We start from the raw sequence: 57,671 nt of genomic DNA on the forward strand, positions 1-57,671 counted from the left end.
ACGCCCGATCAGGTCGGCGACCATGCCGGCGAACAGCGAGGACAACACGCTGCCGAGCAGCACGGCGGCGACCACGAAGCCCAGCTGCTGGCTGGTCAGATGCCAGCTCGCGGTCGCGGTGGCCTCCAGGTAGGGCAGGGCACCGGCGATGATGCCGATGTCGATGCCGTAGAGCAGCCCACCCATGCCGCCGATGAACAACAGATAGCGTACCGGCCAGCGCGGCGCGGAGGCGCCGGCGTGCACGGGAAGGGCTGCGGAAACGTCGTTCATCATGCCGGTCCTGTCTGCAACTGCGTGCGCCGTGGCGGCGCGGGAGTCAACGCTCAGTCGAGCGCGATGTCGTCGCCTTCCACCACCACGCCGTGCACGCGCAGGTCGTGGTCAAGCACCACCAGGTCCGCCCAGGCACCGGTCGCGAGACGGCCGCGGTCGTCGATGCCGAGATAGTCGGCCGGATAGCGCGACAGCCGGTTGGAGGCATCGGCGATGCCCAGGCCGAGCGAGACCAGGTTGCGCAGCGCCTGGTCCATGGTCAGCGCACTGCCGGCCAGCGAGCCGCTCGACAGCCGCACGCAGCCCAGGCATTTGTGCACGCGCTGCACGCCCAGCGCGTACTCGCCATCGGGCATGCCGGTAGCGGCGGTCGCATCGGTGACGCAGTACAGGCGAGGGATCGCGCGCAGGGCCGTGCGGATCGCGCCGGGATGCACGTGCTGCAGATCGGGGATGAGCTCGGCGTACTCGGCATGCGCGAGCGCGGCGGTCGCGATGCCCGGGTGGTAGTGGTCCACGCCGGTCATGCCGTTGAACAGATGGGTGAAGCCGGCCGCGCCTGCGTTCAGTGCGGCAACGCCATCCTCGTAGCTGCCGGCGCTGTGGCCGAGCTGCACGCGGATGCCGAGCGTGCTCAGCGCGGGAATCAGCGCCAGGTGCTGGCCGATCTCCGGGGCGAGGGTCAGCACCTTGATCGGTGCGATCGCATGCAGGCGCTGCACGTCGGCCAGGGTGGCCTCGACCACCAGCGGGGGCTGTGCGCCCAGACGCTCGGCACTGATGAAGGGGCCTTCCAGGTGGACGCCGAGCACGCGCGCCATGCCGGGTTCGCGCGTGGCGATCGCAGCGGACAGGCCTTCAAGTGCGCGGGTGATGTCGTCCTCCTGCGCGGTCATGGTGGTGCCCAGCAGCGCGGTGGTGCCGTGCCGGGCATGCGCGCGCGCCACGGTCTGGGCGGTCGTACCGCCCTGCATGATGTCCACCCCGGCGCCGCCATGCACATGCAGGTCGATGAAGCCGGGCAGGATCAGCGGGACCTCATCGTCGCCACGCGGATCGGCGTGCGCGGTATCGATGGCGGTGATGCGCTGGTCGAAGTGGATGTCGCCGCGGACCCAACCGGTGTCGGTGAGCAGGCGGCCGTGCAGGGAGCGGGACTCGGTCAAGGCGGGGACTCGGCGATGATCACTTCGACGCCCAGCCGCTGCAGCCCTTCCAGGTACTCGGCCTCGATGCTGGCGTCGGTGATGATGGTGTGGACCTGGTCCAGCCGCGCGATGCGGTGCAGGCTGACCCGGCCGAACTTGGAGGCGTCGGTGAGCACCACGATGCGGCGTGCACGCTCGACCATGCGGTGGTTGAGGCTGGCTTCGGCCTCGTGGTGGGTGGTGAGGCCGAACTGCAGATCCAGGCCATCGACGCCCAGGAACAGGGTGTCGAAGCTGTAGGTGTTGAGGCTGGCCTCGGCCTGGCTGCCGTGCAGCGACAGCGACTGCTTGCGCAGCAGGCCGCCGGTGAGCAGCAGCTCCACGCCGGGCGCATTGGCCAGCTCCCAGGCGATGTTCAGGCCATTGGTCATCACCGTCACATCGCGATGCCCGCGCAGGTGCCGCGCCAGCGTCATCGTGGTCGAGCCCGAGTCGATGATGATGTTGTCGCCGGCCTTGACCAGCTTGGCCGCCTCGATGCCGATCCGGTCCTTCATCGGCAGGTTCAGCGCATCCTTCTCGTGGATGTCCTGTTCCTGCGGCGGCGTGCGTACCAGCGTGGCGCCGCCGTGGGTACGGGTGGCCAGCCCCTGCGATTCGATGTGGGTCAGGTCGGCACGGATCGTGACCGCCGAGACCGAAAAACGCGTCACCAGCTCGCTGACCTGCACGTTGCCGTGCTCGACTAGGGTCTGGAGGATCTGCTGGCGACGCTGCCGGGTGTTCCGCATGGGGGCGATTCCGTTCGAAAGGGAAAGCCGAAGCTTACCGTTCCGAAAGCTCCTTGGCCTGCCGGGTTTCGTTATGCGTGCCTGAGAGGTTGCGATTGCAGGCCCGGGCATATTCGGCCAGGCGCAGCGCGACCTTGTGCTGGATCAGCGCCAGCGGTGCGGGCTGCAGTTCATCGGCTTCGATCGCCTTGAGCTGTTCGGGCATGAACTGGCTGAGCAGCATCTGCGGCGGCACCTGCGCGGTGAGGTTGGCGACCAGCGTGTCCAGCGCGGCCTGCACCGCCGGCTCACCCCAGTAGTAACGGCTGCGGTCACTGAGCGAATAGGCGCGCAGCAGGCGCAGCTCGTGTTCGTCGCCCTGGTAGTAGCTGCGCCAGCTGCCCGGCGTGTCGACCATGCAGCGGTCCAGCACCTCGATCAGGTTCGAGCGCTGCGCGGCGGGGAGCAGTTCGCGCTCGATCATGGCCAGCGCGAACACGGCTTCGCGGAAGGCATAGGTGGCCGCCGGCCCGACCTTGAGGATCGCGAAGTGATCGCGGACCAGCGCGTGCAGGCCGGCCTCGGTCTGGTAGTCGGTGGAGTGTGCTTCGAACACGATGCGCGGCTGCCGTTCGACGAAGGCCGAGAGGTTCGCGGCGGCGGCAGGGTCGTAGTAGTGCACGCTGCTGTGGTCGAAATCCACGCCGGGCTGCACCACCATCGCGATCACGCGCTCCCACGCCGGCAGCAGGTCCGGGGCGGAGAACGCCTCGCGGTGGATGTCCAGCGTGGTCGCGGCCGCGGCCGGCGTGGTGACCTGCAGGCCACCGGCCAGCGAAGCCTCACCCCCGGGGATCGGCACTTCGGTGCCGATCACGTAGACCGGCGGCGGCAGGCCGTGTTCGGCGGCGGTACGTTCGGCGACCCGCGCCAGTTCGGCCGAGCGCGCGGCGACGATGGCGTCGGGCAGCGGGGTCGGGTCATCGGCGCAGGACATGCTGCAGTCCAGGTGGATCTTGTGGAAACCGGCGGCGACATACGCGGCGATCAGATCGCGCGCGTTTGCCATGGCGGCGTCTGCCGGGCCTTTCTGCCAGGCGTTGGGGCCGAGGTGGTCGCCACCGAGCACCAGCCGCTCGGCCGGGAAGCCGGCATCGCGCGCCAGCTGCAGTACGTAGTCGCGGTACTGCGGCGGGGTCATGCCGGTGTAACCGCCGAACTGATCGACCTGGTTGGAGGTCGCCTCGATCAGCAGCAGGGTGTCGTAGCGCTGCGCGACCTGCATCGCCGCCAGCAACACCTGCGCGTTGCTGCAGCAGACGCTGTACAGCCCGACGGGTTGGCCCTGGCGGTGGGCGGCGATCAACGATTGGACGGCGGACATGGCAACTCCAGTAACAACGGTGTTCAGGGGGAGGAAAAATGCTGGCGTGCGAGCAGGGCGGCGCCACGCGCACCGCCGGCATCGCCGAAGGTGGGCGGCAGGATCGGGGGAACGCGTACGCCGGTGAACAGGTAGGGCGCGATCGCGGCCGGCAGGTCGCGGTAGAGCTGCTCCAGCTTGGACAGCCCGCCGCCGAGCACGATCACGTGCGGGTCCAGCGCGAGGATCAGGCTGGCGAAGCTGTAGCCGAGCAGGTCGCGGTGGATCGCCAGGGCCTGCTGCGCGATCGCATCGCCGGCCTGCGCACGGGCGACCACCGCAGCGGCATCCAGGGCCGCGCCACCGCGGCGCTCGTGGATCATCGCCAGCCCGCTGCCGGAGACGTAGCGCTCCAGGCAGCCCCGCAGGCCGCAGCCGCAGTCCAGCACCGGCAGATCGTGGCGCTGCTGCAGGGTGGCGGGGAGGCTCCAGTGCCCCCATTCGCCGGCGATGCCGTTGTGCCCGGCGATCAGCCGGCCGCCCACGCAGAAGCCACCGCCCGCGCCGGTGCCGAGGATCACCCCGAACATGCTGGGGTAGCCGGCGGCAGCGCCGTCGTGCGCTTCGGACAAGGCGAAACACTGCAGGTCATTGCCCAGTTCCAGCGGGCGCTGCAGGCGTGCCTGCAGGTCCGCACCGACCGTCTGGCCGGTCAGGCTGGGCACGTTGGCGCTGAGCTGGCGGCCACTGGCACGATCACGCACGCCGGGCAGGCCGATGCCGACGGCCACGCCGCGCTCGCCGAGCGCGCGGTCGGCGGCATCGACCAGATCGACGATGGCCTGCAGGAACGCGGCGTAGTCGCGGGTGGGTGTCGCCACGCGCTGGCGGTGATGCACCACCAGCGCCGCGTCGCATGCGACCAGTTCGATCTTGGTGCCGCCGATGTCGATGCCGTACCAGGTCTGCATGCGTGTTCAGCCGTGGGGATGGATGATCACGCCCTGCACCACACGGTTGACCGTGCCGTCGGGGAAGGGATTGTCCGGGGTCATGCCGAGTGCGGCCGAACGCTGCAGCGCATAGCACTGCGGCACCAGCAGCCACAGCGGGGCCAGCCACGGATCGGGCAGCGCGGGCGCATCGAGCACGAAATCGTCGTCGGCGCGGTCCGCATCGTCGGGCCCGATCGACAGCACCCGGCCGGCGATGCCGTCCCGGCGCAGTTCGTTCAACAAGTCCTGTTCGTAGCGGCGGGCCAGCGGCTGTGCGCTGCGCAGCATCACCACCAGGGTCTCGCCGTTGAGGGTGGACTTCGGCCCATGGCGGAACCCCAGCGGGGTGTTGGCCAGCGCCAGCACGCGGCCGGCGGTGAGTTCGAGCACCTTCAGCGCGGCCTCGCGCGCAACGGCTTCCAGCGGACCGCTGCCGAGATAGATGACGCGCGCGTACGGCGCCTGGGCAAGGGCAGCCACTGCGGCGTCCCAGGCGTCCAGCGCACGCGCGCCGTGGGTGCCCAGCGCATGCAGGCGTTCCAGACGCTGCGCCCACGGAGCGCTGTCGAATGTGCTCAGCGCGGCCAACAGCATGCAGCTCAGGCTGCTGGTCATGGCGAAGGCGCGGTCGCAGCTGGCCGGCGGCATCAGCAGCGACAAGGTATCGCTGCGGCCCTGGCCACGCGTGGCCAGTTCACCCGCGGCGTTGCAGGTGATGTCCAGGAAGCGCGCGTGGTCGACCTGGTCGCGGACCAGGTCCACCGCTGCCACGCTCTCCGGGCTGGAGCCGCTGCGCCCGAACGACACCAGCAGGGTCGGTCGATCGCGGCGCAGGTAAAGCGCCGGATGGGTCAGCAGGCTGGTGGTATGCACGGCGCGGACCTCGGCGGGCCACTGCGCATTGATCTGGTCGGCCACCATCTCGGCGATGAAGCCCGAGCTGCCGGCGCCGGTGAAGATCACCAGCTGGCCGGGATCGCGCAGGGCGTCACCGAGGAAAGCATCGATGCGCGCCTGCGCGTCGTCCAGAAGGTTGGCCAGCGCCGTCCACAGCCGAGGCTGCTGGGCGATTTCTTCGGCGGTATAGGCGCCACCGAGGCGCTGCCACGCGGGCAAATCAGGGAGCAGAGAAGCGTCCATTCGCAATTCCTGTTGGGCGAACGCACCTTCTGCGTTTTCTTTCGAAATGTCAAATATCGAAAGATAAAGAAAAGGTAGTTCGATCACACTTTTTACCGATTGCCTGATGGACCATCCTCATCCGCGCTGTTGAATGCCGCGTCGCAGCAAGGTTTCAGGCGAAATCAAAGTGCGCATTCAGGTGGCGTTTGGAAAGTGTTGCTGTGCCGCATCTTTCGTTTGTACGAAAATATCCTTCCTTTTTCTTTGCAATTTGTTGACATCTTTCGAGACCCTGCCCTAGAGTCGGCCGCACTGGTTTCAGTTTCCCGCTGACCGCGGGCTTGGGGGCAAGGTGGACTTCCGGTTACGACGCACTGGTCTGACGATCGCACTGCTCGCTGCAGTGGCCCTGGCCGGCACTGCCAGCGCCGCGCCGGTGGGCAACCTGCGTGCGATCAGCGCGACCCCGGGCAAAGACGGCACCGCCAGCTGGACGCTCAGCAGCGATACCGGCGCCACCCTGCGCGTGGAGCTGCTGCGCGAGGACGTACTGCGCGTGCAGGCCGGCCGCAACGGCACGCTGACCGCTGCCGGCGACAAGGCCGCACCCATCGTCCTGCCGCAGCCGGTGACGAAGGTTGCCTTCCAACTGGAAGAAGACGCCAACGAGGTGCGCATCCGCACCGATGCGCTGGTCCTGCATATCCAGCGCCAGCCGCTGCGCCTGTCGCTGGATCGCCGCGAGGGCGACCGCGATGTCGCCCTGTGGCGCGAACTGCAGCCGCTGGACCTGGACAAGGACCAGAGCGTGCAGGTGCTCTCCAGCGAGGCCGGTGAACACTTCTACGGCGGTGGCCAGCAGAACGGCCGCTTCGAATTCAAGGGCCGCGAGCTGGAGGTGTCGTACTCCGGCGGCTGGGAAGAGGGCGATCGGCCCAACCCCGCGCCGATGCTGCTGAGCTCGCGCGGCTGGGGCATGCTGCGCAACACCTGGAGCGATGGCACCTACGATCTGCGCCAGGCCGACCAGGCCACGCTGCTGCATCACGAAGACCGCTTCGATGCGTACTACTTCGTCGGGGCGAGCCTGCACACCCTGCTGGACCGCTACACCACGCTGACCGGCCGCGCCGGCCTGCTGCCGCGCTGGGCGTTCTCCTATGGCGACGCCGACTGCTACAACGATGGCGACAACATCAAGAAGCCCGGCAGCGTGCCCGACGGCTGGAGCGACGGCCCGACCGGCACCACGCCCGACGTGGTGGACAGTGTGGCCAGGCAGTACCGCGACCACGACATGCCCGGTGGCTGGATCCTGCCCAACGACGGCTACGGCTGCGGCTACACGAAGCTGCCCGAGACCGTGCAGGGCCTGGCGAAGTACGGCTTCAAGACCGGCCTGTGGACCGAGAACGGCGTCGACAAGATTGCCTGGGAAGTGGGCACCGCCGGCAGTCGCGTGCAGAAGCTGGACGTGGCCTGGACCGGCAAGGGCTACCAGTTCGCGATGGATGCCAACCAGTCCGCGTTCAACGGCATCCTGCACAACTCCGACTCGCGCCCGTTCCTGTGGACGGTGATGGGCTGGGGCGGCATCCAGCGCTACGCGGTGGCCTGGACCGGCGACCAGAGCAGCAGCTGGGACTACATCCGCTGGCACATCCCGACCCTGATCGGCTCCGGCCTGTCCGGCATGGCCTATGCCAGTGGTGACGTCGATGCGATCTTCGGTGGCAGCGCCGAAACGTTCACCCGCGACCTGCAGTGGAAGAGCTTCACGCCCGTGCTGATGGGCATGTCCGGCTGGTCCGGCAATGCGCGCAAGCACCCGTGGTGGTTCGACGAGCCCTACCGCAGCGTCAACCGCGACTACCTCAAGCTGAAAATGCGCATGACCCCGTACATGTACGGGCTGGCGCATGACGCGGCGACCACCGGTGCCCCGCTGCTGCGCGCGCTGATGTGGGACTACCCGCAGGATCCGCAGGCCTATACCGAAGCACACAAGTACCAGTTCCTGCTCGGTCGCGAGCTGCTGATCGCGCCGGTGTACCGCAGCCAGGCCGCGAGCCGTGGCTGGCGCCGCGACATCCACCTGCCGCAGGGCCGCTGGATCGATTACTGGGACGGCCGCCAGCTGCAGGCCGGTGCGGAGGGCCGCGCGCTGGATCGGCCGGTCGACCTGGCCACGATCCCGGTGTTCGTGCGTGCCGGAGCGATCATCCCGATGTACCCGGCGATGCTCTACGACGGTGAGAAGCCGCTCGACGAAGTGACCTTCGATCTGTATCCGCAGGGCACCTCGCAGTACACGCTGTACGAAGACGATGGCGCCACCCGCCGCTATGAGAAAGGCGAGTCCAGCACGCAGGCGATCACGGTGCAGGCCCCGGCGCAGGGCACGGGCCCGGTGCAGGTGCGCATCGATCCGGTGCAGGGCCAGTACGCCGGCCAGCTGCCGCAGCGTCGCTATGCGCTGCGCGTGCTCAGCCGCCAGCGCCCGGCCGCGGTGACGCTGGAGGGTCGCGCGCTGCCGATGCTGGCCGACCAAGCAGCGTGGCAGGGTGCGGGCGAGGGCTGGTACTTCGATGCGGCCGAGCGCCGCGGCACCCTGCACGTGCGCACCGCGCCGACCGACATCCGCCAGGCGATCGCGCTGCAGCTGGATCTGCCGATCGCCGCCGCGCCAGCCGACGATGCCTTCCCGGCCGCCCCGGAACTGGGCCGCGCGCTGCCCTCCGACAGCCTGCTGCTGGTCAGCCGCCCGGCCGAGGAACAGGGCTACGAAATGGAGAAGGCCTTCGACGAGGATCCGGCCACGTGGTTCCGCACCGTGCGCAACCAGGCGGTCAAGACCGGCGCGCACGAGTGGGTGCTCGGCTTCGGCGAACGCAAGCTGATCGACGGCATCGAACTGGCGCCGCGCAACGACCAGCACTGGAAAAACGGCCAGATCCGCGACTACGAAATCTACATGGCCGACAGCAATGGCGAGTGGGGTGAACCGGTCAAGCGTGGCCGCCTGACCCTGCAGCAGGGCATGCAGCAGATCGACTTCCCCGCCCATGCCGGCCGCCTGCTGCGCTTCCGCGTGCTGAGCACGCAGAACCCGGAAGGCGATGGCGCCAGCGGTGCCGATCCGATGGTGACCGCGGCGCAGGGCAGCGTGGCGCGGGCGGTCGATGCGCTGCAGCCGCGCGATGTCGGTCCGATCGTGCTGTCCACCTTCCACGTGCTGGAGCACCCGCAGCCGGAGGGCCCCGCACAGCAGCTGTACCTGTCCGCGCTGCCGCTGCCGGCCCCGTTGAAAGCCAGCGTCGCTGCCGACCATGCCTTCGGTGGGCAGGCGGAGATGCGCATGAACGGGCTGCATTTCCGCCGTGGCCTGGGCGTCAACGCCAGCAGCCGGATCGATCTGCAGCTGGGCGGCGGCTGGCGCCTGCTGCGCGCCGACCTGGGGATCGATGATCAGTGTCGCACCGCCGGCGGCATGCAGTTCCAGGTCTGGGGCGATGGTCGGCTGCTGTATGACAGCGGCCTGGTCAAAGCACCCGGCGTGGTCAAACCGGAGCTGGACGTGCGCGGCCTGCAGCGGCTGAGCCTGCGCACGCTCGGAGCGCAGGGCGATCACCCCGCGCAGGTCTGTGGCAACTGGGCCAATGCCGCCCTGATCGGACAGGAGGGCGATACCGCCAGCATCGTGTCGCCGTAACCGAACCGCCTTTCGAAACACCGCTCTCTCCCGTTTCCCGTCTGCGGCCGTTTGGCCGCGGCACGGGGGACGTTTGCCCGAACACACCCATCCACCGCCAGCCCCACGCTGCGGATCGAACAAGGAGCCCAAGATGTTGACCGAACGCCATCGCCATCGCCGCATCACCGCCACCCCCTTGTCCATCGCACTCGGCCTGGCCGTTGCGGTGGTCGGCAGTGCCAGCGCCCAGGACGCAGCGCCCGATACCAAAGCCACCGAGCTGTCGCGCATCGAAGTGACCGGCTCCAACATCCGCCGCAGCGATGTGGAAACCGCCTCGCCGGTGCAGGTGATCAGCAAGCAGGACATCGAGAACATGGGCGCGCGCACGCTGTTGCAGGTGCTCGACAACCTGCCGGCGGCACGCCCGGGCCAGCAGGATGCGCGCTCGCTGTTCACCGGCTCGGACGGCGCCTCGCAGGCCAACCTGCGCGGTCTCGGCGCGCAGGGCACGCTGGTGCTGTTGAATGGCCGCCGCCTGTCCTACTACGGCGCGCCGGCCGGCTTCCAGACCCAGTTCGTCAACATCGATGCGATCCCCGCTGCGGCGATCGAGCGCATGGAAGTGCTGACCGACGGTGCCTCGGCGGTGTACGGCACCGACGCCGTGGCCGGCGTGATCAACGTGATCACCAAGCGCTCCTACCAGGGTGCGGAGATCAATCTCACCACGGACAAGTCCTCGCGGATCAGCTCCTACGGCGAGCACCAGGGCAGCATCACCGCCGGTTTCGGCGACCTCGATGAAGACCGCTACAACGTGTACGCCTCGGTCAATCTGTACCGGCGCGATGCGATCCCGCTGAGCGATTTCTACGACAAGCGGCCCGACCAGTACTACGTCAACAACCCCAACTACCTGCCCAACCTGCGCCTGGGTACCGGCAGCAAGCCGGGTGAGTTCAACCCGGGCAGCTACTTCGCGTTCGATCCGGTCACCGGCCGCCGCGTGCAGGAAGCCGCCCCGGGCTGCAACAACGTGCTCACCAGCGAAGCTGCCGGCCCGCGCTGCATCTGGGAGACGTGGATGAACAACGAGATCGACGCCGGCGCCAAGTCCGAGCGCAATACCGCGTACGTCAACGCGCATTTCCTGATCGGCGACAGCACCGAAGCCTTCGCCGAGGCGACCTACACCGACATCGACCTGACTGCCAACGGCGGCACGCCGCGCGCCTACGGCACCACCACCGGGAACCCGACCAGCTGGTTCTCGCGCAACACCGGCACCACGGTCAACCAGTTCCTGTATCCGTACCTGGGCCAGAACAACGAATACAACAACGCCTCGCCCGAACTGAAAGCACTGATGGGCGGCGTGGTCGGCCTGCAGTACCTGCTGCAGGACGTGGGCGCCAACCACTTCGGCCAGCGCAACACCGACCAGAGCTACCGCGTGGTGGCGGGGCTGCGCGGTGACATCGGCGACTGGAACTGGGAAACCGCCTTCGCCACCGCCGGCAGCCACTCGGTCACCTACCAGACCACCAACGTCAACCTGGCCGGCTTCGAGAAGGCGTTCGGTCCGTACTCCGTCGACCCGGGTACCGGCCGCGTGATCATCTCCGATCACCCGGCGTACAAGTTCGGTGAGATCAGCGAAGCCAACGCCGCGCTGATCCGCGAAGCGTTCCCGACCTTCGACATCCAGTCCTGGACGCGCCTGCATACCCTCGACGGCAAGATCGAAGGCCCGCTGTTCCAGATGCCTGCCGGCGAAGTGCGTGCGGCGTTCGGTTTCAACGCCAGCCGCGAAACCTTCTATACGCCCGGCAATCCGGATGCGGCCAATGGCCTGATCACCCAGCAGGGTGGTTCGTGGTTCGACGGCAAGCGCAACACCTACGCGCTGTTCGCCGAGACGGTGGCCCCGCTCACCGAAAAGCTGGAACTGGACGCCGCGCTGCGCGTGGACAAATACCCGGACTTCAGCGCCAACCTGGCGCCGAAGATCGGCCTGAAGTACCAGATGTTCGACCAGCTGATGCTGCGCGGCACTTACTCCACCGGCTTCCGCGCGCCCAGCTTGGCCGAATCCGGCAACGGCGGCGTGTTCGCCCAGCTGGGCGGCTACCGCGACGAGGTGCGCTGCAACGAGACCAACGCGATCGCGAACCTGCTGTTGCGATCGCAGCGCGGGGGAGATGTCGACCTAGGCAAGACCCTACTCAACACCGACTGCAGCCGCACCGTGGCGCGCATGACCCAGCCCAACCCGGACCTGAAGCCGGAGAAGGCCAAGATCACCACGCTGGGCTTCGTCTACGAACCCACGCAGTGGCTGTCGGTGTCGGCCGACTACTGGTTCATCTACCGCAGCAACGAGATCGTCGCCCCGGACTTCACCCGCGACGAGGACATCATTTCCTCCACGCGTTCGCCGATCACTGAAAGCGACCGCGCCAACCTGGCCGCCCTGGCGGCGATGTGCGCCGACCCGGCCAGCGGCGTTGCCTGTCCCGGCACGCTGCCCGGCTACAGCGTGGGCAATGTGGCCAGCGTGGTGGGCCAGTACAAGAACCGCGGCAAGACCCTGATCGACGGTTTCGACATCGACGCCCGCAGCCGCTTCTCGCTGGGCGAGTGGGGCAACCTGAACATCGGCGTGGCCGCCACCATCGCCAACCGCAACCGTTCCTACCTGGACGACGAAAGCGGCTGGTACTACGGCGACCTGGTCGGGTATTACAACAACCCCCGCCTGCGCGCCACGTTGAACGCGGACTGGAGCTACAAGCAGGTCACCACCAGCGTCTTCGTCAACTACGTCGGCGGCACCAAGTGGGCGCTGCAGCAGATCGATGAAGAAGACAACAACCCGCAGACCTGCACCGCCGGCTACCTGCCGGTGGAGCAGAGCAAGTGCGACGGCGCACCGTCGTGGTGGACGGCCAACCTGAGCGTGGCCTGGCGCCCGGACGCGCACTGGAATGTCGGTTTCACCATCAAGAACCTGTTCGACCGCCTGCCGTTCTACGATCCGAACAGCTTCCTCGGCGATTCCAGCGATTACGCCACCATCTTCGGGCGCGGCTACAGTCTGACTGTCGGCTACACGTTCTGATGCTCCCCTCGCGCCGGTTCCGGCCGGCGCGATCTTCACACGAGGTACTGTCCATGAAACGCAGAGAATTCATCGCCGCCAGCGCGGCCGTTGCCGCCACCAGCCTGCTGCCCAACACGCCCGCCTGGGCGCGCGGACGCAAGGTGCGGCTGGGGCTGATCGGCACCGGCATGCGCGGCCAGGTATTGCTGAAGGAACTGGTCCGCCGCGACGACGTGGAGGTGGTGGCACTGTGCGACATCGAGCCGATCATGCTCAAGCGCGGCATGGACATGGTCGCCAAGGCCGGCAAGCCGGCGCCCAAGGCCTACGGCCAGGACGGCGACGTCAATGCGTGGAAGCGGCTGATCGAACAGCGCGGGCTGGACGGCGTGATCATCGCCACACCCTGGGAATACCACGCGCCGATGGCGATCGCGGCCATGCAGACCAAGGTCGCGGTCGGCTGCGAAGTGGTCGCCGGCATCACCCTGCAGGACCACTGGGATGTCCTCAAGACCCAGCTGTCCACCGGCACCCCCTACATGCTGTTGGAAAACGTCTGCTATCGCCGCGACGTGATGGCGGCGCTGCAGATGGTGCGGCAAGGCCTGTTCGGCGAGCTCGTGCATCTGCAGGGCGGCTACCAGCACGACCTGCGGGGCGTGAAGTTCAACTCCGGCGATCCCAGCCAGCCCTATGACAGCGGCGTGGAGTTCGGCGCCAAGGGCTGGTCCGAGGCGCGCTGGCGCACCGAACATTCGGTGAAGCGCAACGGTGAGCTGTACCCCAGCCACGGCATTGGCCCGTGCGCGATGTACACCGGCATCAATCGTGGCAACCGCTTCACCCACATCAATGCGTTTGCCAGCAAGGCACGCGGCCTGCACGACTACACCGTGGCCAAGAGTGGCGGCACCACGCATCCGAGCACCAAGGTCACCTTCAAGCTCGGCGACATCGTCACCACCACGCTGGCCTGCGAAAACGGCGAGACGATCCTGCTGCAGCACGACACCTCGCTGCCGCGCCCGTACTCGATGGGTTTCCGCGTGCAGGGCACCAAGGGCCTGTGGATGGACGTGAACCAGTCCATCCACATCGAAGGCCGCAGCCCGCCGCACAAGTGGGAGCCGTTCCAGGCCTACCAGGACCAGTACGAGCACCCGCTGTGGAAGCAGCACGCCGATACCGCCGCCAGCGCCGGCCACGGTGGCATGGACTGGTTCGTCATCCATGCCTTCGTGGAAGCCCTCAAGGCCAAGGCACCGATGCCGATCGACATCTACGATGCGATCACCTGGAGCGCGATCACACCGCTGTCCGAGCAGTCCATCGCCAACAGCTTCCAGACGCTGGAGTTCCCGGACTTCACCGCCGGGCTGTGGAAGCAGCGCAAGCCGATCTTCGCGTTCGACGGCACGTACTGAGCCGCACCGCCCGCCATCGTTCTGTCACGGACGCATGGCACGGTAATCGCCCACCGGGCCGCCCTGTGCGGCCCGCTTTCTTTTTCGGGGTGGGCAACATGACGGTGGTGGCAGTACACACGCATGCGTGGCGACAGCGGCTGCAGCGGTGGTGGCGGCAGGCCCGTCGCTTGGGCGTGCTGGGTGGGATGGTCGTGGCCAGCGGGGCCACGGCAGCCGATGCCGCACCGGCGCACTGGATGGCCTACGCCGCGCAGGCCGGTGAGGTGGTGTCGCAGCGCCTGGGCGACCCGGAGGATCCGCGCGTCGAGCGCTTGCAGGCCCGGCTGGCCGAGCGCAGCGATCCGGCTGCTGCGTTGACGGTATCGCTGTGGATCGATGCCAGTGGCACCATCACCGACAGCCGTTTCGCCTCGCTGGGTGATGCCGTGGCGGATGCCGATCTGCGTGCGCTGCTGCGCGACACGCCGTTGCCCGCCGCGCCCCCGCCGGACATGCGGCAGCCGTTGAACCTCGGGCTGTCCCTGGCATCCCCTGCGGCGGGCGACGCGCCCGTCCCCTGAGCGTCATCGCCCCGGCCGGACCGGTGGCGGCGGTGGCGGCGGGCGCTGCGGCTGCGTCGACATCCCGAACGCAGTGCCCATGCGCTGCTGGGTAGCAGCGCGATGGGCCAACCCCAGCGCCGAGGGTGGCTGGCGGACGATCAGCAGCGAGCCGGATGCCTGTGCGGGTGCCACCGAGGCCGGCGCAGGCGCGAGCAGCCGGCTGAAGCAGTCGTAATCGCGGATGCGCTCGCCGTTGACCTCCACCTCGATGCAGGCCGGCGCGGGGTCTGCCTGCGCGCGGGCGACCCAGGGCACGGCCAGCAGGGCGATGCACAGGCCCGCTGCGGTGGGTGATCGAAGGTCCGGCATGACTGTCACCGCTCTGCAATGAAACCGACCTAACGTGACCGGCTTGGCGTTGTGATGCTGGCGCGTCTTGCATGCAGTTTGATGACACCGGGGCGCATGACCAACAGGGGCGGGCAGGCAAGCGCATCGGCGGCCGGCGCAGGAACTCTCTGCGCCCGTGTGGCTGGCTGTTTCTCCTGCTCGCGATGACCTGGCCGCCGGCGATGGCGCTGGCCCAGGACACCGTTGATGCCGCGCACACGCAGTACACGTTCGATGTTCCGGCGCAGCCGCTGCCGGAGGCCTTGCAGTCGTATGGGGAGATCACCGGGGTGGCGGTACTGATCGATGCCCGCTTGTTGGGTGGCCTGCGTTCGACCGCGCTGTCGGGGCGGTACGCCCGGCGCGACGCGTTGCAGCGGATGCTGGGCGGTACCGGGCTGGCTCCGAATTTCGTGGAGAACGGTGCGTTCACCCTGGTGCCGGTGGGATCCGTGGACGCCGACGAGGTGCTGCCCGATGCCACACCCATGCCTGCACCGTCGCTGCCCGAGCGGACCCGCCAGCGCGGCGCCCAGGTGATCCAGCACTCGCTGGAGCAGGCGCTGTGCGCTACGGCACTGACCCGGCCGGGCACCTATCGGGCCAGCCTGCGCTTCTGGTTGACCGAACCGGATCGACGCATCCGCGCGCCGGAACTGCTGGCGTCCACCGGCGACCCGGTGCGCGACGCGGCGATCGTCCGGCGGGTGCGCGACCTGCCGTTGCCGGGCCTGCCGGCCGACCTGCCTCAACCGATCACGCTGCTGTTGCTGCCGGAAGCGACCGGCGCGACGCCCCCGTGCCGGAGCCGGTGATGGCGGGCCTGCGCAGCCTGTTCCTGGATCACTACGAGGCCTTCCGCAAACGCCTGCGGCGCCGGCTGGGCTCGGACGATCTGGCCATGGATGCGCTGCAGGAGACCTGGTTGCGCGTGGAACGCATGGGCAGCACGCAGCCGCAGCGCAATCCGGTGGCGTATCTGTTCCGCATGGCGCTCAATGCCGCCACCGATCAGCGCATCGCCCACGGCCGGGTGTTGACCGGTGCCGAGGTGGAGGCGCTGATGGAGGAAACGCCGGATTCCCTGGACCCGTCCGACGTGGCGCATGGCCAGGCCGAGATCGCGGCGCTGGCCGAGGCCCTGCGCGAGTTGCCCGAGCGCCAGCGCGCCATCCTGATCGCCGCGCGCATCGACCAGCAGCCGATCGACACCATCGCCGACCAGCATGGGGTCTCCTCGCGGATGATCGGCAAGGACCTCAAGAAGGCGCTGCAGCATTGCGCAGGTCGGCTGGACCGGCCGCTCGTGCAGCGTTTCGGTCCCGGGGCGGGAAAACCGTCATGACAGATATGAAGACCACGCCCGCCCCGATTTCCGCCGACCTGCAGGCGCAGGCGCACGACTGGCTGCTGCGCCTGCAGACCGGCCCGGTGACGGCCGCCGATGCCGAGGCATTCCGACGCTGGCGCGCGCAGGACCCCGGCCATGCGCTGGCCTTCGCCCAGGCACGCCGGCTGTGGGCAGCGCTGGCGCCGGCGCTGCAGGCCAGTGCCGCGCCCGCGGAGGCACCCGCGGCGAACGCTGGCGTGCCGCTGAGCGCATCCGCAGCCGCCCTCCCGGTGCGGCAACGCCCCCGTCGTTTCAATCCCGGCCGCCGTGCGTTCCTGGGCGGCGCTGCGGCCGCCGCCGCGGTCGGCTGGGTGGCGGTGCAGTCGCCGCTGGGGCTGTGGCCGGCGCTGGACGCACTGGGCGCCGACTACCGCACCGCCACCGGTGAGCGCCGCGATATCAGCATCGGCAGCGTGGCCGTGGCCATGGCCGCGCGCACCACGATGCGTCGTCCCGCCGACGGTTCGGCCGGGATCGTGGTGACCGAGGGCGAAGCGCAGTTCGCGTTGCCGGCGTCGGCGGCCACCGGCTTCGTGATCGGTGTCGACGGTGCCCGGTTGATGCCGGCGCCGGGCGCGCGGGTGAATGTGCGCTGCGTCGGCGGCGATACCCGCATCACCTGCCTGGCCGGGCGGGCCGAACTGGTGCGTGGTACGCGCACCGTGGTGCTGCAGCCCTCGTGGCAGGCACGCCTGACAGCGGACCGGATCGCCTCCGTGGCACCGGTGCCGACCGACGGCATCGACGCGTGGCGACGCGGCTGGCTGGTCTTCGACGATCAGCCGCTGCAGGACGTGGTGGACGAAATCAACCGCTACCGCACCGGCCGGATCGTGCTGACCGGCAGCGCACTGCCCGCAAGGCGCGTACAAGCGCGTATTCCACTCGCGCGCATCGATACCTTCATCGATCTGGTGCGCGACGCCTATGGCGCGAAGGTGGTGAGCATGCCCGGTGGAGTCGTTCTGCTGAGTTGATCAGCGCGTCGTGCAGTGCGTGATCGCGCGTGATCCAAGCACGCGGTGATGACACCGGCATGACGAGGAGCCACTGCATCGCGATGGCGTCGTGCGCAGATGAATTTTTTGTTGCAACGGTTCAGTCGTTGTCACCGGCCCCCGTCTTATCCCTCGTAACAAGCGCATCGCATTGCACTGCCACGCTCGCTCCTGCCATGGACGGGATCGCGCTGCAGGACGGAAGCACGCGCTTGCCCTTATCAGCGAACGATATTGTGACGGGTGACAGCGATGGTGAAGCAGCAGAGCGGTTCGATCGGATGCACGACCCCGCAGGTGCCGCAGGTGCGCGCGCTGTCGCAGGCCATCGCGGTGTTGCTGATGGCTGGTGGCGTCGCGGCGGGCGTCAACGCGCAGCAGGCCTTCAGCCCGGCATGGTTCGCCAACAAGGGCGTGCAGCAGCAGACCGCCGCGCAGACCGGTCGCCTGCCGAACGGCATGCCGTCCAACTTGGTGCGTACCGACCAGCAGGCGCAGCAGGCCCGCGACACGCTGAAGACCTCGCTGGAGAACCTCAACACGGCTGCGCAGGCGATCGCCATGCAGCAGCGCATGCAGCAGACCGCGCGCGATGCCGCGCGGCTGCGCGCCGGCCAGGTGCCCGATGGCCTGGGCGAGGGCGGGCTGAAGATCGATGACGACACCCTGACGCGCGGCTGGTTCAACGCCAGCGCCCCGACCCAGAGCAGCAAGGACGGCACCACCACCGTCAGCATCGCCCAGACCGGCGACAAGGCCATCCTCAACTGGGAGACCTTCAACGTCGGCCGCAACACCGTGGTCGATTTCGACCAGCAGGCGAGCTGGTCGCTGCTCAACCGGGTCAATGATCCCAACGCGCTCCCGTCGCAGATCCTCGGCCGCATCCAGGGCCAGGGCACGGTGATGCTGGTCAACCGCAATGGCGTGGTGTTCGACGGCAGCAGCCAGGTCAACGTCAAGAACCTGGCCGCCTCGGCGGTCAACATCAGCGACGCGCAGTTCCGCAAGGGTCTGTACAGCGACGCGCAGGGCAATGCCTTCATCCCGACCTTCGGCAACGAACTGACCACCACCACCAACGGCTTCGCCCATGGTGCGGCCACCGGTGACGTTGTGGTGGAGCGCGGTGCGCAGATCACCACGGCGGTGCCCACCTCGGTCACCGAAGGCGGCGGCTACGTGCTGCTGCTCGGCCGCCAGGTGCACAACCGCGGCCAGATCACCACCGCCAATGGCCAGACCACGCTGGCCGCCGGCGATGCGTTCGTGATCCGCAAGGGCATGGGCACCGACCAGAACCAGACCTCCACCACCCGTGGCAACGTGGTCACCACGCTGCGCAAGCCGGTGGCAGCCGATGCCGTCGTGGCCACCGCCAGTGGCGTGGTCAGCAACAGCGGCCTGATCCAGGCCAGCACCGGCGACATCACCTTGGCCGGCCATGACGTGCGCCAGCAGGGTGCACTGATCTCGACCAGCTCGGTGCATACACGCGGCACCGTGCATCTGCAGAACGAACGTGCCGACACCAACGGCAGCGTCCTGCTGGACCAGGGCAGCACCACCGCGATCGTGCTCGACGCCAGCGCCACCACCGCGCTGGACGTCCAGCGCGAAACGCTGGTGCAGGAATCGGACAAGGTCGGCGACGGCATCGCCCATCGCCGCGACCAGTCGCTGGTGCAGATCAGCACCGGCGGCAAGGTCGCCTTCGATGACGACAGCCTGACGCTGGCGACGGGCGGGCAGATCTTCGTCGACGCCGCCGACAGCGAGGTCCGCCAGGGCGCGCGCCTGGACGTGGCCGGCTACGTCGGGGTCAAGATCGCGATGGAGGCCAACAACGTCCAGATCAACGTGCAGGGCAACGAACAACGCGACGCCGCGCTCAACCGTGACGACAAATCGCTCAACAGCAGGAACATCTGGCTTGACCGCCGCGATCTGGTCCTGGTTCCGGCCGGCACCAACGGCTATGAGACCGATCGCTGGTACACCGCCGGTGGCCTGCTGGAAGTCGGCGGCTACCTCGGGGTGACCGGCCATGGCATCGGTGAGTGGTCGGCGCAGGGCGGGACCGTGCAGTTCTCCGGCGGCAACGTGACCACGCAGCGTGGCTCGAGCATCAACCTCTCCGGTGGCGCGCTGGACGTGCAGACCGGCTACGTCAACCCGACCCACCTCAAGGGTGCCGACGGCAAGCTCTACAACGCCTCCACCGCGCCGGGCGATCTGCTCTACAGCGGGCTGTACCGCGGGTTCGAAGATACCCACGCGCGCTGGGGCAATACCGAGTTCTACTACAACCCGTTGATCGCACCACAGCGCAGGCTGGAGAACGGCTACACCGTGGGCCGCGATGCCGGCCGGCTGATCGTCGCCACCCGTGCAGCGCAGCTGCAGGGCGACGTGGACACCACCACCTTCCAGGGCGACCGCCAGCAACGCGCCCGCGATGCAGCGCTGGATGGCTACCAGCAGGGACAGACCACCGTTGCACGCCAGGGTCAGCTGGTGATCGGCAGCTACCTGCCGTACTACGACAAGAACAGCGGCCAGCAGCGTTTCGGCCCGGCCGCATTGGCCGAACATGTGGCCATCGGCGGCGATGCAGCCAGTGTCTCCGGCATCGGCGTCATCGGTCTGGACGCGGCCTGGCTCAACGCGCAGCGCTTCGGCGGCGTGGAGGTGTACGCGCACGCCGGCATCGATGTCGACCAGGCGCTGGAGGTTGCGCTGGGCGGCACGATCGCCCTGCATGCCAGCGATGTCCGCATCAACGCCGACCTGCGCGCCCGGGGCGGCAGCATCGCACTGGGTGACATGGTCGTGCAGCGTACCTCGAGCGGCATCGAGTGGCAGGATCTGCCGATCAGCGCGCGTCCCGGCGATACCCTGCTGCACCAGGTGCTGGTTGGCGATGGCGTGACCCTCGATGCGCGTGGCCTGTGGACCAACCAGGCGCAGGACCCGGCGGCCATCGGCGGACTGCCGTTCCTCGATGGCGGCAGCGTGGCGGTGCGCAGCACCGGCAACGTGGCCCTGGGCAAGGGCAGCGTGATCGACGTGTCCTCCGGTGCGGCCATGGGCGAGGAAGGCGCTGTAACCGGTGGCAAGGGCGGCAGCGTCACCCTGGCCGCAGGGCAGAACATGGGGAGCGGCGTGCTGTCGCTGGATGGCAGCGTCCGCGCCCACGGCGTGAAGGGCGGCGGGGCGCTCAACATCGAGAACGGCACGATGGTCAGCATCGGTGGCGACGTGCCGGATGCGATCGAGCAGTTGGCCGCCGGCCAGGCCAGCACGCTGCCGGTACGCTTGGCCGCCGACGTCACGCTCCAGCCGGGCGACGTGATCCCGCTGAGCTTCTCCATCACCATTACCCATGTGGCCGGCGGCAAACCGATGCCGCTCACGATCCGGCCCGAGGTCAGCAGCACCAAGCCGGTGACCACCCAGGCACCGTGGCTGTTGCCGGCTGCCGTGCAGCTGGCCGACTACGGCCCGGTCCGGTCCGCCGGCGAGATCCTGCCGGCAGGCACCACCCTGTGGACCATCACCGACCTGCCGGCCGGCTATGTGGTGCCGGCCAATGTATTCCCCGGTGGTCTGCCGATTCCGGCGCAGACCTCCCGTTACGTCGCGGGCACCGTGGCCACTGCCGCGATCACGGTCCCGGCCGGCACCCGCCTGCCGGTCGGCACGGTGTGGCAGCGCGATGTGCCGGTGCAGTCGTTCCTGGCGCTGGACAGCAGCCTGTTCCAGAGTGGCTTCAAGCAGTACAACGTGGTGGGCCGCGATGGCGTCAAGGTGGTCGAGGGCGCGCACTTGGACGTCGCGATGCCGCTGCTGCAGGTCGACCTCGCGGCCGCGCGTGCGCTGGCCACCGGTGCCGATCCCGATGGTGCGTTGTCGGTGTGGCTGCCACCGCTGCAGCAGGACGATCCGAAAAGCGGCGAGGTCACCCTGCGCAAGGGCGCCGGGCTGTCACTGACCGCCGGCACGCCGCAGAACGCCGCCGACTTGGAGATCGGCCGCAACAGCCGGATCAACGTCGATCCCGGCCAGGCCATCACCCTGACCGGCAATGCACAGATCACCCTCGACGGTGCCCTGCAAGCCCGCGGTGGACGCATCACGGTACTTGGCGGTGACCTGGGCGAAGGCAGTCTGCTCAACCTGCCCAAGGGCACGCCCAACGCGCGCTCGATCTGGATCGGTGAGCAGGCCGTGCTCGACGTGTCCGGCATGGCCTATACGGCCCTGGATGAAGCCGGCGGTCGGCACGGCCAGGTGCTGGCGGGCGGCACGATCGAGGTCGGCGCACGGCATGACCTCGCATCGCGCAACCTCCCGGCGATCGATGCATTCGTGGTGGTGCGCGAGGGCGCCCGCCTGGACGCCTCCGGTGCGCAGGCGGTGCTGGACCTCCCCGATCTCGGCACTACCACCCTTGCCAGCCACGGCGGCGTCATCGCGCTGAGTGCCAGCAATGGACTGTTCGTAGACGGCACCCTGCACGCCGCCGCCGGTGGCAGCGGGGCGCGGGGTGGCACGTTGGCGCTGAATCTTGAAACGCCGATCTACGGGCCGGTCGAGCGCTTCAGCGGCAAGGGCATCGAGGTCGCCGACGGCGTGCGCGTCCCGCGTGAGCTGGTGATCGAACAGCACTACAGCGGCAGCGGCCTGGGCACGGAGGCCGTTGCCGGCGAGCTCGATCCAACCCTGGTCTATGGCAAGGCCCGCTACGGCGTGGATGCGATCCAGGCCGGCGGCTTCGATACCGCTTCGCTGTACGTCAATGGCCTGCTGAGCTTCGATGGCGACGTAGCGCTCGACATGCGCCAGGCGTTGTACCTCACGGCGAGCGCGCTGGGGCTGTCCACGGATGCCACGCGCGACAGCCAGGTGCAGCTGTCCGCACCGTACCTGCGCCTGGCCGGCTCGGCGCGCCGCCAGCCGGACAGCACCATCATGCCCAACCCGGTCACCGGCTCGCGCAACATGAGCCCGGCGTCGGGTTCGCTGGGCGTGGCCGCGCTCGCCGACGCGGCGTCGATCACGTTCGCAGGCAGCCTGGTCGATGTGGTCGGCATCGTCGGCTTCGGCGCGAACGGTGAAATCGTGCAGAACGCGGTCGACCCGCTGGCGGTCAAGCGCGACGCGTTCGGCGCGGTGCGCATCGAAAGCCAGGGCGACCTGCGCCTGCGCGAGGCCGACCTGTTCTCGCCCGGCGACACCACCCTGGCGGCGGCGCAGATCTACGGCAGCGGCAACGTCACCGTGGGCCTGCGGACCCTGCTGAACGAATGGGGCACCCTCACGACCGAGTTGGATCCGGACCGCATGCTGGACATCCAGCGCATCGGCAATACCTTGCCGCCGCAGCCCTACAGCGTGTTCGGCACGATGACGTTCAGTGCCGCCACCATCAACCAGGGCGGGGTACTGCGCGCGCCGCTGGGCAACATCATTCTGGGTCGCGCCGATGGCACCGGCTACACCGGCGTGGTCAACCTGCTGCCGGGCAGCGTCACCTCGGTCAGCGCCAACGGCCTGGTGATGCCCTACGGCGGCACGGTCGACGGGCTGGTCTACAACTACAACGGCGTCGACGTGGCTTACCAGGGCGTGGGCGGTGAACCGGCGGTGGAGTTCCGCTCGCACGCGGTGAACGCCCAGGCCGGCGCGGTGCTGGATCTGTCCGGCGGCGGCGAACTGACCGGCGCGGCGTTCCTCTCTGGTCGCGGTGGCTCCACCGATGCGCGCCTCAACCCGCTGGTGCAGATGGACCGCGATGGGTTCACGCTGCCGGGCCTGTCCACCAACCCGGTATATGCCATCCTGCCCGGGATACAGGCCGGGCAGGCCCCGATCGGTGCCGAGCGCGGTGCCGGTGATCCGGCCATCGGCCAGCAGATCACCCTCGGCGCCGGCATCCCCGGGCTGCCGGCAGGCACCTATACGCTGTTGCCGTCCAGTTATGCGCTGCTGCCGGGCGCGTTCCGGGTCGAACTCAACGGCCTGGCCGGAAGCTCGGCCGCATTCGGCACTACGCAGGCGATGCGCAACGGCTCCTGGAGCGCCTCTGCGCGCTTGGGCGTGGCCAACACCGACAGCCGCGACGTACTGCCGACGCAGGTGCTGGTGACCGCCGCCGACACCCTGCGGACCTATTCGCAGTACAACGAAACCAGCTACGCCACCTTCGCGCTGCAGCAGGCCGCGCGCGAAGGGGCGCCGCGCCCGCTGCTGGAACGCGACGCCAAGGCGGTCAATTTCATGGTGACCAGCCCGGATGTGGCCGGCTCGCTGGACCTGCCTTCGCTGCGGTTCAACGCTACTGTGCTGGATGCTCCCGCCACGGCGGGCACCGGTTCGGTCGCGCGTCTGTTCAATGCAACGAACTACGAAATTCTCGCCGACGGCACGGAAGCGACCGAGGACTTCGCGGGTATTTCCGTGCATGCCAGCGAGCTGAACCGGGTCGGCGCAGCGCGTCTGGAAATCGGCGGCCGCCTGCGCAGCACGTATGCCAACCCGGCCAACGGCTCGCTGCAATCGGCCAACGTGATCAACATCGAAGGCGGCGGGTCCAGCAACAGCATCGTGATGCGTGCCGGTGCGCAGCTGGAGGCGGCGGAGGTCTTCCTGATGACCGGTCGCCAGGCGGGTGGCATCACCCTGGAACAGGGCGCGGGCATCAACACGCTGGGCCAGGGTGCCGCCGCCTATGATGCCGCGCAGGGCTACATCTATACACCGGGCCGCTCTGCGCTGCTGGCCGTCTCCAACGGCCAGATCAACCTGCTGGCGCCGGAAGCGGTCGACGGCCAGGGCAACGGCGCCGGTGCGATCGAGATCGGCGCCTGCGCGGTGCTCAGCGGATGCGCGGGCACGACCCGTCTGTACTCCGAAGGCACCATCGCCACGGCGACCGACAACCGCTTCGTGCTGGGCGATGCGGTGCGCTATGGCACCCGCAACCTGGCACTGGCGGTCGGTGGCATCAACGTCGGCAGTGCCGAGGCGATCGCCGACGCCACCGCGCGCGGCACGCTGCCGGCCGGCATGACGCTCAACCAGGACGTGCTCAGCCGCCTGCTGTTGGGCGACACCAGCGTCGGCGCGCCGGCACTGGAAGCGCTGTCGCTGACCGCCCGCGAGTCGGTCAACTTTTATGGTGATGTAAAGCTGTCCACCTACGACGCGATCACCGGCAAATCGGCGCTGCAGCAGCTGGTGCTGGGGACGCCGGCCATCTACGGGTATGGCGACGCCGACGCCGTGGCCCGCATCCACACCGATACCCTGATCTGGAGCGGTGCGCTTGCACCGGCTGGCAGCATCGTCGCCGACGGCCCGGGCACCGGTCACGGCCAGCTGGTGGTGGATGCCCGCGACATCGTGTTCGGCTACGGCCCGCGTACCCAGCCGGATACCGTGCGCACGCAGGACCGTCTTGCGCTGGGCTTTGCCGGCGTGCACCTCAACGCCAGCGGCCGCGTGACCGCCAACCAGAAGGGCAGCCTGAGCATCTTCGAGACCCAGGGTGACTGGAATGCGGATACCCGCTCCTACGCCCGCAGTGGCGGCGAGCTGTTCATCAACACGCCGCTGCTGACCGGCGCAGCCGGGTCGGTCAACACGATCACCACCGGGGGCAACCTGCATGTCACCGGCAACGGCGCGCCCGTCGCGCCCGACAACGCGACTCTGGCCGCCGCGCTGGGCGCGGAGATCGCGCTGGACAGCCGCGACGGCAGCCTGCTGCTGGACACCGCCGTGCTGCTGCCCAGCGGCAAACTGCGCCTCGCGGCGCAGGGCGACGTGCGCCTCGCCGATGGCGCGCAGCTGGACCTCGCCGGCCGCCGCATCGCCTTCTTCGACACCGCCAAGTACAGCTGGGGCGGTGACGTGCTGATCGACAGCCGGCAGGGCGACGTGCAGCAGGACAGCGGCGCGAAGATCAGCCTGGCCGCGCAGAACAACCGCGCCGGCACGTTCACTGCACACGCCGCCGCAGGCACCCTCGATCTGGCCGGCCAGCTGCTGGGCAGCAGCAGTGGGCATTACGACGCCGGTGGCACCGAGGTGCCGTACAGCGCCGGGCGCATCGACCTGCACGGGCAGGGGATCAACGATTTCAGTGGGCTCAATTCGCGCTTGACCCGCGATGGCGTTACCGGTGGGCGCAGCTTCCGCATCGGCCAGGGTGATCTGGCGCTGGGCGACGAAGTGGTGGCGCGCGAGGTGAACATCGCGCTGGACAACGGTCAGCTGTGGGTCAACGGCACCGTCGATGCCAGTGGCGAACAGGCCGGCAGCATCCGTCTGGCCGCGCGCAATGGCGTCACCCTCGGCAGCGCGGCTGTGCTGGATGCCAGTGCGAGCGTGCTGCGCCGCGACAGCTACGGGGCGGCGATCGATGCGCCCAACCGCGCCACCATCGAGATCGATTCGGGGCGTGGCACGTTGGCCATCGCCAGTGGCGCACGCATGGACCTGCGCGTAGCCGGCAGCAGCAGGAATGTCGGCACGGTGGCGCTGAACGCGCCGCGCGTGGGCGGCAACGACGTGGCGATCGCGGCCGGCGGCCCGATCAGCATCGACGGTGCGAAGACGATCCAGCTCAATGCCTTCATCACCGACAACAGCGCAGCGGCAGGCGCCGAGACCAGCACCAGCGGCGAGAGCTACCAGGTCATCGACCAGGCGTACCTGGACCGCCTGCATGCGCAGAGCACCACCTTCATCGACGCCGCACTCGCCAACAGCGCACTGGTCGACCAGCGCCTGGCGGGCCTGCGCGCGTACGGCGATGCGTTCCACCTGCGCCCGGGCGTGGAGGTCGTGGCCGACCTGGCGGTGAATGCAGACGGCAATCTGCACGTGGATGGCGATCTGGATCTGTCCGCGCACCGTTACGCCAGCCTCAACCCCGGCAGCCAGCGCACCGGCGTGCGCGGCTCCGGTGAGGCCGGTGCGCTGGTGCTGCGCGCGCAGGGCGACCTGGAGGTGTTCGGCAGCATCAGCGATGGTTTCGATGGCAGTCGCCTGGGCACCACGTTCGACGACAACGGCTGGTACCTCACCGCCGGCCGCCAGCTGTTCGGCAGCGACGTGGTGGTTCCGCATGGCGGCCTGGTCACGCTCGCCGCCGGCACCGTGTTCAATTCGGGCAAGGTGCTCAACTACGACCTGCCCATCGGTGACATGCAGATGGCCGCCGGCACCCTGTTGCCCGCCGACGCCCGTCTCGCGCTGCCGCTGGCGCTGGCCAAGGGCACCGTGCTGGGCGCGGCCGTCCACGATGCCTCCGGTGCGCTGCTGTATGCGGCAGGCACGGTCCTGGCCGATGCGGTCACGCTGCCACAGGGCGCGCGTCTGTCGGCCGGCCTGCGCCTGCCGCTGGCCGCCCGCATCGCGGCGATGACCTGGCCGGCCGGTGTGGCCCTGCCGGCGTCGCCACTCGGCAATCTGGTCACCCTGGCCGCTGACCTCGGCCTGGCCAAGGGCGCCTTCATTCCCAGCGACACCGAGGTCAAGCTGCCCGGCGACGCCACCACGGTGAACCTGCGACCGGTGGACGCCGATGGCAACCAGGGTCGCATCTGGGCACTGGCGCCGATGCTGGCGGCCGGGTCGCAATCGTGGGACATCAGCCTGGTGGCGGGCGCCGATATGGCGGCCGCGGATCGCCTGACGGTGGATCCTGCCGGCACCGGCAGCCTGCGCCTGTCCGATCCGCATTACGGCCAGGGTGGCGCCGTGGTGGAGATTCCCGGGACCGGCTCGCCGGCGACGTACATGTGGGGAGATGTGGCCACGTTTGAACAGATGGTGATGGGATTCTTCGGCGAGTACATCCTCAGCTTCGTGCCGGTCGCGGGTGCGACATTCACCGCCGATGAAATCTCCGAGCTGATGATGTGGGGCTTGATCTGGAGTGGTCCGGAGAACCTCAACGACCTTGGATTCGACGGTCTGGCCGCCATCGACTCCCCAGAGGTTCCGCCGGACACCGAGTTCAGGACACTGCCCGGGCGTGAACAGTTGCCCAGCGTGGTGCGCACCGGTACCGGCGACCTGCGTCTGGTCTCCGGCAAGGACATCGCCACCACCTCGCTGTATGGCGTCTACACCGCCGGTACTCCGTCGGCTGCCTTGGCCGGCAACGGGGGCGATCCGTACAACCAGGCGCGCGCGCGCGTCGCCCCCGGCAATGCCAATCCGCTTGGAAACAGCGTGCTGGGAGATGCCGGCGAGGTGTTCGAGCACCTTGTCGATGGCGGCAGCCAGAGCCTGTACCAGGCGTGGTATCCCGAAGCAGGTGGCAACCTGCTGCTGCGCGCCGGTGGCAACATCTCGGGCGACAGCATCGGGCGTCAGGGAGCGCTGACGCGTACGGAAACGCTGGGAATCGCCACACCGCGATTGAGCACCAGCGCATCGGTGGGCAACTGGCTGTGGCGACAGGGTACCGGCAGCGTGCAGCCCGGTGCGGAAGGCCTGCCGACCGCCTGGTGGATCAACTTCGGCACGTACGTTGCCGCACCCGACAACGCGAACTACAACAACAATTTCGTCAACATGCCGCAGCTGATCGGGTTCACCGGCTTCGGCACGCTCGGTGGTGGCAACCTGCTGCTGGAGGCGGGCGGCGATGCGGGCATGTTGCAAAGCCGCGGCGACCATGGCGCGGCGTACATCACCCGCAGCACGGGCCTGAACCTGGCCGTTGCCAGCACCGGCAGGGTCGGCGCCGATGGCGCGCTGGTACAGACCGGCGGCGGCGATCTGGACATCCGCATCGGCGGCGGCCTCAATGCCGACCCCGCGCTGCGCTCCTTCACGGGCAGCAACAGCGCCCCGGTGGCCAACGAAATCACCGTCAACGACGCGCAGCGACTGGACGTCAACGGCAGCTTCACCAACCTGCGCGGGGCACTGCGGCTGGAAGCCGGTTCTGTGGGTGGTGTGGAACTGCGCTACGGAAAGCGCCAGGATGCCAAGGAGTCGCGTCCCTATGACGTGTACACCGCAACGGCCGCTACCGCAGCCGGTGGGCCGGTGCTGGTGCTCGGTGATGCCGGCGCCCGTCTGGATGCGCGTGGCGACCTGGTGCTGGGCACCGTCTCCGATCCGGGGCGCGTCGCCCAGTTCAACAATGGCACCCCCTTCAGCGTGGGCGGCAACACTTACCAGGACGGTGGCTGGAGCTGGTTCTCGCTGTGGACCCCGTCCACCGCGGTGGACCTGATGGCCGCCGGCGGCAACCTGACGCCGTCGCTGGCGATGCAGGACCGCAACGCTGGCACCGACGCCCGGGCGACCGACGGCAATCACGTGTATCCGTCGGTCCTGCGCGCGGTGGCTGCCAGCGGCAGCATCTACTACGGTCGCGCCCGCACGGCCCCGACCGCCGGCACCAACAACGAGGACTTCGTGGCGGGCGTGGTACTGGCGCCGTCGCCGGTGAACGGGCAGTTCGACGCACAGGGCACCGGTCAACTGGAACTGCTCGCGGCCGGCTCGATCTACGCCAACGGCACCGGCTTCGGCACCTCCGGCGCAGACCCGACCGCGTTGCCCAATCCCTGGAATCCCGGCTTCGTCGGGCTGGGGCAGGAGATGTGGTACGGGCGTCAATTCCTGCACAACGTCAGTACCGGCGCCCTGGCGCCCAGCGTGCTGATCTCAGGCGAACGCGCCAACGGCTCCCTGCAGATCTATCCGCTGTTCTCCTTCACTTCGCCGACCGCGTCCGGTTACGTGCACGTGGGCCAGACGCCTTCGCGCTACTACGCGCTCCACGGCGACCTGGTCGGGCTGCGCAGCGGCAGCGTGGTCGATACCCAGTACGGCGTCTTCAACAACGGTGTCACCACCAATATCACCAACACCTGGTACGACGGTGGTGGTGCCGTCGCCATCCGTGCCGGCCGGGACATCGTCAACTCGGGCACTCCGCTGGGTGCCTTCGACAACGTCGGCACGGTGTTTGGCAATGCCGATGGTGCGCTGGGCTGGATGGGCACCATCAACCGCGGCGATCCTGCCGCCGAGCCCCGGCCCACGGCGATCGCCAGCGGTACCGCACGCGGCAACCTGATCGTGCATACCAGTGCCGATGACGTGTCGGTCGTGCAGGCCGGGCGCGACATCCGCTTCAGCACGTTCTACGTCGCCGGCCCCGGGTTGCTCGACATCAGCGCCGGGCGCGACGTGTACATGGCCGACAAGGGCGAACTGCGCAGCCTGGGACCGGTCACCGGCGCCACGCCCGGCGACCGCAGCAGCGGCGCCAGCATCGCGGTGGCGGCCGGTCTTGGCGAGCACGGCGCGGATTGGAACGCCTTCGCCGCACGCTATCTGGATGCGGCCAACCTCGCCGATCCCGGCCGCGCGCTGGGCGATCAGGACGGCAAGGTGGTCCGTGTCTACGGCGGCGCGGTGTCGCTGGCGCAATGGCTGCAGGCGCAGTTCGGCTACGGCGGCGATGAGGCCGGTGCCGCCGCGTTCCTGGCACAACAGCAGCAGGCCCTGGACCAGGCGCACGCCACGGCGGTGGCCAGCGGCGGCACGGCCGCCAGCCGCGACCTCGCCCGGGAGTTCAAGCTGGAGAGCCAACTGCACCTGGTCAATTGGCTGACCGGCCGCTTCGGAGGCGCCAACGGACACGGCCTGCACTTCGACGCCGCCAGCATGGACGCGCAGGCTTTCTTCGCCGCGCTGCCCGCCGAGCAGCAGAGCGCCTTCCTGCGCAACGTGTACTACGCGGAGCTGAAGGCCGCCGGCCGTGAGTACACCGCCGTCGACGGACCGCGCGAAGGCAGCTATCTGCGTGGCCGCGAGGCGATCGCCACGCTGCTGCCGACCAAGGATGCCAAGGGGGGCGAGATCGCCTACCAGGGCGACCTGACCATGTTCAGCAGTGCGCTGTACTACGAGGGCGTGCTCGAATCGGCGGCGGGCCGCCGCCCGAAGCCGGGTCAGACCTACCTGAGCGAAGCGGACTGGATTGCCGCCGGCCGCCCCACCACCGGGGTGCGCTACTACCGTGTCAACGACGCCGGTATCCACACCGATTTCGGCGGCGACATCCATCTGCTGGTGCCCGGCGGTCGCACCCTGGTGGGCGTGGATGGTGGCTTCCTGCCGGGGGCCGGTTCCGGTGTGCTCACCCAGGGCGAGGGTGACATCAACATCTACTCGCGCGGCAGCCTGCTGCTCGGCCAGAGCCGCATCTTCACCACTTTCGGAGGCAACATCCTGGCGTGGTCGGCCGAGGGCGACATCAATGCCGGCCGCGGCAGCAAGACCACGGTGGTCTACACCCCGCAGCGCCGCGTCTACGACACCGTCGGCAACGTCGCGCTGTCGCCGAACACGCCCAATACCGGCGCGGGCATCGCCACGCTCAACCCGATCGCGGAGATTCCGCCCGGCGACATCGACCTGATCGCGCCGCTGGGCACCATCGATGCAGGCGAGGCCGGCATCCGTGTCTCCGGCAACGTCAACCTGGCCGCGCTGCAGGTGCTCAACGCTGACAACATCCAGGTGCAGGGCAAGGCAGTGGGCATTCCGGTGGTCGCGGCGGTCAACGTCAGTGCGTTGACCTCGGCCAGCGCGGCGGCGAACACCGCAGTGCAGGCCGCGCAGGAGATGGTCAAGCGGCAGACCCAGCAGACCCGTCCCTCCACGATCAGCGTGCAGGTGCTGGGCTTCGGCAGCGAAACCAGCAGCGTGGCACCGCCGAAGCACGAGGATCGCTACGACCCGGACAGCGTGGTGCAGGTGGTCGGCATGGGTGAGCTGAGCACCGAGCAGCGCGCCCGCCTCGACGCTGCGACGACGAAGCGACAGTGATGACGACGTCTTTCCTGCCCTTGGCCAGCGCGCATGGCCAACGCCATGCGCGCGCACGCAACTGCCTTGCCGGTGCAACGGCGCTGTTACCGCCGTTGCGCACGCTCAGCTCCTGCGCATCTGAATCCCTTTCCGCATTGAGAAGCCACTGATGTCTTCAATCTCCCCGGCGCTGGCACGGGCATCCCTGCCACTGGGCCTGCTCTGCGCGATCTCGCTGGCCAACGCGCAGACCGCGCCTGCCGACGCCGATGCCGTCGCTGCCCCGATGGCGGCCGCGGCGGCCCCGGCTGCCCGCGTCAACATCAACGAGTACCTGGTGCGCGGCAACACCGTGCTCGGCGCGCGCGACATCGAGCAGGCGGTCTCCCCGCATCTCGGCCCGGACCGCACCCTGCAGGATGTCGAAGCAGCGCGCGTGGCGCTGCAGTCGGCCTACCAGGGCAAGGGCTACCAGTCTGTCTATGTGGATCTGCCCGAGCAGCAGGTCAGCGGCGGCGTGGTGATCCTGCAGGTCACCGAGACCCGCATCGGCCAGGTCAAGGTGGTCGGCGCCGAGCACAACGATCCCGCACGCCTGGCCGAGCGCGTGCCGGCACTGCAGGCGGGCGCCGTGCCGGACTTCGAACGCGCGCAGGCGCAGCTGACCGAACTCAACCGTGGCGGCAAGCGCCAGGTGGTGCCGCTGGTCAAGCCCGGCGCCGCCGAGGGCACGATGGATGTGGAGCTCAAGGTCGATGACACGTCGCCCTGGCGCTACAGCGCCACGCTCAACAACGACCACAGCGTGGACACCGAGCCACTGCGCAGCATCCTCACGGTCGGCCACGACAACCTCTGGCAGCGCGAGCACACCGCCTCGCTGACGTTCTTCGCCGCGCCGCAGGACCTGGACCAGGCCAACGTGTGGTCCGGTGCCTACGGTCTGCCGCTGGGCAGCCCGGACTGGATGCTGGATTTCTCCGGCTACCGCTCCGATAGCAACGTGGTGTCCACCGGCCAGACCAATGTCACCGGCAAGGGCCACGCGGTCGGCGTCAAGCTCAGCCACACCTTCCCGATGACGGGCGCCTGGTGGCACCAGCTCTCGGCCGGTGTCGACTTCAAGGACCTGGACGAATCGGTCGCGATGGTCGGCCAGGCCTCGGATTTCGCCCCGCTCAAGTACGCGCCCGTGACCGTGGCTTACAGCGGCTTCCGCCAGGGCACCAGGCACCAGCTCAACGTCGGCGTGCAGGCGGTGTTCGGTGCGCGCAGCCTGTTCGGCTACGGCAGTACCGATGATGAGTTCGACTGGAAGCGCGCCTACGCCGATCCCAGCTTCTTCGCGCTCAAGCTGGAACTGAGCGACACCTACACGCTGGAGAGTGGTGCGCAGTGGTTCGCGCGGCTTTCGGCGCAGATGACCGACCAGCCGCTGGTCTCCGGCGAGCAGTTCGCCGCCGGCGGCATGTTCACCACCCGTGGCTACCGCTCGGCCGAAGGCATCGGCGATTACGGCGCGCTGGCCACGCTGGAATGGCGCACGCGACCGCTCGGCCTGTGGGGCCTGCAGGAGTGGCGCTTCTACGGCTTCCTCGACGGTGCGTGGCTGGGCCTGCGCCGGCCGCTGCCCGAACAGGCCGACAGCGCCGCGATGAGCGCGGTCGGCGTGGGCAGCAGCCTGCGCATCGGCGAGCACTACAACCTCCGCTTCGACTACGGCCGGACGCTGCACGACGGCCCGACCACGACCAAAGATGCCAACCGCCTGCACCTGAGCGTCGGCGCCAGCTACTGAGCCTGACTTTCCCAAGCATTTTCCGGAGATACCGTCCATGCAACGCCTTCTTGCCCTGTTGTTGTTCTGCCTGAGCATGTCCACGCTCAGCGTCGCCCACGCCGAGACCGCGTGGTGGCAGGCCGACTGGAAGTACCGCAAGCCGATCACGCTCGATGCCAGCCCCAACGGGGCCGCGCTGGGCGGCAATCTCGGCCGTACGCCCGTGCTGATCCGCCTGCACACCGGCAACTTCGCCTTCGACGGCGTCGCCGAAGGCGGCAACGACCTGCGCTTCGCCGGGGCCGATGGCCACACCGTGCTCAACCACCAGGTCGAGCAGTACGACGCGGCGCTGGGCATGGCCTTGATCTGGGTCGACGTGCCCACGCTCAGCGGCACCGCGGCGCAGACGATCTGGATGTACTACGGCAACGCCGGCGCGCCGGCGGCAGCCAACGGCCAGCGCGTGTTCGATCCGGACTACAGCGCGGTCTACCACTTCGCCGACAGCGGCACCGAGGCACGCGACACCACGGCGTACGTCAACACGCTCACCGGTGAGTTCAAGCCCGCCGACGGCGCGATCATCGGCCGCGGTGCACAGCTGGCCGGCGCGCCGCTGCACCTGCCGGGTGCACCGTCGCTGGCGGTGGCGGCCAACGGTGCGATGACCGTCTCGGCCTGGATCAAACCGGACCAGCTCGGCCCGGACCAGGCGATCTATGCGCGCCGCGAAGGCGGCAACGTCTTCCTCGTCGGCCTCGACAACGGCGTGCCCTACGTGCGCGTCAACGACCAGCGCAGCCAGCCGATCCCGGCACTGGTGGCCGGACAGTGGGCACACGTGGCGGTGACCAGCACCGAGAATGCGGTGATCCTGTATGTCGCCGGCCGCGAAGCGGTGCGTCTGGCCACCGGCCTGCCAGCGTTCAACGGTGAGGCCCTGCTCGGTGGCGACGCCCTTGCCACGGGTGCGGCGGGCGAGGCGGCCGCCCTTCCGGCCGCGCAGCCCTTCCTGGGCGTGATCGATGAAGTGCGCGTGTCCAAGGTGGCCCGCCCGGCCACCGTGCTGCTGGCCGATGCCACCGCGCAGGGTGCCGAATCGCGCCTGATCGCCTTCGGCGAAGACGAGCAGTCGGCAGGTGTGAGCCACTTCGGTTTCATCCTCAAGGCGATGCCGGTCGATGCCTGGGTGGTGGTGATCGTGCTGGGCCTGATGCTGCTCCTGTCCTGGGCGATCATGATCGCCAAGAGCCGCTACTTCGGCACCGTGGCCAAGGCCAACGAGGCCTTCACCGTCCAGTACAAGAAGGTCACCGGTGCACCGGTCGCTTCGCTGCAGGCACTGGAACGCACCGGCAGCCTGGCTCCGCAGATCCGCGACAACTCCACGCTGTGGCGGCTGTACCGCATCGCCATGGAAGAAATGGACGGGCGCGGCTCGCACCACCATGGCCTTACCGCCGCGGCGATCACCTCGATCCGCGCCTCGATGGATGCCGAAGTCACGCGCGAGACCGAGCGCATGTCCAAGCGCATGAACTGGCTGTCCACCACGATCGAAGGCGCGCCGTACATCGGCCTGTTCGGCACCGTGATCGGCATCATGCTGGTGTTCGCGGTGGCGGCGATGGCCGGCGCGGTGGACATCAACTCGGTGGCGCCGGGCATGGCGGCGGCGCTGCTGTGTACGGCGGCCGGTCTGGGCGTCGCGATCCCGGCCCTGTTTGGCTACAACTGGCTGGCCTCGCGCGCTGAAGCGATCGCGGCGGACATGTCGGTGTTCGTCGACGAGTTCACCGCGCGCCTGGCCGAAGAGTTCGATCGCACCGCACCGGCCGCCGCAGCGCGCCCGGCACTGGCCTGAGGAGACCACCATGGCCAGGGCAAAGCGGTTCGGCATCAAGAAGCGCGAGAAAGGCATCAACGTCACCCCGTTCGTAGACGTGCTGCTGGTGGTGCTGGTGATCTTCATCCTCACCAGCAACGCCACCATTCCCGGGATCGAGGTCAACCTGCCGAAGGCCAGTTCCAGCATGGCGCTGGAGAAGCCCAAGACCAAGGCGATCACGGTCGACAACGCCGGCCAGATCTTCCTGGACGCCTACCCGGTCAGCCTGGCCGAGCTGGAGGATCGCCTGCGCACGGAGAAGGCACTGAACCCGGATATCCCGGTGATCGTGCGCGGCGATGCGCAGGTGCAGTACGCGCGCGTGGTCGAAGTGCTCGACCTGCTGCGGAAGATCGAGCTGACCCAGGTCGGCCTGGTCACCGGCAAAGTGCAGGGGTGAGGGCGTGACTTCCCTCCACTCCCGCAGCGGTGACAGCGTGCCCGCGTGGCGCCGCTGGTGGCCCGTGGCGGCGTTGATCGTCGGCCTGGCGGCCGCGGCGTTGCTGCTCTGGTACCTGCTGTTCAAGGACACCGCCAGTACGCGCCGGCCCGTGGCCGAGATCCCGATGGTGATGTTGCCGCCACCGCCGCCGCCGCCCCCACCGGAGCCCGAGCCCGAGCCGGAGGTGACCCCTGAAGAGGTCATGCCCGAGCCCGAGCCGCTGGACGAGGTGCCCAAGCCCACCGAAGAAGCGCCGACGCCCGACACCGCCGACCCGGTGACGATGGATGCCGACGCGCAGGCCGGCGGCGACAGCTTCGGCATCCAGTCCGGCTCGGGCGGCGGGCGCAGCGGTACCGGTGCCGGTGGCGCCGGCAATGCGAGCTACGGCCGTTACCTGGGCTACGTGCTGCAACAGGCCGTGGCACGCGACGCCAAGGTGCAGCGCCTGGCCTTCCAGCTGACCGTCAACGTCTGGCTGGACGAGGCCGGGCAGGTGACCCGCGTCGAGCTCGCGCGCGGCAGCGGCAACACCGAAGCCGATGAAGCGGTGCTGCAGGCGATCCGCGCGATCGGCCGCATCGATGAGCGGCCGCCGGCGTCGTTGGGCTTCCCCGCGCGCGTGCTGGTGCAGGGCCGTCGTCCGGCCGGATGAGCTGCGCTGTCTTTCTTCTTCCCTGATCTTTCCTTTCTGCGAGCAAGCCGATGACCCGTTCAACCCTCCACTCCGCGCTGCTGGGACTGCGCAGCACCGCCATCGCCACCGGTGTCGCCCTGGTCCTGGCCAGTGGCGGCGCCCATGCCCAGGCAGCGGGCGGCGAGAGCACCATGATCAAGCTGATCCGCGGCCTGATGGACAGCGGCGCGCTCAAGCCCGAGGCCGGCCAGGCGCTGTTGCTGGAGGCGCAGCGCGAATCGGCCGCAGCCCCCGCAGCGCCGGCGTCCACCGCGATCGCCGCGCAGCCCGGCGACGTGCGCGTGCCCTACATCCCGCAGACCGTGCGCGATGAGATCCGCGAAGAGGTCAAGGCCAGCGTCATGGCCGAGGCCAAGGCCGAGCGTTGGGCGGCGCCTGACCAGGTGCCCGAGTGGACCCAGCGCCTGCGCGTGCAGGGTGACGTGCGCGTGCGCAACGAGAGCCGCCTGTATTCCGAGCGCAACAGCGACATCGAAGTGGACTGGGCGCGGATCAACGCCGGCAACGGATACGACGTCAACGGCAACACCAACCTGGATCTGCCGCCGCTGCGCAACACCCGCCAGGACCGCAACAATTCCTGGCGGATCCGCGCACGCCTGGGCGTGATCGCCGAGCTGGGTGAGCACACCCGTGCCGGCGTGCGCCTGGCGACCGGCAACGACAACGGGCCGGTGTCCTCCACCCAGACGCTGGGTGGTGGCCTGGCCAAGAAAGACGCCTGGCTCGACCAGGCATGGCTGTCGTGGTCGCCGGTGGCGGGCCTGGACATCCTCGGTGGCCGCTTCGGCAACCCGTACTGGTCCACCGACACGCTGTTCTCCAACGACCTCAACTTCGACGGCCTGGCGTTCAAGTACGCACAGCCGATCGGCGATGACGGCCTGTCCTTGTTCGCCACGCTGGGCCTGACGCCGTTGGAGTACTCCTCCGACAGCTTCCCGAACACCAGCCAGGACAAGATGAAGAGCGAGAACAAGTGGCTCAACGGCGTGCAGGTCGGCGCCGAGTGGCAGTTCGGCGATGCGCAGAAACTGCGCGCGGCGGTGGGCTACTACGATTTCCGCAACATCGCCGGCGAGTACTCGCAGCCGTGCGCGCTGTATGCCGGTGCGGACTTCTGCAGCAGCGACTGGTCGCGCCCTGCGTTCATGCAGAAGGGCAACACGCTGATGCTGCTGCGGAACATCGCGCTCAATCCGCTCGACCCGGCCAACACCCCGATGCCGCAGTACGTCGGCCTGGCCTCGGAGTTCGAACTGCTCGACCTCAACCTGGCCTGGGAAACGCCGCTGTTCGCGGGCAATGCCCTGCGCCTGGAAGGGCACGCGATCAAGAACCTGGCCTACGATCCCAACCGGATGTGGGAACGTGCGCAGGGCGGCATCGTCACCAACCTGGGCACTGCCGCCAACGGCGTGGCCGGGCCGCAGGACATCCAGAGCGGTGACATGGCGTACATGGCGCAGGCGACCTTCGGCCAGCTGGCGATGAAGCAGACCGGCGACTGGAACCTGGCGCTCGGCTACAAGCGCCTGGAAGGCGATGCGTTGCCCGACGCCTACAACGATTCCAACTTCCACCTCGGTGGAACCAATGCCAAGGGCTACTACCTGAGCGGCTCCTACATGTTCGACAGGAACGTGTGGCTGACCGGGCGCTGGATGGCCGCCAAGGAGGTCACCGGCGCCCCGTTGTCGATCGACGTCTTCCAGCTGGAAGTCAACGCAGGCTTCTGACCGACGCAACGCCTGTCTCCGGGAGGCGGCGTGCCGCCTCCCTTGCTGCCCACATTGGATTTTCACCATGAACACCGACACTTCCCTTGCGCCGGATACCGGCGACGAGGTCGATGCCGCCTCGGCAGCGGCCGACAGCATCACGCCGCCGGCCAGCTGGCCCATGCTCTACCGCCGCCCGGTCGTGCTGTCGTCGCAGCTTCATGCCCACTGGCGCGTGCGCCAGACCGGCGCCGCGTTCGCCGCCGGCAGTCACTCGATTCCAGTGATGAGCGGGGAATTCGCCGCGGCCTCGCGTGCGTATCCGCTGGTCTTCGCCGGTCCCGATCATCTGCCGATCGCCGTGCTCGGCCTGGAGGCGGAGCAGAACCGCTTCGTCATCGCCGACCAGTGGCAGGCCGGCGCCTACATTCCCGCCTACGTGCGGCGCTACCCGTTCGTGTTCGCGCGCACCACCGATCCGGATGGCTACGTGCTGGCCATCGATGCCGATGCGGACATGATCGTGCGGGAGGGCGAGGAAGGGCAGCCGCTGTTCGAGGGCGACCAGCCTTCGGCGATGACGCGTCACGCCCTGCAGTTCTGCGAAGCCTTCACCCGCGAAGACATCGCCACCCGCGCCTTCAGTGCCGCCCTGGCCGAGGCCGGCGTGCTGATCGAGCGCCAGGCTGACGTGGTCCTCGCCGATGGCCGCCGCCACAGCCTGCAGGGCTTCCATGTCGTCGATCCCGCGCGTCTGGACGCGCTGCCGGATACCACCCTCGTGCACTGGCATCGCCAGGGCTGGCTGGCGCCGGTGTATTTCCACCTGGCTTCGCTGGGTCGCTTCGCCGACCTCGCCACAGGCTGACCTGTTCTACCGGGGCGCCGTGCAGGTGCCGTCACTCCAGGCCGGTGGGAAGACCAGCCCTTCGAGTGGCGTCACCTGTTCGGCACCCGATCCGGTGCGTTCGCGCGCGGCAGCCGGCACGGCACTCCGTCCGAGCGCACAAAGGCGCGCAGCAGCGGAACTACCTGCAAGGGAAGATGGCGAAGATGGTGCGCCCGGAGGGATTCGAACCCCCGACCAATGGCTTCGGAAGCCACTACTCTATCCGGCTGAGCTACGAGCGCGTTGTGTCCTGCGTCCCGCCTGGCCGCCTGGTGGGGCCACGGACCGCCAAAGCGGCGCGGGAGGAGCATTCTATCCGTAAACGCCGCGCAGGTCTGCCCCCCGCACCGATGCGCCGGGCGACGGCGCGCCCGGCCAGCCCAGGCGGTATCCTTTACCGATGGCTTACGAACGTTTTGAGGCGCCCGAGGCGGCGCCCCCGTCGCGCTGGCGGCACTACTGGAAGTTGATGCGCGCCGACCGTCCGATCGGTACCCTGCTGCTGCTCTGGCCCACCTGGTGGGCGCTGTGGCTGGCCTCCGGCGGGCTGCCGCCGCTGTGGACGCTGTTCGTGTTCACCGCAGGTGTCTGGTTGACCCGCTCGGCCGGCTGCGTGATCAACGATTACGCCGACCGCTGGCTGGACCCGCACGTCAAGCGGACCAAGGACCGCCCGCTGGCCAGCGGCGCCGTCTCCGGCCGCGAGGCGCTGGCCCTGTTCGCCGGGCTGATGATCGTCGCCTTCGCCCTGGTGTTGACCCTGAACTGGCTCACCATCGGCATGAGCTTCATCGGCGTGTTCCTGGCCGCCAGCTACCCCTACCTCAAGCGCTACACCCACCTGCCGCAGGTCTACCTGGGCATGGCCTTCGGCTGGGGCATCCCGATGGCGTTCGCCGCAGTGCAGGGCGAGGTGCCGGTGATCGGCTGGCTGCTGTACGGCGCCAACATTCTGTGGTCGACCGCGTATGACACCTGGTACGCCATGGTCGACCGCGATGACGACCTGAAGATGGGCTCGCATTCCACCGCGATCCTGTTCGGGGATCTGGACCTGGTGATCCAGGGCATTCTCTACGCGCTGTTCCTGGGCACGATGGCGCTGGTCGGCCTGCGCGCCGGGCTGGGGTTCTATTACGGCGTCGGCGTCGGCGTTGCCGCAGGCTTGATCGCCTACGAGTTCTGGATCGCCCGCAAGCGCGAGCGCGACCCGTGCTTCAAGGCCTTCCTGCACAACAACTGGGTCGGTGCCGCGTTGTTCGCCGGTATCGCGGTGTCGTTGGCGGTGCGCTGAGGGGGCCACCCGACCAACGGTCGGGTGCTACCGGTAACGCGCACTACGACCATTAGGCGACTGACAGCGCCGTTCGCAACGCCCAGAATCCCTCCCATTGAATGATCGGGGAGGGCGGGACGATGAACACGTCGACGGTGGTACAGGACGGCTGGATGGCGCGCGCGGCACTGCGCTCGGCGGCCTGGGCGGAAAAGTGGTTCCCCGATGCCTACGTGTTCGCGGTGCTCGGCGTGGTCATCGTCGCCGCCGCCGCGATGGGCTTCGGCGCGACCCCGCAGGCCACCGCCACCGCGTTCGGCGAGGGCTTCTGGAGCCTGATCCCCTTCACCATGCAGATGGCCTTCGTGGTCATCGGTGGCTATGCGGTCGCTACCGCGCCGATCGTCGCGCGCTTCATCAATCTGCTGGCCCGCGTCCCCAAGACCGGCCGGGGCGCGGTGGTCTATGTTGGCCTGATCAGCATGCTCGCCTCGCTGCTGAGCTGGGGCTTCTCGCTGGTGTTCGGCGGCCTGCTGGTGCGCGCGCTGGCCCGCCGTGAATCACTCAACATGGACTACCGTGCCGCCGGCGCCTCGGCCTACCTTGGCCTCGGCGCGGTCTGGGCGATGGGCCTGAGCTCCTCGGCCGCCCAGCTGCAGGCCAACCCGGCCAGCATGCCGCCCGGCCTGGTGGAAATCACCGGCGTGCTGCCCTTCACCGAAACCATCTTCCTGTGGCAGTCGATCGCGCTGACGTCCGCGCTGATCCTGGTGTCGCTGCTGATCGCCTGGCTGACCGCGCCCGGAGCTGCCACCGCGCGCACCGCCAAGGACTTCGAAGGCGCCGCACGCGCCGAGGCCGAGCCGCTGCAGCCGCGCACCCGCCCGGGCGAGTGGCTGGAGTACAGCCCGCTGCTGACCGTGCTGCTCTCGCTGCTCGCGTTCGGCTGGCTGTTCGGCGAGTTCGCCAGCAAGCCGGTGGTCACCGCCATCGCCAACCTCAACACCTACAACTTCCTGTTCATCTCGCTCGGCCTGCTGCTGCACTGGCGCCCGCGCAGCTTCCTCAACGCCGTGGCCAAGGCGGTACCGAGCACCACCGGCGTGCTGATCCAGTTCCCGCTGTATGGCGGCATCGCGATGATCCTCACCCACGCCACCGGCACTGGCGATGAGACCCTCGCGCATCGCCTGTCCACGCTGTTCGTGCATATCGCCACCACCGACACCTTCGCGCTGGTGATGGGCGTGTACTCGGCCGTACTCGGCTTCTTCGTGCCCTCCGGCGGCGGCAAGTGGATCATCGAAGCGCCGTACGTGATGCAGGCCGCCAACGAACTCAAGGCCCACCTGGGCTGGGCGGTGCAGGTCTACAACGCCGCCGAGGCGCTGCCGAACCTGATCAACCCGTTCTGGATGCTGCCGCTGCTGGGTGTGCTCGGCCTGAAGGCGCGCGACATCGTCGGCTTCACCTTCATCCAGTTGCTGGTGCACATCCCGCTTGTACTCGGCCTGCTGTGGCTGCTCGGCATGACGCTGACCTACGTGCCGCCGGTGATGCCGTGATCGTCATCTGCGCGTCATCCGCACCGGGAGGTGCCGGGATGGCCTGTTCAGTCGCACGGAAAGCCGGTTGGCGCGTAGCGGCATAAGGGAATTCGAACCGTTCATATGCAGGCCAACGCCTACTGCGACATGGGCTCCTGCACGGCACGAAACGTCGGAACGGACGCGTTGACGTTTCCGTATGCAAACCCGCACACGTCGTTAACCTGCCGCTGCAGAGGATGGCCCCGACCGCGACATTCCGTTTGCGGCAACCGGAGAATCGAGATGGCTCAGCAGAACCAGCAGAACCCGAATCAGCGCGGTGAGCAGCAGGAACGCGTTCGCGACCAGCAGCAGCAACAGCAGCAGGAACAGCAGCAGCGCAACCAGAACCAGCAGCAGGGCGGCCAGCAGGACGAGGAAGAGTGAGCCCAGCCGGCTGTTGTGTGAACTGAAGCCCCGCTCCGGCGGGGCTTCGTTCGTCCGGGCCTGCTCAGGCAGAGCGCAGGTGCCAGCCCAGTGCGTCGTCTTCGACAACCGCGCCAGGCACCACGTCATGCAGCACGACGCGGATGCCGCGCGCATTTGGCAGCACTTTCTGCTCGGGGAACCAGCGGCGCGTGGCATCGACCACGATCAACAGGCCTTCATCATCGCCGAGCGGCGCGAAGTGCGGCGTCGGCTGTGACAACGGCGCCAGCCCGAAGGCGTTCTGTGCGTTTGCCTGCACCTCGCCCACGTGTTCAGCGGGCAGGCCGACCTCGCTGATGCAGGTCATCTCGCTGCCATGGAATTCGCCCTGGCGCTCGCCGGCAGGCAAGCGCCGACGCGCGATCAACTCCAGGATCAGGCCGTCCGGCCCGGTGAAATAGATCGACTCTGAATCCCAGCGGCCATCGAAGGTGAAGTGGTCATGGCCCTTCAGATCGCGCTGCAGGGTGGCGCGTGCTTTCAGCCAGTCGGTGGCCGCTTCGAATCGATTGGCCGGGACGTTGAACGCCAGGTGCACACCGCCGACCGGATTCGATCCTGCGGGTTGCAGCTGCAGGGTGCTCCAGCCGATGCGCACGGCCGAGCCGTCGACCGGCAGCTGAAGTTCATCGCGGAAGTACACCACGGTGGCGGCGACATCGGACACGGGAAGATCGATCTGATGGATACGCATGATGATGGATGTCTCACGTAGATACATCGACATTCTGCCGCAGATGCGTGTGCTTCAGCGATGAACGCGATGAAACATGCACCGGCTGCGAAGGCCCATCACCGGGCATTGCCGATGCGTTTGCTACAACACGCTGTAGAAGCCGGGACGCACCACCGGCGCATCACACACCGCTATCAGAGGAGTACTCCCGCGATGGGCATGCTGGTCGATGGAACATGGCAGGAAGGCACCGCGGGTGCCGCTGACAAGGACGGTCATTTCAAGCGCGAGGAATCCACCTTCCGCGATTGGTTGAGCGCCGACGGCAGTGCTGGCCCGAATGGGGAGCCTGGCGTCAAAGCGGCGCCTGGGCGGTTCCGACTGTATGTAAGTCTCGCCTGCCCGTGGGCACATCGCACGCTGATCGTGCGCGCGCTGAAAGGCCTGGAAGATATGATGCCTGTGTCGGTGGTCAACTGGCACATGGGTGATCAGGGCTGGACGTTTGAGCCCGGCCCGCAGGTGACGCCGGAGCCCGAACGCGGTGCGCGCTGTCTACATGAACTGTACGCGGCCGCCAAGCCGGGAATGACCGGCAAGGTGACAGTGCCAGTGCTGTGGGATCGCGAGCGCGGCAGGATCGTCAGCAATGAATCGGCGGACATCATCCGGATGTTCAACACCGCGTATGACGCACTGGGTGCGAAGGCCGGTGACTTCTATCCGGCCGCGCTGCGCTCCGGGATCGATGCGATCAACGAACGGGTCTATGCGACCGTCAACAACGGTGTGTACCAGGCGGGCTTCGCCTCAACGCAGAAGGCCTATGAAGAGGCTGTTGGTCCGTTGTTCGATTCACTCATCTGGCTGGACGAGCGCCTTCAGCAACGCGAGTGGCTGGTGGGCGATGCCATGACCGAAGCTGATATCCGTCTGTTCACCACCTTGATCCGCTTCGATGCTGTGTACTACGTGCACTTCAAGTGCAACGTGCGGCGCATTGCAGACTTCGCTGGCCTGCATGCGTTCGTGGCGCGGATGATGGCGATTCCGGAGGTGGCGGATACGGTGAACTTTGAGCACATCAAGCACCACTATTACGGGAGTCACCGGCATCTCAATCCGTCGGGGATCGTGCCGGTGGGGCCGGAGTGGGCTTATTGAGTCAGCATTCCGGGCATCACGGCGTCTGGCTTCACCCGCCACCACCCCGATCCAACTGCCGATACCCGATCGCCTCCGCCACATGCGCAGTCGCGATGTCCTGCGCATGACCCAGATCCGCCACCGTGCGCGCCACCCGCAGAATGCGATGCATTGAGCGCGCTGACAGCTGCAACTGCTCCACGGCATCCTCCAGCAGCTGCTGATCTTCCCGCGACAACCGGCAATGCTCGCTCAGCTCGAACGGCAACAGCTGCGCATTGGCTTTCCCACTGCGCAACAGCTGCACCTCGCGCGCGGCCACCACGCGGGCGCGAACACTCGCGCTGTCCTCACCCAGCGGCGCGTCATCACGCAGCTCGCGCGGGTCCAGTCGGGGCACTTCGACATGCAGGTCGATGCGGTCCATCAGCGGCCCGGAAACGCGCCCTCGATAGCGACGGATCACCTCTTCGGCGCAGAGGCAGCGCCCACTGCGATCCCCCGCCCAGCCACACGGGCACGGATTCATGGCCGCAACGAGCTGGAACCGGGCGGGAAAGCGCTCGGTGCGGGCCGCGCGGCTGACCACCGCAACCCCGGATTCGATCGGCTCGCGCATGACTTCCAGCGCATGCCGACTCCACTCGGGCAGCTCATCCAGAAACAGCACCCCGTTGTGCGCCAGCGAAATCTCCCCAGGCCGGGGATGCGAGCCGCCGCCTATCAGCGCCACCGCGCTGGCGGTATGGTGCGGCGCTCTATACGGCCGTTGCCGCCATCGCCCCGCATCAATGCCCTGGCCACTGCACGAGGCGATGGTCGCCGCTTCCAGCGCCTCCAGCTCGCTGGCGGCGGGCAGGATGCCGGGCAGGCGCGAGGCCAGCAGCGTCTTGCCGCAGCCGGGGGTGCCGAGCAGCAACAGGTGATGCCCGCCGGCCGCCGCGACCTCCAGCGCCCGGCGCGCCTGCAGCTGGCCGCGTACGTCGCGCAGGTCGGGAATGCTGACCGGCAGCGCAGCGGCGGCCACGGCGGGGGGCAGCGTACCGCTCTCAAGGGCGCTGCAGACTTCCAGCAGGGTGCGGGCGACGCGTACGTCGGCGTGCTGGGCCAGCGCGGCTTCCTCGCTGTTGGCGGCGGCCACGATCAGGCTGCGGCCGTCCCGGGCGGCGGCGATCGCCGCAGGCAGGACGCCGTCGACCCCGCGCAGTTCACCGGTGAGGGCCAGCTCGCCCAGGAACTCGAACCTGTCCAGCGACTGCGCATCGATCTGGCCGCTGGCGGCGAGGATGCCGAGCGCGATGGCCAGATCGAAGCGGCCGCCTTCTTTGGGCAGATCGGCCGGGGCCAGGTTGATGGTGATCCGCCGCTGCGGAAACTCGAAGCGTGCGCAGATCAGCGCGGCACGCACGCGGTCGCGGGACTCCCGCACGGCCGCGGCCGGCAGCCCGACGATCTGGGTATGGGGCAACCCGCCCGACAGGAATACTTCGATCCGTACAGCGGGGGCTTTCACGCCGGCACGGGCACGGCTGTGCACCAGCGCGAGGCTCATGCGGTTGTTTCCGGGGTCTGCGGCATGCCAGGAACAATGGCAGGGCACGGAGACCGCAATCCATCAGTGCTTGCCCCGCCGTGGGGTAGGCAAACCGTGCCGCAGTGTCCAGGCACTCCCGCTAGACTGGACGCCCCCACGCACCACGCCGTCGAACACCATGGATATGCACCACCGCTCCGGCCCGATCGAACTGGTCGCCATCGACATGGATGGGACCCTGCTCGATCCCGCGCACACGCTGACGCCCCGGGTCATGCAGGCCATCGCCCGCGCCCGCGCGCAGGGCGTCCAGGTGGTGCTGGCCAGTGGCCGCCCGGTGTCGGGGATGGCGCCGTTCCTGCAGCAGTTGGGTATCGAGGGCGAGCAGGACTACTGCATCGCCTGCAATGGCGCGGTGGTGCAGAACATTGGCAGCGGCCAGCGCGTCATCGAGTTTCCGCTGAGCTTCGAGGACTTCGTGTTCTGCGAGCGGATCTCGCGCGAGCTGGGCATTCACTTCCAGGCGCTCGATGGCCGGCGCATGTATACGCCCAACCAGGACATCAGCCTGTATACGGTGGCCGATTCGCACCTGTCGAACGTGCCGCTGTCGTATCGCCGGGTCGAAGACATGGACCCGGCCATGCAGTTCATCAAACTGATGATGATCGACGAGCCGGAGGTGCTGGATGCCGCCATCCAGCGCCTGCCCTCGGAACTGACCGACCGCTTCGCGGTGCTCAAGAGCGCGCCGTTCTTCCTGGAGGTCTTCGATCACCGCGCGGGGAAGGGGCCGAGCCTGGAGAAGCTGGCCGCGCACCTCGGCGTGGACCGCGCCAACGTGATGGCGGTGGGCGATCAGGAGAACGACCTGACCATGCTGCAGTTCGCCGGCACCAGTGTCGCCATGGGCAACGCGATTCCGGCGGTGAAACAGACCGCGCGCTTCGAGACCGCGACCAACGCCGAGGACGGCGTGGCGTTGGCGATCGAGCGGTTCGTGTTGCAGGACGCGTAAGCGAAGGCCAGCCCGACGGATTTACTCCCGAGGCGCAGCCGACCCGTCACGCGCTTCCAGCGCGGCCACCGTCTTCTCCAGCGCCTCCAGCTTCTCGCGGGTGCGCAGCAGCACCGCACGCTGCACGTCGAATTCCTCGCGGGTCACCAGGTCCAGCTTGCCCAGCCCGGCCTGCAGCGCGGTCTTGAAGGTGGCCTGCAGTTCTTCGCGCGACTGGCGCAGGCCCGGGGGGACCATGTCGCTCAGGCGGCGGGCGAGGTCATCCAGGTGGTTGAGGTCGATCATGCTGCGGCTCCGCGGGGTATGCGCCAAGGATAAGCCGCCACGCTGCCGGCGGCACGGACCACGCGCATCGCGTTCACCGGCGGACAGGCGTTATCCTCGCAGCCTGAGAGACAGGAGTGCAGACGGATGAAGATGGTCATGGCGGTGGTCAAGCCGTTCAAGCTCGACGACGTGCGCGAAGCGCTGGCCGAGCGCGGCGTCACCGGGATCACGGTCACCGAGGTCAAGGGCTTCGGGCGGCAGAAGGGCCATACCGAGCTCTACCGCGGGGCGGAGTACGTGGTCGACTTCCTGCCCAAGGTGAAGATCGAGGTGGCGGTCGTCGACAACCAGGTCGAGGAGGTGGTGGAAGCCATCGTCAAGGCCGCCGGCACCGGCAAGATCGGCGACGGCAAGGTCTTCGTGTACGACCTGGGCACCGTGGTGCGCATCCGTACCGGTGAGCTGGACGCCGACGCGCTGTAACGCGCGCCGGCTTTCCCGAGGGCACCCGCGATCAGGCGTGGCCCTTGAACCAGCGGTAGAAACGCTTCCAGGCCACGCGCACGCCGGCCACCCAGCGCGGATCGGCGACCTGGGCCGCCTCGGCGGGGCTGGGACGCTCGCCGGTCAGGCGTTGGCGCATCTTCAGCAGGTTCTTCATGTCGCTGCGGCGCAGCTGGCGCGACACCGGGTGCACCGGCAGCCAGCGCGGGCTGCGCCAGGCCGAGGTGAAATCGACCAGCACCGGCACGCCCCCGCTGACCATCACGTTGGTGCCGTGCAGATCGTTGTGGGTGATGCCCGCGGCATGCAGGCGCGTAAGGGCGTACTGCAGCTGCTCGAAGACCTCGATGCCGACCGACTGGGCCGCGCTCAGGGTCTGGCCGGGAATGAACTCCATGCCCAGCGCGAGCCCACCGATGGTGCCGAGCAGGGCAGGGGCATGTTTCCAGCCGCTCAGGCGCTGCAGGATGCGCGCCTCGCGGCGGACCAGCAGGCGGGCGATCGGCGACAGGGGGGTGCCGCGGTAACGGGTGTAATCCTTGACCACGGCAGGCTGGCCATTGAGGCAGGTCCGGTAGACGTCGGGTTCCAGGAGGCGTTCGCCGCGCTTGAGCAGCTCGGCGGGGGCGGTGTCATCGACACACGGGGCAACGAGTGTATTCATAGGGGTCTGTGCGACCCGGCGGTCGGCGCAATGCGTCAGGCGTACCGGTGCTGCTTAACGTGGGGAACTAAAGATTTCGTTAATTTTAGTACTCGGCAGTACACGAATCCAGATGATGTCGGAGAAATGTCGTAGCGCAGCGTGGAACAGTTCGTCACGCTGAAGCGGACAATCCTGTATCGTTTGAAAGAATTTTGTTTTCAATCAGAGGGTTGGAGGCCTGCCCTGGGGACGTGCGCGGCAGGCACGGCTGCCGTGCGTCCATGGAAGGGTTCTCCGGGGAGGGACGGCTGGCAGGGCCGCCCAGCCACGCCGCGCTGAACATCGCCCAGCCCGTGCTTGACCGCGACGCGGGCGCTGCCGACCATATGCTGTTGCTTGCGACATCGGCGGCCGCCCCTCCCCGGCACGTCCCCGCCTCCTGCCGCCCTATCGATGCCGGTCACTGCCGTGCATCGCCCCCACCATTTCGGGTCCGGCCATGCCGGAGGAAGACTGATGATCAAGATCGTGCTGGCAGGGCTGTTCATCGCCTGCGTGCTGTACATCCATTACCGCGGCAAGGTGCGCGCGCGCTGGTCGCGCCAGCTGCTGGACCACTCCAGCTTCATGGCCCCTATCAACGTGATCATGTACGCGTTCTCGAAGGTGCCGACCACGCCGTTCCTGGATCCGGGCAAGGAATTCCCGCAGCTCGAGCCGCTGCGCCAGAACTGGCAGATGATCCGCGACGAAGCGCTGGCCCTGCGCGATGCCGACAAGATCGCCGCCTCCAGCACGTTCAACGATGCGGGCTTCAACTCGTTCTTCCGCCGCGGCTGGAAGCGCTTCTACCTGAAGTGGTATGGCCCGTCACACCCGTCGGCCAAGGCGCTGTGCCCGAAGACCACCGCGCTGCTGGAATCGCTGCCGGACGTGCGCGCGGCGATGTTCGCCCAGTTGCCCTCGGGTAGTGAACTGCGCCCGCACCGCGATCCCTTCGCCGGCTCGCTGCGCCTGCACCTGGGCCTGGCCACGCCGAACGATGACGCCTGCTACATCGAAGTGGACGGCATCCGGAAGAGCTGGCGCGACGGTGAGTGGATGATGTTCGACGAGACCTACATCCACCACGCGCACAACGAGACGCCGGATGACCGCGTGATCCTGTTCTGCGATATCGCCCGCCCGCTGCGCTTCGGCCTGCCGGGCCTGTTCAACCGCGCCGTGGCTTCCACGCTGCTGGCCGGTGGCGCCTCGCCGAACCTGCCGGGCGACCCGACCGGTGGCGTCAACAAGGCCTTCGGCAGCGTCTACAAGGTGCGCCTGAAGGCCAAGGCGCTGCGCGAGCGCAGCGTGGTCGCCTACCAGGTGATCAAGTGGGGACTGGTGGTGGCGGTGATCGCCGGCATCTGGGCGATCTGAGCCGGGGTGCATGAGGTTGCCGGCCAGCGGCCGGTACTACCGGGCATGAAAAACCCGCGCTGTTGCCAGCGCGGGTTTTTTGTTGCCTGCATCAATGTGGTCCGCACCGACCAACGGTCGGTGCCTACCGCCATGGCCGGGTTTTCCGGTCAACGCCGAAGCCGACGTCGACCGGTAGGTGCCGACCGTCAATTGGCAGCCGCACGCACCGGTAGGTGCCGACCGTTGGTCGGCACGCCTTCGATCAGCCCTTCAGGGCTGCCGCCACGAACGGCGGGGTCACCAGCACGCCGGTGTGCAGCGCGGCGGTGTAGTACAGCGTCTCGAACGACTTGGCGGCCGAATCGGCCTGGCGGAAATCGAAGCTGCTCTCGCCCTTGCGGGCCAGGGTCACGCTCCACCAGCCGGTCGGGTAGCACGGCTGCGGGAACGGCAGGGTCTTGAACGAACCGAAACCGGCCTTGCCCATCTCGGCGCGCATTTCGTTGATCAGGTCCAGCTGCATCAGCGGCGACTCGGACTGCTGCACCAGGATGCCGTCATCCTTCAGGGCCTTGAAGCAGCTCTCATAGAACGCCTTGTTGAACAGGCCTTCGCCCGGGCCGACCGGATCGGTGGAGTCCACGATCACCACGTCCACGCTGCCGGCCGGGCAGTTGGCCATGTAGGCCACGCCGTCGTCGAACATCAGCTCGGCGCGCGGGTCGTCGTTGGAATCGCACAGTTCCGGGAAATGCTTGCGGGCCATCACGGTGACCTGCTCGTCGATGTCGCACTGGGTCACGCTCTCCACGCCCTGGTGCTTGAGCACTTCGCGCAGGGTGCCGCAGTCGCCGCCGCCGATGATCACCACGCGCTTGGGCGCGGCATGGGTGAACAGCACCGGGTGGCTGATCATCTCGTGGTAGAAGAAGTTGTCCTTGCTGGTCAACATGATGGCGCCATCGATGGTCATCAGGTTGCCCCAATCGGTGGTCGCGAAGATCTCGATCTTCTGGAACGGCGACTGCACTTCATCCAGCTTGCCGGTCAGGCGGTAGCCGATGGCCGAGCCGGTGCGCTCGAAGTGTTCGATGTACCAGTTGTTGTTGTCAGTCATGGAATAGCAGTCCTGTTCGGAAGGGTGTTGGAGCCGGGCTGGCGGCGGTGCCGCGTGGCGCAAGCCACGTCCGGACGGGTTGGCCCGTTCAGGTTTGAAGCCTGAGCACGGGCGCGGGCGCGCATGATAACGGAGCTGTCGCCACATAGGCGTTATCATGCACCCCCTTTTTTACCAACCAGGCCCACTGAAATGACCGATTGGTCCCTCGACCAAGCCCGCAAGACCTACTCGATTCCGCATTGGGCGGATGGTTACTTCGACGTGGATCAGGCAGGACACATGGTGGTGAGACCGACTGGCCAGGACGGCCCGGTGGTGTCCTTGCCCAAGATCGTGGACGCCGCCCGCGAGGCCGGCGCCAAGCTGCCGCTGCTGGTGCGCTTCCCGGACATCCTGGGCCAGCGCCTGGGCAAGCTGCAGGCCGCCTTCGCGCAGGCGCAGGCCGACTGGGACTACCCGGGCGGCTACACCGCCGTGTACCCGATCAAGGTCAACCAGCACCGCGGCGTGGCCGGCACGCTCGCCAGTCACCACGGCGAGGGCTTCGGCCTGGAAGCGGGCAGCAAGCCCGAGCTGATGGCCGTGCTGGCGCTGTCGCGCCCGGGCGGCCTGATCGTCTGCAACGGCTACAAGGACCGCGAGTACATCCGCCTGGCCCTGATCGGCCGCAAGCTGGGCCTGCAGACCTTCATCGTGATCGAGAAGCCCTCCGAGCTGAAGCTGGTGCTGGAGGAATCCAAGGCGCTGGACGTCAAGCCGGGCCTGGGCGTGCGCATGCGCCTGGCCTCGCTGGGCGCGGGCAAGTGGCAGAACAGCGGCGGCGACAAGGCCAAGTTCGGTCTCTCGCCGCGCCAGCTGCTGGACCTGTGGAAGTCGTTGCGCGATACCGAGTACGCGGACTGCCTGAGCCTGCTGCATTTCCACATGGGCTCGCAGATTTCCAACGTGCGCGACATCGCCAACGGCATGCGCGAAGCCACCCGCTACTTCGTGGAGCTCTCGCGCCTGGGCGCGAAGATCACCCACGTGGACGTCGGCGGCGGCCTGGGCGTGGATTACGAAGGCACCCGCTCGCGCAGCTTCTGCTCGATCAACTACGGCCTGAATTCCTACGCCAGCAACATCGTGCAGCCGCTGGCCAATGCCTGCGAAGAGCATGGCCTGACCCCGCCGCGGATCGTCACCGAGTGCGGCCGCGCGATGACCGCGCACCACGCGGTGCTGATCGCCAACGTCTCCGAAGTAGAAGAGGCGCAGGAAGGCCGCGTGCCGGACCAGCACGACGACGAGCCGGCGGCGATCCGCCACCTGCGCGAGATCCACGCCGAGCTCGATGAGCGCCCGGCGGTGGAGCTGTTCCAGGAAGCGCAGCATTTCCATGCCGAAGGCCTGTCCAGCTATGCGCTGGGCCAGATCGACCTGCCGCAGCGCGCCCGCATCGACGACCTGTTCTACGCCATCGCCCATGCCGTGCGTGCACGCCTGAGCTATGACGAGAAGAGCCATCGCCCGGCGCTGGACGAGTTGAACGAGCGCCTGGTCGACAAGTACTTCGTCAACTTCAGCGTGTTCGAATCGATCCCGGATGCCTGGGCGATCGACCAGGTGTTCCCGATCGTGCCGATCGAGCGCCTGAACGAGCAGCCGCAGCGCCGCGGCATCATCGCCGACATGACCTGCGATTCGGACGGCATGGTGAAAACCTACGTCGAAAACGAGAGCCTGGACACGTCGCTGCCGCTGCATGCGCTGAAGTCCGGCGAGAGCTACCGCATCGCGTTCTTCATGGTCGGTGCGTACCAGGAGATCCTGGGCGACATCCACAACCTGTTCGGCGATACCGACGCAGTGGAAGTGCTGGCCGACGCCGATGGCTACGCGATCACCCAGCAGCGCCGCGGTGACACCACCGATGTGATGCTGGACTACGTGGGCTACAGCCTGGCCGACCTGCGCGCGAGCTACGCCGCGCGCGTGGCGGCGGCGGACCTCTCGCCGGCGCGTGCGCAGGAACTGTCCGAGGCACTGGAGGCCGGCCTGACCGGCTACACCTACCTGTCCGACGAGCCGCTGGCCTGAGCCGGTGGCGACGGGTGTTGGCCTTCGGGCCTCACCCGGCCGTCCGTAGCGCCGGGCACTGCCCGGCGGTTCCTCCAAGGCACCCGGAACCCGCATGAGTGCGCGCGCGATCTTTCATCTGTTCCTGCATGCGGCCGTGCCGGCGTTGCTGGCGTGGATGTTCTGGCGCAAGCGTTTCCTGTCTGCCTGGGTGCTGATGCTGCTGGGCTGGATCATCGATCTGGACCACCTGCTGGCCGACCCCATCTACGCCCCGAACCGCTGCAGCATCGGTTTCCATCCATTGCACACGGCGCCGGCGATCGCGGTGTATGCCGGGTTGTGCATTCCGAAGAAGACGCGGCTGTTCGGCATCGGCCTGATCATCCATATCGTGCTGGATGCGATCGACTGCTGGTGGATGCACGCCGGCAGGTAACTCACGCCGGCCGGTAAATCCACGCCATGCGTGGATGACATACCGCATCAGATCCGCTGCACCTGACCGGTAGTGCCGGCCGCTGGCCGGCTCCACGCAGGGTCGGGAGCCGGCCAGCGGCCGGCACTACCCATGGCTCCACGCAGGGTCGGGAGCCGGCCAGCGGCCGGCACTACCAACGGCAAACGCAATGCCGTCTGCGACGGCGCGTTTACCCCGCCGGCAACGTCAACGTCGCGCTCAATCCCGGCGTGGCATTGGTCAGTACCAGCGTGCCGCCGTAGCTCTCGGCGATGTCCGCCACGATCGACAATCCCAGCCCGCTGCCTGCGGCACGCTCATCCAGCCGCACGCCGCGTTCCAGCACGCGCTCCAGCTGCTCTGGCGGGAGTCCCGGACCATCATCGGCCACGGTGATGCGCAGCTGCGTACCCTCCCGTGCCACGTCCACGCGCACGGCCTGCGCGGCCCACTTGCCCGCATTGTCGAGCAGGTTGCCCAGCATCTCTTCCAGATCCTCGCGCGCGCCTGCGAAAACACCCGCCGCGTCGCCGTCGCATTCGAAACGCAGCCCGCGCGCCGCATGCACGCGCTGCATCAGTCCGCACAGCGCGCTCATTACCGGTGCGACTGACGTGCGCTGCTGGCTGTCCGCGCCCAGGCCTGCGGCCAGGTAGCGATCGATGCTCGCCTGCATGCGCGCGGTCTCGCTGCGCAGGGTCTGCTGCCAGTCGCTGCCGTCGCCCTCGGCTTCAGTGGTGAGCACGGTCAGCGGCGTCTTCAGCGCGTGCGCGAGGTCTTCTGCGCTGCGGCGTGCGCGCATCATCATGCGCTGGTGATGATCGAGCAGCGCGTTGAGCTGGCCGGCCAGTGGCGCGACTTCCTTCACCAGGCCCTGCTGCGGGAAGCGCACGTTCTCGCCATTGCGGACCTGTGCGGCGATGCGGCCCAGTTCGGCCAGCGGCCGCAGGCCGTAATGCACCTGGGTCACCAGCACGCCGAACCACAGCGCGATCAGCACGGCCAGGGCAAGCGCGGTGCGCTGCCGGAAGCTGGCGACCTGGGCGTCCAGCTGGCTGCGGTCGGTGGCGACCATCACGATCACCGGCGCGGCGGCGCGGGGCAGGGTCACCTGCTGGGCCAACGCCCGCAGCGGTTGCTGCAGCGGCCCGGTGAGATCGATCACCTGCGCCGGGCCGGGGTGCAGCCCCACCGGGGCGGCGAGCGATTCGTCCCACAGCGAGCGCGACTGCCCGAGGGGCTGGCCCTGCGGGTCCAGCACCTGCCAGTAGTCGCCGGAGAACACACGCCGGTAGCGGTCGTCGGCCAGGGTCTGGCGCCACTGCAGCCGGCCGTCGGCATCGCTCTCGGCCAGTGCCAGGACCGCGATCAGATCGTTGCCCAGGCGCTCGTCCATCGCGGTACGTGCGGAGCGCTCGAACATCGCGCCCAGCCACCAGGTCGCCAGGGCCGAGACCAGCACCAGGCCCAGGCCACCGGCGACCAGCAGGCGCGTGCGCAGCGAGCCGGTGCTCATGGCGTCGCCGACAGGCGGAAGCCCTGGCCGCGGTGGGTATGGATCAGCTCGCTGCCGAGCTTGCGGCGGATGCGCCCGATCAGCACGTCGAGCGTGTTGGAATCCGGATCGAAGCCATCTTCATAGACGTTCTCGCCCAGCCGCGCGCGGCTCAGCACGGTATCGGGGTGGTGCATGAAGTAGCTGAGGATGCGGTGCTCCTGCGCGCTGAGCGCCAGCGGCGCGCCGTCCAGTTCGAAGCGGCCGGCGTTGACGTCCAGCACCAGTGGACCGCACTGCAGCCGCGGATGCGCGTGGCCGGCACTGCGGCGGATCAGGGCGCGCAGGCGCAGCAGCAGTTCTTCGGGCTGGAACGGCTTGGTCAGGTAGTCATCGGCACCGGCATCGAAGCCGGCCAGCTTGTCATGCCAGCGGGCGCGGGCGGTCAGCACCAGCACCGGGAAGTCACGCCCGGCCTGGCGCCAGCGCTCGATCACGCTCAGTCCGTCCAGGCCCGGCAGGCCGAGGTCGACCACCGCCGCAGCGATGTCCTCGATCTGGCCCTGGTATTCGGCATCCCGGCCCTCGGCGCTATGGATGACCACGTATCCGGCTTCCTCCAGCAGCGTCTGCAGGCGGCTGGCGAGCAGGGTGTCATCTTCGGCGAGCAGCACGCGCATCAGTCTTTTTCCATTTTCAGCAGGCGGCCGGTGGCGGCATCGTAATCCAGCTCCATCACCACGCCATCGGGGCCGAGGATCTCGATTTCATACTTGGCGTCATCCAGCTCCACTTCGATCAGCTTGCCGGGGTAGCGCCGCAGCGCATCGGCGACCACCTGTTCCAGCGGCACGAACCGGCCCTGACGCACCGCCTGGCGCACGCTGTCCTGCTGGCGGCTGCCACCGTCGAGCACCCGCATCGGGTCCTGCGGGGCGAGGGTCAACAGCAGGGGCAGCATCAGGGACAGGGCGGACATGCGGGCACGCAGGGCAGGGGCAGGCCACCGGTATACCGGGGATGTCTAAACAGTATCTAACAGTCGCCCTCATGGTCCGGTTAGGCGCGGTGGCCAGACTGGCGGTGCCGGAATGGACCGGCGCCCCCTCAAGGATTCCCATGAAGACGATGATTGCCGCAACCGCCCTGGCCGCCGCCCTGTTCGCCACCCCGGCCTTCGCCGCCAACCTCTCGGCCGCCCAGGTCCAGGCCAAGCTCAGCGCCGCCGGCTATACCCAGGTGCACGAGCTGGAGCACGACGATGGCGTGTGGGAAGCGGATGTGACCCGCAAGGACGGCAGCGTCGATGAAGTGCTCATCGATGACACCAAGGGCGAGATCTTCGACCCGCGCGACGGCCGCGCGCTGCTGGATGCCGGGCAGATCCTGGCGCTGGCCGGCAAGGCCGGGTTGAAGCAGATCGACTCGCTCGAGCGCGATGGCGCCACCTGGACCCTGGATGCGCGCAATGCCCGCAACCAGCGCGTGGAAGTACGCATGAGCGGTCACGACGGCCGCGTGCTGGCCAGCAAGCGCGATGGCTGGTGGGACTGATCCGGCCGCGCCACCGCGCGCTGGATGTACGAACGGCCGGGTTTCCCCGGCCGTCCGCGCACGTGCCTGAGGGCGGCAGCGCTTACCAGCGCGCCGGGTAATCCCAGTAGCCCGGGCCGCGGCCGTAGCCGCCGTAGCCATCGAACCCGTCATAGCCGTAAGGGCCGAAGAAGCCGGGGCCCTTGCCCTCGCTCACCCGGATGTTGACGTTGACGTTGCGGGTGTTGCCCTCGTCCGTGGTGTAGTTCTTGCTCAGATTGAGCTCGGCCGCGTTGTAATGGCTGTTGCCGTAATTCTCGGAATAGCCGATGCCGGTGGTGAAGCTGCCGTTGACCCGCAGCTTGTCATCGGTCACGTGGGCGATGCCGTTGGCCGCCCGGTCGGTGGAACGCCGGCCGGTCCGGTCGCCGTAGAAGGTGCCCGGCGGATCGCCACGCAGGGACTGATCGCTCAGGTACTGCAGCGGCGCATCGGGAATGCTCAGGTCCAGCCCGGTCGAGGACTGCGGGCCGGTGGCGCCTGCGGCTGACTGGGCCAGCGCCACGCCGGGCAGGGACAGGCACAGCAGCAGGGGAAGCAGGCGGATCATGAGAGGCTCCGGAGCAGACAGGCGGGACGGCCGACAGCGCTGACGCTAGCAGCCGTAGTTTGAATGATGCCTGTCATGGCGTGGGTTGCAAGGGGAACTCAGCGCAGTCGGTCGAATCCGAACAGCTCGGCGAGCGGATGCCGGCGCCGTTCGATGCGCGCGCGGAGCAGCCCGGCGCCGATCATCGAATAGGTGATGCCGTTGCCGCCGTAGGCCATCGCGAACAGCACGCGGGGGCCCCACTGCGCGTGCGGGCCAAAGAACGGCAGGCCATCGTGGGTCTCGGCGAAGGTGCCGCCCCAGGAGAAGGCCGGCTGCAGCGGCAGGTGCGGGAACAGCTTCGCGGTCTTCCTGAGCAGCTTGCCGGTCTTGCTCTCCACCCGCCGGTCGCGCCGGGCCGGGAGATCGATGGCGTCGTCTTCACCACCGATCAGCAGCCGGTGGTCGCCGGTGCTGCGCAGGTACAGATACGGCCGCGCCGATTCCCAGGCCATGGTCTCGCGCAGCGGGCCGAGCAGGTCCGGGTGGATCGGATCGGTGATGAAGGCGTAGCTGCTGCGGTTGCGGGCCACCGAGGGCTTCAACCAGCGCTGCCCGGCATAGCCGGTGGCCAGCACCACGTGGCGGGCACGGATGCGCGCGCCGCCCAAGGTGGTCGCGGTGACCCCGCGCGGGGTCGGGGTGAGCGTATCCAGCACGGTGCGGTCGTAGACGCCGCAGCCGCGCTTGTGCAGCCGCATCAGCAGCCGGTAGGTGAGCCGGTAGGGGTCGATGCGTGCGGCGAGTGCGCTGAGGATCGCGCCCGGTGCGCGGATGCCGTACGCGTCCGCGACCGCCTCGCTGTCCAGCCAGCGCACATCGAAGCCATGCCTGGCCCGCAGCGCGCATTCCTCGGCCAGTACCGCCTGGTGGCCACGCTTGCTGGCGTAGTACAGGCTGGCCATGCGGTGGCAATCCACGTCGCGGAACGGTGCGGCGACCTCGCAGATGGCCGGGATCGCCTCGGCACAGGCCTGGTAGGCCTGCACGGCGGCGTCCTCGCCATAGCGCTGGGCGAGATCGATGAGATGGGTGTCGATTTCGTACTGCAGCAGTGCAGTGCTGGCCGCGGTGCTGCCCCAGCCGATATCGCGCTGTTCGATCAGGGCGACATCGTGGCCGTGCGCGCACAGCTCGTCGGCGATCAGCGCACCGCTGATGCCGCCGCCCACCACCAGCACCTCGCAGTTCAGATCGTTTTCCAGCGGTGGAAACGCATGCATCAGGCCGTTGCGCACGGCCCAGAACGGGTACCCGCTCTTCAGGTCCATTGAAGCCTCAGGCGGTGGGGTGGCCGGTATGCGGGGTCTGGATCAGCGCGCTCAGGTCGAAGCCCTGCAGGCGCGCCTGGGCCAGGTAGTGTTCC

The 57,671-nt window shown here is 68.3% G+C and carries 42 protein-coding genes and 1 tRNA gene (2 of these 43 cut by a window edge); 24 read left to right on the top strand and 19 right to left on the bottom strand.

The genetic code is table 11. The annotated features are described in order from the left end of the window. The 6 genes in view from HH110_RS00840 to HH110_RS00865 are tightly spaced (at most 53 nt apart) and all read right to left on the bottom strand, a layout consistent with a single transcriptional unit that may run on beyond the window. Nucleotides 1-273, bottom strand: the 5' portion of a protein-coding gene (locus HH110_RS00840) for an MFS transporter (protein ID WP_176987898.1). Its footprint begins 1,533 nt before the window's first position; only the first 273 of its 1,806 coding nucleotides appear in the window; the start codon lies at nt 271-273; the stop codon falls past the left edge of the window. Between the two features lie 53 nt (nt 274-326). Then, a complete protein-coding gene (nagA, locus tag HH110_RS00845) occupies nt 327-1,442 on the bottom strand; it encodes an N-acetylglucosamine-6-phosphate deacetylase (protein ID WP_176987899.1) in 1,116 nt (371 codons plus the stop codon). Continuing rightward, complete coding sequence (locus HH110_RS00850) at nt 1,439-2,215, bottom strand: DeoR family transcriptional regulator (protein WP_176987900.1); 777 nt, start codon at nt 2,213-2,215, stop codon at nt 1,439-1,441. The genes nagA and HH110_RS00850 overlap by 4 nt, the downstream gene beginning before the upstream one ends. Before the next feature lie 34 nt (nt 2,216-2,249). After that, entirely contained in the window at nt 2,250-3,578 is a 1,329-nt protein-coding gene (locus HH110_RS00855) for a D-tagatose-bisphosphate aldolase, class II, non-catalytic subunit (protein ID WP_176987901.1), read from the bottom strand. A 23-nt stretch (nt 3,579-3,601) separates the two neighbouring features. Then, nucleotides 3,602-4,528: an ROK family protein gene (locus tag HH110_RS00860; protein WP_176987902.1), complete on the bottom strand. Its 927-nt coding sequence runs from the start codon at nt 4,526-4,528 to the stop codon at nt 3,602-3,604. Between the two features lie 6 nt (nt 4,529-4,534). Continuing rightward, complete coding sequence (locus HH110_RS00865; RefSeq protein WP_176987903.1) at nt 4,535-5,692, bottom strand: SIS domain-containing protein; 1,158 nt, start codon at nt 5,690-5,692, stop codon at nt 4,535-4,537. A 334-nt stretch (nt 5,693-6,026) separates the two neighbouring features. Here HH110_RS00865 and HH110_RS00870 point away from each other — a divergent pair, with 334 nt between their 5' ends. The 4 genes from HH110_RS00870 (at nt 6,027) to HH110_RS00885 (ending at nt 14,464) form a co-directional block, all read left to right on the top strand. After that, nucleotides 6,027-9,386 (top strand): TIM-barrel domain-containing protein, encoded by a 3,360-nt coding sequence (locus tag HH110_RS00870; protein ID WP_176987904.1) that lies wholly within the window; start codon nt 6,027-6,029, stop codon nt 9,384-9,386. Between the two features lie 133 nt (nt 9,387-9,519). Then, nucleotides 9,520-12,492, top strand: a complete 2,973-nt coding sequence (locus HH110_RS00875) for a TonB-dependent siderophore receptor (RefSeq protein ID WP_176987905.1) — start codon at nt 9,520-9,522, stop codon at nt 12,490-12,492. A gap of 53 nt (nt 12,493-12,545) precedes the next feature. Further along, on the top strand, nt 12,546-13,901 hold the full coding sequence (locus tag HH110_RS00880; protein ID WP_176987906.1) for a Gfo/Idh/MocA family protein: 1,356 nt from the start codon (nt 12,546-12,548) through the stop codon (nt 13,899-13,901). A 98-nt stretch (nt 13,902-13,999) separates the two neighbouring features. After that, nucleotides 14,000-14,464 (top strand): hypothetical protein, encoded by a 465-nt coding sequence (locus HH110_RS00885; RefSeq protein WP_241696356.1) that lies wholly within the window; start codon nt 14,000-14,002, stop codon nt 14,462-14,464. A 3-nt stretch (nt 14,465-14,467) separates the two neighbouring features. Here the strand turns inward: HH110_RS00885 and HH110_RS00890 are convergent, their stop codons facing one another. Next, nucleotides 14,468-14,815 (bottom strand): hypothetical protein, encoded by a 348-nt coding sequence (locus HH110_RS00890; protein WP_176987907.1) that lies wholly within the window; start codon nt 14,813-14,815, stop codon nt 14,468-14,470. Between the two features lie 71 nt (nt 14,816-14,886). Here HH110_RS00890 and HH110_RS00895 point away from each other — a divergent pair, with 71 nt between their 5' ends. The 10 genes from HH110_RS00895 (at nt 14,887) to HH110_RS00940 (ending at nt 38,480) form a co-directional block, all read left to right on the top strand. Continuing rightward, on the top strand, nt 14,887-15,651 hold the full coding sequence (locus HH110_RS00895; protein ID WP_176987908.1) for an STN domain-containing protein: 765 nt from the start codon (nt 14,887-14,889) through the stop codon (nt 15,649-15,651). Beyond that, nucleotides 15,651-16,181 carry an RNA polymerase sigma factor gene (locus tag HH110_RS00900; protein WP_176987909.1) on the top strand — a complete coding sequence of 177 codons (531 nt, stop codon included), beginning with the start codon at nt 15,651-15,653 and terminating at the stop codon, nt 16,179-16,181. The genes HH110_RS00895 and HH110_RS00900 overlap by 1 nt, the downstream gene beginning before the upstream one ends. Continuing rightward, nucleotides 16,178-17,203 (top strand): DUF4880 domain-containing protein, encoded by a 1,026-nt coding sequence (locus tag HH110_RS00905; protein WP_176987910.1) that lies wholly within the window; start codon nt 16,178-16,180, stop codon nt 17,201-17,203. Before HH110_RS00900 ends, HH110_RS00905 begins: the two co-directional genes overlap by 4 nt. A gap of 273 nt (nt 17,204-17,476) precedes the next feature. Further along, complete coding sequence (locus tag HH110_RS00910; protein ID WP_176987911.1) at nt 17,477-31,099, top strand: filamentous hemagglutinin family protein; 13,623 nt, start codon at nt 17,477-17,479, stop codon at nt 31,097-31,099. A 151-nt stretch (nt 31,100-31,250) separates the two neighbouring features. Then, the gene (locus tag HH110_RS00915) at nt 31,251-32,879 is read left to right on the top strand and encodes a ShlB/FhaC/HecB family hemolysin secretion/activation protein (RefSeq protein WP_176987912.1); all 1,629 of its coding nucleotides are present in this window, start codon (nt 31,251-31,253) and stop codon (nt 32,877-32,879) included. Between the two features lie 37 nt (nt 32,880-32,916). Further along, a complete protein-coding gene (locus tag HH110_RS00920) occupies nt 32,917-34,728 on the top strand; it encodes a DUF2341 domain-containing protein (protein WP_176987913.1) in 1,812 nt (603 codons plus the stop codon). 10 nt (nt 34,729-34,738) lie between these two features. Beyond that, nucleotides 34,739-35,152, top strand: coding sequence for a biopolymer transporter ExbD (locus HH110_RS00925; protein ID WP_088433529.1), 414 nt, complete (start codon nt 34,739-34,741; stop codon nt 35,150-35,152). 4 nt (nt 35,153-35,156) lie between these two features. Beyond that, nucleotides 35,157-35,849: an energy transducer TonB gene (locus tag HH110_RS00930; protein WP_342589201.1), complete on the top strand. Its 693-nt coding sequence runs from the start codon at nt 35,157-35,159 to the stop codon at nt 35,847-35,849. A 50-nt stretch (nt 35,850-35,899) separates the two neighbouring features. Continuing rightward, nucleotides 35,900-37,630: a putative porin gene (locus tag HH110_RS00935; RefSeq protein ID WP_176987914.1), complete on the top strand. Its 1,731-nt coding sequence runs from the start codon at nt 35,900-35,902 to the stop codon at nt 37,628-37,630. 67 nt (nt 37,631-37,697) lie between these two features. Beyond that, the gene (locus HH110_RS00940; protein WP_176987915.1) at nt 37,698-38,480 is read left to right on the top strand and encodes a SapC family protein; all 783 of its coding nucleotides are present in this window, start codon (nt 37,698-37,700) and stop codon (nt 38,478-38,480) included. Between the two features lie 186 nt (nt 38,481-38,666). Here HH110_RS00940 and HH110_RS00945 read toward each other — a convergent pair. Further along, nucleotides 38,667-38,743, bottom strand: a tRNA-Arg gene (locus HH110_RS00945). 158 nt (nt 38,744-38,901) lie between these two features. On the opposite strand from HH110_RS00945, the gene ubiA reads away from it, so the two are divergent. The 3 genes from ubiA to HH110_RS00960 all read left to right on the top strand — a co-directional run bounded on the left by ubiA (nt 38,902) and on the right by HH110_RS00960 (nt 41,753). After that, the gene (gene ubiA / locus HH110_RS00950) at nt 38,902-39,795 is read left to right on the top strand and encodes a 4-hydroxybenzoate octaprenyltransferase (RefSeq protein ID WP_176987916.1); all 894 of its coding nucleotides are present in this window, start codon (nt 38,902-38,904) and stop codon (nt 39,793-39,795) included. Between the two features lie 122 nt (nt 39,796-39,917). Further along, nucleotides 39,918-41,342 (top strand): short-chain fatty acid transporter, encoded by a 1,425-nt coding sequence (locus HH110_RS00955; protein ID WP_176987917.1) that lies wholly within the window; start codon nt 39,918-39,920, stop codon nt 41,340-41,342. 267 nt (nt 41,343-41,609) lie between these two features. Further along, the gene (locus HH110_RS00960; RefSeq protein ID WP_176987918.1) at nt 41,610-41,753 is read left to right on the top strand and encodes a hypothetical protein; all 144 of its coding nucleotides are present in this window, start codon (nt 41,610-41,612) and stop codon (nt 41,751-41,753) included. A gap of 64 nt (nt 41,754-41,817) precedes the next feature. Here the strand turns inward: HH110_RS00960 and HH110_RS00965 are convergent, their stop codons facing one another. Then, complete coding sequence (locus HH110_RS00965) at nt 41,818-42,489, bottom strand: VOC family protein (protein WP_176987919.1); 672 nt, start codon at nt 42,487-42,489, stop codon at nt 41,818-41,820. A gap of 195 nt (nt 42,490-42,684) precedes the next feature. Here HH110_RS00965 and HH110_RS00970 point away from each other — a divergent pair, with 195 nt between their 5' ends. After that, on the top strand, nt 42,685-43,635 hold the full coding sequence (locus HH110_RS00970; RefSeq protein ID WP_176987920.1) for a glutathione S-transferase family protein: 951 nt from the start codon (nt 42,685-42,687) through the stop codon (nt 43,633-43,635). 31 nt (nt 43,636-43,666) lie between these two features. Here HH110_RS00970 and HH110_RS00975 read toward each other — a convergent pair whose 3' ends face one another. Continuing rightward, a complete protein-coding gene (locus HH110_RS00975; protein ID WP_176987921.1) occupies nt 43,667-45,169 on the bottom strand; it encodes a YifB family Mg chelatase-like AAA ATPase in 1,503 nt (500 codons plus the stop codon). Nucleotides 45,170-45,329: 160 nt separating this feature from the next. On the opposite strand from HH110_RS00975, the gene yidA reads away from it, so the two are divergent. Next, entirely contained in the window at nt 45,330-46,169 is an 840-nt protein-coding gene (gene yidA, locus HH110_RS00980) for a sugar-phosphatase (protein ID WP_176987922.1), read from the top strand. A 21-nt stretch (nt 46,170-46,190) separates the two neighbouring features. Here yidA and HH110_RS00985 read toward each other — a convergent pair whose 3' ends face one another. Then, on the bottom strand, nt 46,191-46,454 hold the full coding sequence (locus HH110_RS00985; protein ID WP_176987923.1) for an accessory factor UbiK family protein: 264 nt from the start codon (nt 46,452-46,454) through the stop codon (nt 46,191-46,193). Between the two features lie 126 nt (nt 46,455-46,580). Here HH110_RS00985 and HH110_RS00990 point away from each other — a divergent pair, with 126 nt between their 5' ends. Then, the gene (locus HH110_RS00990) at nt 46,581-46,919 is read left to right on the top strand and encodes a P-II family nitrogen regulator (protein WP_123729924.1); all 339 of its coding nucleotides are present in this window, start codon (nt 46,581-46,583) and stop codon (nt 46,917-46,919) included. 31 nt (nt 46,920-46,950) lie between these two features. Here HH110_RS00990 and HH110_RS00995 read toward each other — a convergent pair whose 3' ends face one another. Continuing rightward, complete coding sequence (locus tag HH110_RS00995; RefSeq protein WP_176987924.1) at nt 46,951-47,604, bottom strand: RIO1 family regulatory kinase/ATPase; 654 nt, start codon at nt 47,602-47,604, stop codon at nt 46,951-46,953. A gap of 498 nt (nt 47,605-48,102) precedes the next feature. Between HH110_RS00995 and HH110_RS01000 the strand changes: the two genes are divergently transcribed. After that, on the top strand, nt 48,103-49,008 hold the full coding sequence (locus HH110_RS01000; RefSeq protein WP_176987925.1) for an aspartyl/asparaginyl beta-hydroxylase domain-containing protein: 906 nt from the start codon (nt 48,103-48,105) through the stop codon (nt 49,006-49,008). 244 nt (nt 49,009-49,252) lie between these two features. Here HH110_RS01000 and speE read toward each other — a convergent pair whose 3' ends face one another. Next, on the bottom strand, nt 49,253-50,107 hold the full coding sequence (gene speE / locus HH110_RS01005; RefSeq protein ID WP_176987926.1) for a polyamine aminopropyltransferase: 855 nt from the start codon (nt 50,105-50,107) through the stop codon (nt 49,253-49,255). A gap of 192 nt (nt 50,108-50,299) precedes the next feature. Here speE and speA point away from each other — a divergent pair, with 192 nt between their 5' ends. Beyond that, nucleotides 50,300-52,189, top strand: a complete 1,890-nt coding sequence (gene speA, locus HH110_RS01010) for an arginine decarboxylase (RefSeq protein ID WP_176987927.1) — start codon at nt 50,300-50,302, stop codon at nt 52,187-52,189. 94 nt (nt 52,190-52,283) lie between these two features. Continuing rightward, on the top strand, nt 52,284-52,607 hold the full coding sequence (locus HH110_RS01015; RefSeq protein WP_176987928.1) for a DUF6122 family protein: 324 nt from the start codon (nt 52,284-52,286) through the stop codon (nt 52,605-52,607). Between the two features lie 211 nt (nt 52,608-52,818). Here the strand turns inward: HH110_RS01015 and HH110_RS01020 are convergent, their stop codons facing one another. The 3 genes from HH110_RS01020 to HH110_RS01030 are packed head-to-tail and all read right to left on the bottom strand — an operon-like array spanning nt 52,819 to nt 55,045. Further along, complete coding sequence (locus HH110_RS01020; RefSeq protein WP_176987929.1) at nt 52,819-54,144, bottom strand: ATP-binding protein; 1,326 nt, start codon at nt 54,142-54,144, stop codon at nt 52,819-52,821. Then, nucleotides 54,141-54,803, bottom strand: a complete 663-nt coding sequence (locus HH110_RS01025) for a response regulator transcription factor (RefSeq protein ID WP_176987930.1) — start codon at nt 54,801-54,803, stop codon at nt 54,141-54,143. Before HH110_RS01025 ends, HH110_RS01020 begins: the two co-directional genes overlap by 4 nt. Next, entirely contained in the window at nt 54,803-55,045 is a 243-nt protein-coding gene (locus HH110_RS01030; protein WP_342589208.1) for a PepSY domain-containing protein, read from the bottom strand. The genes HH110_RS01025 and HH110_RS01030 overlap by 1 nt, the downstream gene beginning before the upstream one ends. Before the next feature lie 197 nt (nt 55,046-55,242). Between HH110_RS01030 and HH110_RS01035 the strand changes: the two genes are divergently transcribed. Continuing rightward, complete coding sequence (locus HH110_RS01035) at nt 55,243-55,677, top strand: PepSY domain-containing protein (protein WP_176987932.1); 435 nt, start codon at nt 55,243-55,245, stop codon at nt 55,675-55,677. An 82-nt stretch (nt 55,678-55,759) separates the two neighbouring features. Here HH110_RS01035 and HH110_RS01040 read toward each other — a convergent pair whose 3' ends face one another. The 3 genes from HH110_RS01040 to HH110_RS01050 form a co-directional block, all read right to left on the bottom strand. Continuing rightward, on the bottom strand, nt 55,760-56,266 hold the full coding sequence (locus HH110_RS01040; protein WP_176987933.1) for a hypothetical protein: 507 nt from the start codon (nt 56,264-56,266) through the stop codon (nt 55,760-55,762). A 98-nt stretch (nt 56,267-56,364) separates the two neighbouring features. Then, nucleotides 56,365-57,576 carry an FAD-binding oxidoreductase gene (locus HH110_RS01045; protein ID WP_176987934.1) on the bottom strand — a complete coding sequence of 404 codons (1,212 nt, stop codon included), beginning with the start codon at nt 57,574-57,576 and terminating at the stop codon, nt 56,365-56,367. A 7-nt stretch (nt 57,577-57,583) separates the two neighbouring features. Further along, nucleotides 57,584-57,671, bottom strand: the 3' end of a protein-coding gene (locus HH110_RS01050) for a lipocalin family protein (protein WP_176987935.1). Its footprint extends 407 nt past the window's final position; 88 of the gene's 495 nt are visible here — the last part of the coding sequence; the start codon falls outside the window, past its right edge; the stop codon is at nt 57,584-57,586.

This window comes from Stenotrophomonas sp. SAM-B, assembly GCF_013387485.1.
GTDB classification, from domain to species: Bacteria; Pseudomonadota; Gammaproteobacteria; order Xanthomonadales; family Xanthomonadaceae; genus Stenotrophomonas; species Stenotrophomonas maltophilia_AA.

What these genes read in the sequence shown, in the direction of transcription:
- HH110_RS00850 (WP_176987900.1), bottom strand. Translation starts at nt 2,215, where the DNA reads ATGCGGAACACCCGGCAGCGTCGCCAGCAGATCCTCCAGACCCTAGTC.
- HH110_RS00855 (WP_176987901.1), bottom strand. Translation starts at nt 3,578, where the DNA reads ATGTCCGCCGTCCAATCGTTGATCGCCGCCCACCGCCAGGGCCAACCC.
- HH110_RS00860 (WP_176987902.1), bottom strand. Translation starts at nt 4,528, where the DNA reads ATGCAGACCTGGTACGGCATCGACATCGGCGGCACCAAGATCGAACTG.
- HH110_RS00865 (WP_176987903.1), bottom strand. Translation starts at nt 5,692, where the DNA reads ATGGACGCTTCTCTGCTCCCTGATTTGCCCGCGTGGCAGCGCCTCGGT.
- HH110_RS00875 (WP_176987905.1), top strand. Translation starts at nt 9,520, where the DNA reads ATGTTGACCGAACGCCATCGCCATCGCCGCATCACCGCCACCCCCTTG.
- HH110_RS00880 (WP_176987906.1), top strand. Translation starts at nt 12,546, where the DNA reads ATGAAACGCAGAGAATTCATCGCCGCCAGCGCGGCCGTTGCCGCCACC.
- HH110_RS00885 (WP_241696356.1), top strand. Translation starts at nt 14,000, where the DNA reads ATGACGGTGGTGGCAGTACACACGCATGCGTGGCGACAGCGGCTGCAG.
- HH110_RS00890 (WP_176987907.1), bottom strand. Translation starts at nt 14,815, where the DNA reads ATGCCGGACCTTCGATCACCCACCGCAGCGGGCCTGTGCATCGCCCTG.
- HH110_RS00895 (WP_176987908.1), top strand. Translation starts at nt 14,887, where the DNA reads ATGCAGTTTGATGACACCGGGGCGCATGACCAACAGGGGCGGGCAGGC.
- HH110_RS00900 (WP_176987909.1), top strand. Translation starts at nt 15,651, where the DNA reads ATGGCGGGCCTGCGCAGCCTGTTCCTGGATCACTACGAGGCCTTCCGC.
- HH110_RS00905 (WP_176987910.1), top strand. Translation starts at nt 16,178, where the DNA reads ATGACAGATATGAAGACCACGCCCGCCCCGATTTCCGCCGACCTGCAG.
- HH110_RS00910 (WP_176987911.1), top strand. Translation starts at nt 17,477, where the DNA reads ATGGTGAAGCAGCAGAGCGGTTCGATCGGATGCACGACCCCGCAGGTG.
- HH110_RS00915 (WP_176987912.1), top strand. Translation starts at nt 31,251, where the DNA reads ATGTCTTCAATCTCCCCGGCGCTGGCACGGGCATCCCTGCCACTGGGC.
- HH110_RS00920 (WP_176987913.1), top strand. Translation starts at nt 32,917, where the DNA reads ATGCAACGCCTTCTTGCCCTGTTGTTGTTCTGCCTGAGCATGTCCACG.
- HH110_RS00925 (WP_088433529.1), top strand. Translation starts at nt 34,739, where the DNA reads ATGGCCAGGGCAAAGCGGTTCGGCATCAAGAAGCGCGAGAAAGGCATC.
- HH110_RS00935 (WP_176987914.1), top strand. Translation starts at nt 35,900, where the DNA reads ATGACCCGTTCAACCCTCCACTCCGCGCTGCTGGGACTGCGCAGCACC.
- HH110_RS00940 (WP_176987915.1), top strand. Translation starts at nt 37,698, where the DNA reads ATGAACACCGACACTTCCCTTGCGCCGGATACCGGCGACGAGGTCGAT.
- ubiA (WP_176987916.1), top strand. Translation starts at nt 38,902, where the DNA reads ATGGCTTACGAACGTTTTGAGGCGCCCGAGGCGGCGCCCCCGTCGCGC.
- HH110_RS00955 (WP_176987917.1), top strand. Translation starts at nt 39,918, where the DNA reads ATGAACACGTCGACGGTGGTACAGGACGGCTGGATGGCGCGCGCGGCA.
- HH110_RS00960 (WP_176987918.1), top strand. Translation starts at nt 41,610, where the DNA reads ATGGCTCAGCAGAACCAGCAGAACCCGAATCAGCGCGGTGAGCAGCAG.
- HH110_RS00965 (WP_176987919.1), bottom strand. Translation starts at nt 42,489, where the DNA reads ATGCGTATCCATCAGATCGATCTTCCCGTGTCCGATGTCGCCGCCACC.
- HH110_RS00970 (WP_176987920.1), top strand. Translation starts at nt 42,685, where the DNA reads ATGGGCATGCTGGTCGATGGAACATGGCAGGAAGGCACCGCGGGTGCC.
- HH110_RS00975 (WP_176987921.1), bottom strand. Translation starts at nt 45,169, where the DNA reads ATGAGCCTCGCGCTGGTGCACAGCCGTGCCCGTGCCGGCGTGAAAGCC.
- yidA (WP_176987922.1), top strand. Translation starts at nt 45,330, where the DNA reads ATGGATATGCACCACCGCTCCGGCCCGATCGAACTGGTCGCCATCGAC.
- HH110_RS00985 (WP_176987923.1), bottom strand. Translation starts at nt 46,454, where the DNA reads ATGATCGACCTCAACCACCTGGATGACCTCGCCCGCCGCCTGAGCGAC.
- HH110_RS00990 (WP_123729924.1), top strand. Translation starts at nt 46,581, where the DNA reads ATGAAGATGGTCATGGCGGTGGTCAAGCCGTTCAAGCTCGACGACGTG.
- HH110_RS00995 (WP_176987924.1), bottom strand. Translation starts at nt 47,604, where the DNA reads ATGAATACACTCGTTGCCCCGTGTGTCGATGACACCGCCCCCGCCGAG.
- HH110_RS01000 (WP_176987925.1), top strand. Translation starts at nt 48,103, where the DNA reads ATGATCAAGATCGTGCTGGCAGGGCTGTTCATCGCCTGCGTGCTGTAC.
- speE (WP_176987926.1), bottom strand. Translation starts at nt 50,107, where the DNA reads ATGACTGACAACAACAACTGGTACATCGAACACTTCGAGCGCACCGGC.
- speA (WP_176987927.1), top strand. Translation starts at nt 50,300, where the DNA reads ATGACCGATTGGTCCCTCGACCAAGCCCGCAAGACCTACTCGATTCCG.
- HH110_RS01015 (WP_176987928.1), top strand. Translation starts at nt 52,284, where the DNA reads ATGAGTGCGCGCGCGATCTTTCATCTGTTCCTGCATGCGGCCGTGCCG.
- HH110_RS01020 (WP_176987929.1), bottom strand. Translation starts at nt 54,144, where the DNA reads ATGAGCACCGGCTCGCTGCGCACGCGCCTGCTGGTCGCCGGTGGCCTG.
- HH110_RS01025 (WP_176987930.1), bottom strand. Translation starts at nt 54,803, where the DNA reads ATGCGCGTGCTGCTCGCCGAAGATGACACCCTGCTCGCCAGCCGCCTG.
- HH110_RS01030 (WP_342589208.1), bottom strand. Translation starts at nt 55,045, where the DNA reads ATGCGGGTGCTCGACGGTGGCAGCCGCCAGCAGGACAGCGTGCGCCAG.
- HH110_RS01035 (WP_176987932.1), top strand. Translation starts at nt 55,243, where the DNA reads ATGAAGACGATGATTGCCGCAACCGCCCTGGCCGCCGCCCTGTTCGCC.
- HH110_RS01040 (WP_176987933.1), bottom strand. Translation starts at nt 56,266, where the DNA reads ATGATCCGCCTGCTTCCCCTGCTGCTGTGCCTGTCCCTGCCCGGCGTG.
- HH110_RS01045 (WP_176987934.1), bottom strand. Translation starts at nt 57,576, where the DNA reads ATGGACCTGAAGAGCGGGTACCCGTTCTGGGCCGTGCGCAACGGCCTG.